Below are 57,671 nucleotides of genomic sequence, written 5' to 3' on the forward strand. Positions count from 1 at the left end.
ATAGCCATTTGGTGTTAGGAAATGAGCAGTCATGCTTTTCGACTGATCATTTCTAATACCGTACCAAACGAAGTGCGGTAGTAGTTTTATTTCTAAAAGTCTCAAATTTTACTGTCCACTTTCTTGACAGAAGACCACTAAAGGACAAAATTAGAAAGGGCGTTCACCAAAATGTCCAATAGGGCGCATCTAAAGGACAAAACAAGAAGAGGCAATCGCCAAAATGTCCAATAGAGGACTTCTACCCCTTATTCAACAGAGTCCTCGGATTCGCATTCAACACCATTAACGCGCAAATCAATATCCCCGACACAAACCAAATCGCTTTTGTTCCAAAATGTTGGGTGAACAGGGTTCCCAGTAACGCCCCCACTAAAAATGAAACGATCACAACGCTAAAATCGAAAAATTGCTGGATGCCTTGGCGGTTGCGAAGTACAAAAGCGGTATAGGCTGCTTCGGCCGCCGTACGCAAATTACCAGTCACCATCGCAGAATTATAGGGCCACTTAACCAAAGTCCGAAACGACGAAATTTGAACGGAAGACACGAACGCAATCGTTATAACCACAAACGTATTCGGCACGGCCGCTGGCAGGGCTCCGACAAACAAAAGGACAAGACTTTCCAAGAAAAGCACCGATCGGGCGGGATGGGGAAACTTCCTCGTAATAAACGGTTGTTTCAAGCTTTGAGCAACTACAACCCCGATTACAAACGCCAAAATAGGAGGTATATGCCTCAAACCTTGGTCCCAATTTCCTTTTGAAACCTCAACTCCCAACAATACAAGATTGCCGGTTTGGGAAGTTGCAAAAACCCCATCTCTGCTCACATACGTATAAGCATCCAAGAATCCGCCGATTAATGCCAGCAAGACACCCAATCCGACGGATTCAGGCGTTAAATGCGGTACTCTTTCAACTCCTCTATGTATTTGCTCCCGGACAGCATAAAGCGATACCTTCTTATTATAAGTTTTATCCATGAAGACTCTCCCCAAGCACGCTTTTCCTAATAGATTAACCATTTTTTCAACATATTACATATTAAAATAAGGTGTTCAGGCTATTTTCTTGGAACAAACGCAAAATAAATGATAAAAAGGAATTAGATAATGCTGACTGCGAAAGTCAGTTAGGGGGTTTTTTAGTGGAAATAGGTATTAGCACGTTTGTGGAAACTACGCCGGATGTCCAAACCGGCGAGGTGATAAGCCATGCCCAGCGAATTAGGGAAGTGGTTGAGGAAATCGTTTTAGCAGATCAGGTTGGGCTTGATGTATTTGGTGTAGGCGAGCATCATCGCGAGGATTATGCAGCGTCTGCACCTGCGGTGATTCTAGCGGCAGCGGCATCGCAAACAAAACGAATTCACCTAACTAGTGCTGTGACGGTTCTTTCCTCTGACGATCCAGTCAGGGTATTTCAGGATTTTTCAACACTTGACTGTATCTCGAACGGACGGGCCGAAATAATGGCTGGACGCGGTTCCTTTATTGAATCGTTTCCGTTGTTCGGATATGATTTAAGTGATTATAATGAGCTTTTTGATGAAAAACTAGAGCTTTTATTAAAGATCCGTGAATCGGAAAAAGTAACCTGGCGAGGAGGACACCGTCCTGCTATCGACAATCGCGGTGTTTACCCAAGACCGGTTCAGGACCCGCTGCCCGTATGGATTGGGAGCGGCGGCACGAGCGAATCGGTGGTCCGCGCTGGTCTGCTGGGGCTTCCATTAGTACTGGCAATCATCGGAGGAAGCCCATTTCATTTCGCACCGCTGGTAAAACTTTATAAACGGGCCGCTGTCCGCGCTGGTCATGACCCTGAAAAGCTTCCAGTTGCGTCTCATTCGCACGGATTCGTTGCGGAGACGACCGACGTAGCAGTGGAAAAGTTTTTCCCATCGACACAGTATGCTATGAACAAACTGGGACGGGAGCGCGGCTGGGGCCGATACGACCGTTCAAGCTTCGATGCCGCCCGCAGCTTTGAAGGGGCATTATATGTAGGCGATCCGCAAACGGTAGCCGCCAAGATTATTCAATTGCGAAAAAATGTAGGAATCACCCGTTTCATGCTGCATGTCCCTGTTGGCACCATGCCTCATAAAGACGTGATGAAAGCGATTGAGCTTTTAGGAAAAGAAGTGGCACCAATTGTCCGTGAGGAAGTTGCTAAATGGGAAGCGTCTGGCGGAGGAAAAGAATAGGTCTAAATAAAAGAAGGCATGCTTAAGTGGCATGCCTTTTGTGGTGTTATGATACATCTGTTAATTCAGATAAATGAACCAATTCGATGTGATGCAAGCTTCCGACTTCTTTAATTTCGCAGTACCCAGAAGTGTACTTAAAAAGGATGACATATCTCTTGCCATTGTAAATTACAGGAGTATTGTTGTCCATTCTATTCCCGCCTTCCGAAATTCTTATTTTCATTGTACAAACCTTTCTTTATTTTTATATGAAGCTTATTTTAAAAATATGTTATAGATTTGCGAAAAAAATCGAAAAATCGTGTTGGATTTTGGCTGAAGGTAGGACAAGCTAAAATTTAATACATGAATGTTAAAGGAGTTTAAACCGTGAAATCATATGAGATTAACAACATGATTATCGATGATGACTTTGGCGAAGAATATGTAACGGTGGATTTTATTCATCAGGAGAAACAATATAGTATTACATTCAAAAAATCGGACCTAGAAGTGATGAACAGATGGGTGTATGAGGATGGCACGTCTCTTCCGGCAGAAATACCGGAAGAGCTGATTGAATCAATCAGAGAAGATGTAAAAAATAGAATTTAAGGAATCCACCCGATAATTTGCAGTATGGTCAGGACAATTTCAAATAGGATGAGAATAACGATAATCCATTCCACGAACAGGCCTCGGATGGAGTGGCTGATGGTCGAGAAACCATCCATGATATTGTATAAGATGTCCGTTTTGCTTTTTAAGATTTTATAGCGGTCATTTAGTTCGAAAAATTCGATCATCCTATCATAAAAATCACTGGCCGTACTGCTGGTCCATGTGATGTCCGGCTTATCCAGAATCATGATATAGGCTAGGGTATTATACTCGTGCCGTACAATTTTCGCTGTTGTCCGGGCGAGTTCCTTGTTGCCGATTCTCAAGTTTCCTTTTTCAAGCCGGTCAATCATGTTTTCAAGCTTATCATGAATCTTTCCGAGTTGTTCTTCTGTTTTTTCGAGGGCCACTGATTTAGCCAGAACCGTGGAAATTAGCTCAGGATAGAAATCCTCAATTGCCGGGACTACCACGTATTCGTCAGCCAGTTCGAGGTTCTCGTTTTCTCCGATGTGCAGGCTGTAATCGTCTGTGTAATTGCCGGCAATGTTAAGGTCGACATCCGGCTCGAAGGAGCGAATAAAACGAAATACAATGTGGAAATCTTCTTCGTTTGTATGATTGATAAAGACGATACTGCCAAAGGAAAAGATCAATACCATTTGCATGTCGGAGACCTCTTGCATGAGGATTGACCGTAAAACATCTCTCTTCAGAACTAAAGGCTCCTCCCAGGTGAATTTTTTCGGTATTCCGCAATGAATGGCAATTTTGTTTAAATCAATTTCATTTGTGATGGCGAATGCTTTAAAGGTTATGGCCTCCATTGTTACCACCTTTGAGTAAATTTTCTAAGCTTATTAAAGTGTATTCGTTATGTAGCAACGAATTCCCTGCATTATTTTTGAAAAAGAACCCCATCGGATTTAAATCATAAATTCGGTTCCTTTGATATATTGTGCCAAACCTGATTGAATTTGACTAAAGGATTTTTCCAACAAATGATAAAAAACATAATAGCTTTTTCGCTCGGAAGCGATTAGTCCAACATCTTTTAGTAGTTTTATATGTTTAGAAACGGCACCCTCAGTCATTCCCATCAGTCCGGCCAGTTCTCTGGTCGACCGTGGCTTTTGGGATAAATATTTGACAATTTGAAGCCGGCTTAAGTCGCCTAATGCGTTGAACAACTTTAGTAAATCCTCTGGAGGCATGGGACGAGCAGCCTCCTGCTGATTTTCCATGATAGAGTAGTTAATCCCCACTGGTGTATGGGTACTGACAAATAGATGCGGCCAGGCGAAGTAGGAAGGAGCTAACAGTAAGACATCGTCTTTCTCAAAGCAAATCTCCCGTTTTGAAATTCTTCTGATAACGGCTTTCTTTTGATTAGGATGAATATCAATCTCCGGCGAAAGGCTTCCCAATAGCTGTAGGGGCCCATCCTTCATAAGCTTTCTGCCGCGGGAAGCAATATCCTTTAGAAAAAGTTCCTCTATTCTACTCCAGTCATCTTTCAAGCATGATTTCCAAAAATCCTCCAGAAACGTCAAAAATCTTTGTTTCACCTGTTCCGGTTTTTCCAACAATGCCAAGATAATTTCCTTTGATTCCGGGTAACGACTGCAAGCTAATTGGACAAATTCCTGTTGTTGATTCGTTTTTTTGGGGCCTAAGATGGTTTCTGCAACAGTTTGGAAAAATGCATCAGAAGAGCCGCAACTTAGTTTATTCAAATCCTCCCCAAAATCGCTGATTGTAGAATTCTCTTGTAGTCCCCAGAAAGTAACAATGGGCCGTTTATAAAAAATACTGAATGCATCAATTTCTTGTTTTAAAGCGGGGTTCACTTTCTTCCTGGCATTTATGACCCATGGGATATGGAGCGGGTGGTGCTTGCAATCGATCAACACGTGAAGGGCGATTAGAGTTTCGTGTGCGGCTGAGTACCCAAAAGATATTTGTTCAGATGATAGGTTTGTAACTTCTAAGGAAAAAGACATCGTGATCCCCCAACTGATTTACTCTTTGCTCAATAAGTAGTCCGGCTAAAGGCCGTCGTCATATAATTCCATTATAATACAGTCGGTAAAAAGGAGAGGAACTAGATGAACGGAGAATTTTACAGCAAGCATTTCGATCTGGAAAAAGTGGGGGAAGGGGTTTATGCCGCGATTGCAAAGGAAGGTGGCGGTGCGGTTGGAAACGCCGGCTTCGTAGATTTGGGGGATCAGACGATTGTGTTTGATACATTTAATACGCCGCAGGCAGCCGAAGATTTGAAAAGGGCAGCGGAAAGGGAAACCGCCCGTCCGGTTACATGGGTGGTGAATAGCCATTTTCATGGGGACCATATTCGCGGCAATCAGGTGTTTAAGGAAAGTACGATTATTTCTAGTCAAATCACGTATGAGAAAATGCGGGACATTCATCCGGCGCGAATTGAGCAACAGAAAAGGGGCATCTCGGAACTTACTCAATATATTCAAACTTTAAAAGAACAATTGGATCGGAATCATGATCACGAGTTGGCGAACAAAATCAGTTTTTTAATGGAAGTGGAAGCCTCCTTGCCTTCGCTTGAGTTAACACTACCCCAGCAAAGGCTTAATGACTTTATGGTTTTTATCGGAACCAAAAGAAGCGCAAAACTATTTACCCTAGGCGGCGGACATTCCTACTGCGATGCCATGCTCTTGATTCCGGAAGAAAAGGTCTTATTTATGGGAGACTTATTATTTGTCCAAACCCCGCCAACATACTTTGAAGAATCAAACTCTCAGCAATGGATGGAAATTCTAGAAATTGTAGAAAACCTTGATTTTACTATAGCCGTACCAGGCCACGGCCCAGTTGGAACAAAGAACGATGTAAGAAGCATGAAAACGATGCACGGGGACGGTTCTCGTGTTTCAAAATGAACGATTCAACTTCTTCAAATATCATGAGGTACCTACAAGCTTCTGAATGGTTATAGAGCGGCAGTATTCCTTCATAAAATAATAATGGCGTTTGAGAATAAAATGTTTAGTATTTTTTAAGGGGGAGCTCAACATGAATAACACCTTTGCCAAGACTGCCAGCTTTGAGCATGCTTTCTGGCTGCAAATACTTGGAGACCATTCGCGGTTTATTTACGAGGCACTGGCACCCGTTCAAAAAGAGGAGATTGAAAAAGCAGTCAATTTCATTGGGATATTCGATAGTCTTTTGAATCAAGTAAAAACAACTGATCCAAAGCAAATGGCAGCCCAAGCAGAACCAGAGGTAATGAGACTTCGGGAATTTAAATTAGACATGTTACGTAAACACCTGATTGGAAAAATCAAAATCCACCTTTCCCCAACCTTCCTCAACCATATGGTCAACGAATTAGAGGAATATGTACGGATTTTAAAGCACTTGAAAGCAGGGCAGGTCCCGCCTGTCTACCATGAAGTGCATCATCATCTTGTTTGGTTATTGGATGCTGCCGGCCATTCGGATGCTATATCCTCTAATTTGGATGGTGTGGAAAAAAATTAAGAGAGAAAAGTGATACATTTACGAAGCATTTTGAGGCGTTTTATTTAAAGGCAGTCGAGATGGCAGGTTACTTAAGGACCAATCTGGCGGCTTTTCCGGCTTTGGCAAAATTTAATGCGGACGCAACCTTGGAAATCAAGCTTTTTCAAAACTTTTTAAAAGAAATAGAGGAGCTGGAGTTAAGCAATCAGGCATTGGGAACATTTGCCCCGTTAATGGCGGACCATATGTGGCGGGAGGAATGCTATTATCTTACCAAACTGGCGGAAGCAGCCAATCTGGAAATGCCGAATTGTGACCCCACGAAGCCGAGGCTTCAGGATTAAATTTATGCGTGACAGCCTACCATAATTATGTTACTATAAGAAAAAATAAATCTCCTTTAATATGGTCCAGAGAGGCCAAAAAGGGTTGTACGGAAACACTCATATATCTTTTTGTGTATATGAAACCCTTTTGTCTCTTTACCGACGGAAGGGTTTTTATTTTTGCAAAAGTATCTTTTAATCAGGGTCCAGAGAGGCTCGAAAGGAGAATGACAGCAATGAATTATCAGAAAAAAACAGTAGTTGCATCAGTTGCAGGTTTAACGTTAGAAGGAATGGACATCATGTTTATTTCCTTCGCCATGTCCATGATTATTGCCCATTTTCATATTGATATGGCAACTGGCGGACTTATTTCTTCAATTACCAATTTGGGAATGCTTGTTGGGGGAACGATTTTTGGTATATTAGCAGATAAGTTTGGCCGAGTAAAAGTTTTCACCTATACGATTATTTTGTTTGCCATCGGAACAGCGTTAACTGGTTTGGCCACAAATATTGAACAAGTATATATCTTTCGTTTTATCGCAGGCCTAGGTGCAGGCGGAGAGTATGGAATTGGTATGGCGCTAGTTGCAGAAGCATGGCCAAAGAACAAGCAGGGGCGCGCTTCCTCCTATGTAAGCGTCGGTGCCCAATACGGTGTTATCCTTGCCGCGCTGCTAAGTGCCCTCATTCTCCCAACTTGGGGATGGAGAGGATTGTTCTTCGTCGGAATTATCCCAGTAATCTTTGCCTTTATGGTTCGTAAAAACTTGGACGAATCGCCGGAATGGGTGGCCGCCAAACAAGAGAAGAAGTTGGTTAAAAAACAAGGGAATTTAAAGCAATTGTTTGCGACTCGCAGAACGTCCTTTATTACAGTAGCTTTGGCTATCATGGCAACCGTGCAAATTGCCGGCTATAATGGCTTAATGATTTGGCTGCCATCAATGCTTCAAAAATCACAAGGTTTGTCGGTATCAGGTTCCGCACTTTGGACGATCAGCACGGCGGTTGGAATGATTGTCGGGATGTTAACATTTGGACAATTTATCGATCGCTTCGGAATGAAACGAACATACGGAATCTTCTTATTAGCTTCAGCAGTAGCAGTATTTTTATACTCGTACGCATCAGGAAGTGCCGGTGTCTTAATCGGCGGTGCCATCGTCGGATTTTTCGCAAATGGAATGTTTGCCGGCTATGGTGCTTTGATTAGCCACTACTATCCTGTAGAAGTGCGCAGTACCGCCACTAACACGATTTTCAACTTTGGCCGGGCGCTTGGCGGATTATCACCGATTTTAGTAGGATTTATCCTGCAACATGCGAACGTAACAGTTGCCATGGGCTACCTCGCAGTGCTTTACTGTGTATCCTTTATTGCGATGCTCAGCTTGAAAAAGGGAAAGGCGGAGCAAACACAAGAACGCTTCGTTTCTACTGCAAAGGCAGTGTAACTTTTATAAAAAGCCGTTACCGGTGGGTTTTGGGCCCCGGTAATGGCTTTTTTAGTGTGTAAATAGAGAAATTTTTAAAAAAGGAATGGTACAATGGTAATATAATAGTACTATTGAACAACTGGAGGACAAAATAAGAATGTACAGCTTTAAAAATGATTACAGTGAAGGGGCGCACCCTAGAATTTTAAATGCTTTAGTGGAATCTAATCTTGTGCAGGAGGACGGATATGGCGAGGACCGCTATACCATTGAAGCGATTAAACTTATCAAAGAAAAACTGGAGCGTACTGACGTAGATATCCATCTTTTAGCTGGTGGTACGCAAACGAACTTAACCGCAATTTCTGCTTTCTTAAGACCACATGAAGCGGCGATGGCAGCAAGTACTGGCCATATTCTTGGACATGAAACAGGAGCCATCGAAGCGACCGGGCATAAAGTCATTTCAATTGAAACGAAGGATGGCAAGTTGAATCCTTCGCATCTTCAGGCAGTTCTTGACGGACACCCGGATGAGCATATGGTGAAGCCGAAGCTAGTGTATATCTCCAATTCCACTGAAATTGGAACTATTTATAAAAAGAACGAACTGGCGGCATTAAAAGATTTTTGTGATGAAAACAATCTGATTCTATATATGGACGGCGCGAGACTAGGGTCGGCATTGTGCTCCTCGGAGAATGATCTTCAGTTATGTGACCTTCCGTCATTGGTAGACGCCTTTTATATAGGCGGTACGAAGAACGGTGCACTGATTGGGGAGGCGTTAGTGATTTGCCGTGATTCGCTGAAGGAGGATTTCCGCTATCATATAAAGCAAAAGGGCGGGCTTTTGGCAAAGGGAAGACTGCTGGGCATCCAGTTTCTTGAACTTTTTCGGGACAACCTGTTTTTTGACCTGGCAGGGCATGCGAATAAACTGGCGGAATTGCTTATTGCTGAAATAAAGAAATTTAATGTTTCTTTTTTGACCGAGTCACCATCTAACCAAATTTTTCCGATTCTCCCGAATGCGGTGATCGTGGAATTGGAAAAGAAGTATGGGTTTCATATTTGGGAAAAGGTAGATTCCGACCACTCAGCCATCCGCCTTGTTACCTCTTGGGCGACAAAAGAGGAAAAGGTGTTGGAGTTTATTAAAGATTTGAAAAAGGTAATTGGATAAAATTGATTTAATCAAACAAAGTACCGGGCAAAGGTAAACCTGCCCGGTTCTTCTATATAAACTATCTTTTAAACACATGATCCCCAATCGAGGCGGTTGTCGTTCTCGTATCAAGCCAGCGGCTGGTTGAAATTGCTGGATTATAGAAGAATAATGAATCTCCTACTAGTTTCCTTTTCTCGTTCAATGCTTCCCGCACTGCTTTAATAGAATCCACATCTGCGGGTTTATTAATGGCCCCATTGCGGACAGGCTGGAATTGCCCCTTTTGATATATAACCTCTCTAATCGAGTTAGGGAATGCCGAACTCGTAACACGATTTAAAACAACGCAGGCAACGGCCACTTTTCCTTCGTAAGGCTCAATCTCTGCCTCGGCCCTGACCAATCGCGCCAACAAATCTAGTTCTTGTTCTGAATATCCTTGATTCTCTTCAAGTTTTAACGCGGCAGATGCCGCCGCAGCCCGCACAGCAACTGTCCTTGCTACCGTCATTTCAGCCTCAGAATCATTAGTATGTATAGTTTGTCCAACATAAATCAAATCGAGGTTTTGAACCTGCGGGTTCCGATTCGCTAAATCTTGTAAAGTCATATTATGTTCTCTTGCAATCTTAGTCATCGTATCCCCGGTTTTAACCGTATAAGCAAAAACAGGTGAAGCAAATAAGAGTGATACTACTATTGTTAAAGTCGCTATTAATTTTATCATTGGTATTTCCCTCCTGGTTGATTTAACGTAATCTCTTAGTGTCTATTTCTATGAATTGAAAAAAAAGAATAGTATTACAGTTTGATTTCATAGAAATAACAATTGTGTTATGTTGAAAAAATATAAAGGAGGTCGCTGATAATCGGAAACTAACAGAAAATATGAATTTGCTAGTTTTTAAAGAAAAATCTATATTTAGAAGCTATAATGAAAAAAGAGATTTTTTAAGGGGGTGTGCATCATGAAGACCATCAAAGTTTCCCTTCAAACCAAGATATTCGGGCTGGTTCTAATCCTTAGTCTCATATTGATTTTGTTGTTGACCGGATTTTACAGTTATATGGAAAGCAAACAAATCGAGGAAAACAAAGGAAGGCTGGCACTGGAAATCTCGAGAACAGTTTCATACATTCCGACCATTATCGATGCATTTAAATCGGATGACCCATCCATAACTATTGAGCCTATTGCGGAAAAAATTCGCAAAGAAACGGGTGCTGAGTTTGTTGTAATTGGGAATAAAGATGGGGTCAGATACTCGCATCCTGAAAAAACAAAACTTGGCCGGAAGATGACCGGAGGAGATAATGACAGGGCCCTTACTAAAGGGGAGTACTATGTCTCCAAGGCGAAAGGGACACTTGGACCATCGATAAGGGGAAAATCCCCGATTTTTAACAAACAGGGAGAGATTATTGGAATTGTGTCAGTCGGATTTCTTCTCGAAGATGTCAATCAGCAAATTACCGATAACATCAGAAGGGTATTGATCGTTTCATTATTTGCCTTATTCATTTCGCTAATCGGCAGTATTCTACTAGGCCGCAACATCCGCAGGGATACAATGGGGCTTGAACCGTACGAAATTGCCACCCTTTATAAGGAGAAAAACGCAGTCCTCCATTCTGTTAAAGAAGGGATTCTAGCAATCAATCAAGGTGGTTACATCACCATGATGAATCAACAGGCGAAGGAGCTTCTGCAGCTGCAAGGGACCGTAAGAAACAGGAAAGTGGATGGGCTGTTTCCTTCCAACTATCTTTATGAGGTGTTAAAAACAGGAATCTCGCAAACGGACAAGGAAATGGTTTGGAATGATAAAACCGTGATCGTGAATTGTACGCCAATCATGGATGGAAAAATCGGCATTAAAGGCGTCGTGGCATCTTTCCGTGACAAAACGGAAATTGAGCAAATGATTAATACCATATCTGAAGTAAAAAGATATTCGGAGGACCTCCGTGCCCAGACCCACGAATTTACCAACAAACTTTACTTTTTACTGGGCTTGTTACAGCTTGGGGAATACAACGAAGCCATCGAGATGATTCAAGGTGAAACCCAGGCACTTCAGTTTCAGAATTCGGTTGTTTTTAAGCAAATACAAGATACAAAAATACAGGCCATTTTATTAGGGAAATTAGGAAAAGCATCAGAAAAGAAAATAAACTTTGAGATTAATACAGACAGTTACTTGGAAGCAATGCCTGTCCATATTAAGCTTTCTAACCTCATTGTCATTCTGGGAAACTTGATTGATAATGCCTTTGAAGCTGTTTACCGAAGTAAAGACCCTGTTGTTAAATTCTTTGCAACAGATATCGGAAGTGATATCATTTTTGAAGTTTCTGATAACGGGAAAGGGTTTGATGAGGCTGAAATTCCGCTCCTTTTTGAACGGGGCTATTCCTCTAAAATGGGTACGGCACCGCGAGGATTTGGCTTGTCGAATGCTGAACAGGCTGTATTAGAATTGAATGGGATGATAGAGGCGCAAAGCAATTCTGAAAGCGGCGCTATTTTTACCGTTTATATTCCAAAGAACGCGCAAGGGGATGAGATGGTTGGATAGGATCAAAACGGTTATTGCGGAAGATGATTTTCGAATCGCTGATATGCATGAAAAATTCTTAAATATGTTTGAAGAAATAGAAGTTGTAGGCAAAGCATTAAATGGTGAACAGACACTTCAAGTGCTTGAGAAGGAAAACCCTGATTTTCTTCTTCTTGATGTGTATATGCCTGATATGCTGGGTTCCGATCTTTTGCCTGCGATACGAGAAAAGTATCCGAAGGTTAGTATTATTATGATCACGGCGGCAACCGATAAGGAATTTCTAGAAAAAGCTTTAAATTACGGGGTCGAAAATTACCTGATCAAGCCGGTAAACAAAGAAAGATTTGATGATGTTATCCAGGAATATATCAAAAAGCGTACCTTGCTTTCTTCCACCCAGGAAATTAATCAAAACTATGTAGATCTTCTATTTAGGCATGGAAAAGCGGAAAGAGAAGGCAAAAGCAAAAGCAAAAGCAAAAGCGTAGTGCTGCCAAAAGGTATTGATGAAATAACACTAGGAAAAGTAAAAGCTGTTTTTCAGGCAAGGAAAGATGGCCTTTCGGCAGAGGAAGTTGGCAAAGAAATTGGCGCCTCCAGGATTACAGCAAGAAGATATCTGGAATATCTCTCCTCCAAACAGGAGGTAAAAGCAGAAGTGGTCTACGGAATTGTCGGCAGGCCAGAACGAAAATATTATCTAGTTTCATGAAGGAAGGTGGGAATGATGCCTTCTTTTTTTTTGCTAATAAGAAAGTATAAATTCAACTACGCCTCTGTCTTCGTCCTCGCGGACTCGCCAATCGGCGAGTTTTCATTTATGGGAAAATTAGCCTCTTGTGAACAATATGTACAAAATCTACTTAAATTACGTTAAAAACTTTATTTTGGTAACGTTTTCACTGCCGAATATTTTGATTATATTTAATTTACAAACAAAAGGGGTGACTACAATGCTTGCTATTTTAGGATTTTTAATGATTATTATTTTTATGACATTGATTATGACAAAACGCCTTCCCGCAATGATAGCGCTAATCGTTGTACCTGTTATTTTTGCATTGATTGGCGGGTTTGGGAAGGAAATGGGGCCGATGGCGCTTGAGGGGATCAAGAGTGTAGCTCCAACCGGAATAATGATTCTGTTTGCGATTCTGTTTTTTGGAATAATGATTGATGCGGGAGTGTTTGACCCCATCATTTCGACGATTTTGAAAGTGGTAAAAGGAGACCCGGTCAAAGTAGCCATTGGAACGGCTGTCCTTGCCCTATTAATTTCTCTTGACGGGGATGGGACGACCACCTATATGATAACGATTTCAGCGATGCTGCCATTGTATAAACGGATTGGCATGAGACCTTTAACACTTGCCGGAATTGCCGTATCGGCTTCTGGCGTCATGAACCTCCTTCCATGGGGCGGTCCAACCGCAAGAGCGATGACTGCTTTGCATATGGAAATGTCAGATATTTTTACACCGGTAATCCCAAGTATGGCGGGTGGAATCGTGTTCGTCTTGTTTATGGCCTTCGTGCTTGGAAGAAAAGAGCGGAAACGGGTCGGTGTCCTGCAAATCGATCCTGGCACTAGCAATATGGTAGCTGCAACTTCAGAGGCTGCCTACCTAAAACGTCCTAAGTTAATTCTTATAAACTATGCTCTGACGATTACTCTATTAGTAGCACTAATCCAAGAGTGGCTTCCAACAACAGTCTTGTTCATGCTTGGATTTGCTATTGCGATTACGCTTAACTACCCACGCTTAAGCGATCAAAAGGAACGAGTTGCCAACTATGCAGACAATGCCTTGTCAGTTGTTTCAATGGTGTTTGCGGCAGGGATTTTTACAGGTATTTTGACAGGTACAAAAATGGTAGATGCCATGGCAACTACAATGATTTCCTATATTCCGGATTTTCTAGGTTCACATTTTGCTGTGATTACAGCGATTATTAGCGCACCATTAACCTTTTTCATGTCAAATGATGCTTTCTATTATGGGGTGCTGCCTTTGCTTGCTAAAGCAGCGAGTGTATATGGAATCGACCCGGCATTTCTTGGACGGGCATCATTGTTAGGACAACCTGTGCACTTATTAAGCCCTCTTGTCCCTTCGACCTACCTCTTGGTTGGAATGGTTGGCGAAGACTTCGGCGACCTGCAGCGCACTTTCCTGAAATGGGCATGCGGCTCGACATTGGTGATGATGGTGGTTGCAATTGTTTTAGGCATTATTCCTTTTTAATAGAAAAGTAGGCTGGGGGATTCAATATGTGGATTATTACCGTCTTTTTAGGAAAAAATAATGTCTCAATGTATGAATTTTATTCTGAGCTAGAAGCAAGGGAAGCGTTTGGCAATGTATCAGGTTGCAAATTTCTTTCTGAGGTGATTTATTATAACGATAAAGAATAAATAGGATTTTTTGTTTTATATAGAGAGAGAAGGTTTTTCAATGAATATACTGTTTCATATTTTGCTCGATATCATTTTCCCGATCTTTGTGTTAATCGTGGCAGGTGCCATCTTGCAGCGGACTGTTAAGCTAAATTTATCTACACTGTCAACTTTGACAGTGTATTTCTTATTACCGGCAGTTTGTTTCGTTAATATTTATCAGAGCAAGTTGCCGAATGCGGTCGTTAGTCAGACTTTAGGTTTTTTAATGCTGTTTAACTTTATTCTAATTCTTATCAGTATGGTAATTGCAAAAGCAAACAAATTTGACCGCAAGCTGTCGTCCACATTTAAAAACAGTATGGTCTTAAGCAATTCCGGAAATTACGGTCTACCGGTCAGCGAAATGGCTTTTGCCGGGAATCCGATCGCCATGTCCATCCAAATAATCATCATGATTTTTCAAAACATACTCACATTTACTTACGGTTTATATAACTGTGTTTCTGCCCAAAGCAGCGGAATGGAAGTTTTGCGTAAAATTATGCGGCTACCGGTGATTTACGCTCTATTGTTGGCCGTATTGTTGAAATGGCTCCATGTGGAAATTCCCTTTTATATTTGGAAGCCAATTGAAAATGCATCAACCGCCTTTTTGGCTGTAGCGCTAGTTACATTAGGTGCCCAGGTCGCGTATTTAAAAATTTCTCACATTTCTCGGCCCATAGTTTGGATTGTCATCGGCAGGCTGATTATTTCGCCAATTGTTGGTTTTTTCGTTATCACGGTTCTTGGTCTTAAAGGGATTACTGCACAGGCATTATTTATTGCCAGTTCCTTTCCCACATCGAGAAATAGTTCCCTGCTTGCGCTTGAGTATGACAATTATCCGGAATATGCCTCGCAAGCGGTACTGTTAACGACCATTATAAGCAGTATTACCGTTGCCATTGTAGTGTACCTATCGAAAATTCTTTTTGCGGCTTAAATGCACGTATTAGACAGGCCAATTTTTCAATGGATAAGTCTAAATTCGCAAAAAATGAATATTTTCATAGTAGATAAGGAGGCGATAAGGTGAAATCAATCGGCATCTTGGGGGTAGGTCAAGCAGGAGGAAATATTGCTGAAATTGCAACGACGATGGGCTTTCAAACTGCCCTTATCAATACTAATCAACGTGATGGGGCAGTCAATACAAAGGTTGAAAAGAAATTTTTTGTCCCCGGGTATAATGGCGCAGGACAGGACCGTTCAGTCGGTTTACGGGCGGTTCACGAACATTATCGGGAACTGATTGACTTTGTTAAAAAATCCTTTAAAAACGTTAAGCTGATATTCGTTGCATTCTCGACTGATGGCGGCACCGGGTCGGGGATGAGTCCGTTGTTAATTGATATTTTATTAGACCAGCTGCCGGGTATGAACATTGGGGCAATTGCGGTTGTGCCTGAACGGAATGTGCTGGCGGGGAATCGGATCAATGCAGCTGAATGCATTGAGCAGATTTCCAAAATTGAAGGCATTTCTTCCGTATTTCTAGTGGATAACGATCAAATGCGTAGAGTAAATCCGCAATCAAGCAAGCAGCAAATTTATTTTCAGTCTAACCATCAGGTTATGCAGGCCATCAGCCATGTCCTGGAAGTAACACAAAAGAGTTCATTTTACGGCAATTTTGATGAAACGGATTTGATGAATATCCTCAATACAAGAGGAGTAACGTTGATTTCGTCGGCACCCGTTACTAATGCGGAGACGACGGCAGAAGTGGCCGAAAGCATTCAACGCTCTTGGGCAAACTCCATCTTTTGCCCTGTCGATACAGTCGGGGTCATTAGGGCAGGACTTATATATGAAGGGCCGGAGACAGTCACGAAACTCATAAATGCGCCGTCTATTTTTGAGGGGATCGGGGAGCCTTTAGAGCTATTTGAGGGAACCTATATAACAGAAGGGGATCCGACGATTACGACAATCTTGGCAGGGCTGTCTTTCCCAAGGCGCCGCCTGCAATCCTTGGAGGAATCACTGGAGAAAAACAAAGAGCGTCTGCAATATCTCGTCAAGAAGGAACATGCAGAGAGATATGAATCCTCCGTTTCCTGGGCATCCAATCTGAAAGCAAAACCGCCTGAACGAAAGTCTTCAGGAGTAACCTCCAAGTTGTCAAAGTATCAGAAATAGGGTAGTTAAAAGGGCATCCTCTTATGGGGTGTCTTTTTTACGCAGAAATTGTTGGTAGAGTTTTAACTGAAAAGAGATATTACAGATTGGCTGATAGCCGATTGGGAGATATGAAGTTTCTCAGCCGTTTTTGAAAAGGATTGGTATTTTGCAACTGAAACGATAAATTCTAATTGTTCAATTTGCAAGCTTGTTCCCCCTTATGTGTTAGTTCTTAGAAAGTGTTAATAAGAAATTCAACGTCGAAAGGAAGATTCCTTTAAATATTGTAACTGGAGGTAGTTTATAAATATTAAATTTTTATTAATGGATAGATAAACCAATTGACAGGAAAAAGGAATATGTGCGATTATAGGTAACACAAATTATTTCGCATACGAAATATTCGTATAGTAAATAATACCTAAAAAGGAGGAGGGGACATGAAGACTGCCTATAACAGTGAGATCCTGAATTCATTTTCAGATATAAGCAAGCTTCTTTTTAAAGTTTCGAAAAAAGATGCTGATAAGAACGGATTAACCGTTGTTCAGCTGAAGGCTTTGTATAAAATTTCCCAGCGTCCAAATCTGGGATTAGTGGAACTGGCAGAAATCCTAAAATTAACGAACAGCACCGTCAGCGGGGTAGTCGACCGGCTGGTGCACAGCGGTTTTGTTGAACGCCGCAATCCGCCCCATGATCGCCGTGCGATCACGATTCATCTGACGGAAAAAGGCGAAGAAAAATTGGAACAAGCGATATTGAATGAATCAGAGCTTGTCCAAAAGCTTAACAAGATTAAGCAATTGCCGGAAGAGGATATTCAGCAGTTATTGCGCATTCACAAGCAAATCCAAGATATTTTAAGTGAATAAAGGAGGACTTCATATTTATGAACGCAAAACGCATGATCATATTAAATGTCATACTATTGATTATTTTAGTGGGTGGAGGCTTTGCAGGTTATTATTACTTTAATCAATCTGTGAATTATTTATCCACCGATAACGCCCAAATTGCCGGCCAGCAGGTAAGTGTTGCTGCACCTGCAACTGGAAAATTGTCAAACTGGACAGGAAAGACAGGAGATACATTTTCAAAGGATAACTCCATGGGTACAGTTCAAATGGTTAGTGACAAAGGGGCGGTCGATATAGACATTAAAGCTCCTGCAGATGGAACAATTGTCCAAACAACAGCTGTCGAAAATACAATGGTTGCAGCAGGAACACCGCTTGCCGTCACCTATGACCTTGATCATTTATGGGTAACTGCCAATGTCAAAGAAATCGATTTGGATGATGTAAAGGTTGGCCAGGATGTCGATATTTATGTTGATGCTTTTCCAAATATCACGCTAAACGGCAAGGTTGAAGAAATTGGCTTGGCAACAGCCGGCACTTTCTCACTTTTACCAAAAAACAATGCTTCAGGAAACTACACAAAAGAAACACAGGTCGTTCCTGTCAAAATTTCGCTTGATCATTATGGAGAAAGATTAGTTCCTGGTATGAATGTGACAGTGCGAATTCATAAGTAGGTGATGACATGTCCATATACCTTACAGGTTATATTCTAATATCGGTCCTTCTATTATTATTTGTAAATGTAATGTTGAAAAAACAAAATAAATCTAAAAAACAGGAACTGCAGGCGGAAAATGTTGACCAGCCTGAACAGGAAAATAGCACTGCTTTAGTGAAAGAAGAAGTGCAGTCTTTTGAAGACGAACAACCTGGACAAAAGCCCCAAACTGAAGCGGTGGAAAAGACGAAAGAAAAAGAACAACCAGCAAGAAAACCAGACGCCAATTCCTCAAGAGCGGAGAAATTTGAAGGGAAACGTGGCAAAGTGGTTGCAGCCATGATGCTTGGTGCATTTGTGGCGATTCTGAATCAAACATTATTGAATGTGGCGATTCCGCATATTATGAATGATTTAGGCATCTCCGCAAGCACGGTTCAATGGCTTTCAACAGGATATATGTTAACGAACGGTATCATTATTCCTATCACCGCTTTTTTAACGGCAAGACTTGGGACGAGGAAATTATTTATTTTTGCCGTCATATCCTTTACCCTGGGATCCGTTATCTGCTCGATTTCGCCAACCTTTTCGTTGTTAATGCTGGGAAGGATTGTCCAGGCAGCGGGTGCCGGTATCATTATGCCGCTCCTGATGACTGTATTTCTGACCATATACCCTCCAAATCAACGTGGAGCGGCAATGGGGCTTATGGGTGTCGCCATGCTGTTTGCTCCGGCGATTGGTCCGACTCTTTCAGGATGGTTGATTGGTCATTATGATTGGCGTGTGTTATTTGATATTGTTATTCCCTTTGGCATTTTGTCCATTATCCTTGCGAGTGTTTGGATGGTGGATGTCATTGAAATTTCAAAACCAAAATTCGATACACCCGGGTTCATTTTATCTACGGTTGGTTTAGGGTTCTTGCTATATGGTTTCAGTGAGGCAGGAAATAATGGCTGGGACAGCATTCAAGTGGTGGTTTCATTATCAATCGGAGTCATTGGTTTAATCGCATTTATTTGGCGGGAATTGACCACAGACCAGCCGATGCTGGAATTGCGTGTGTTCAAATATGACATCTTTGCCCTAACGACGATCATTGGGATGATCATTAATATGGCGATGTTTGCAGCGATGATCTTGCTGCCAATCTATCTGCAAAATATCCGCGGCTTTACTGCATTGGATTCAGGTCTGTTAATGCTGCCTGGTGCCATTGTCATGGCGGTTATGATGCCAATTTCCGGACGGCTATTTGATAAAATGGGTGCGCGCTGGCTGGCTGTGTTTGGTCTAATTATTACGGTCGTCACGACATGGCAATTTACGAAACTAACGATGTCTACATCGTATGGCTATATTATGCTGCTTTATGTTATGCGAATGTTTGGGATGTCTTTCTTAGCGATGACGGTTCAGACAGAGGGGATGAATCAATTGCCATTAAGGCTGGCAGGACATGGAACATCCGCTTCAAATACGGCAAGAACCGTTGCCGGAAGCCTTGGTACAGCCTTTCTAGTTACCGTTATGACAACAAGAAGTGAATTCCATTCTGCGAATTTCACAAATGTGATCACAAGTGCTAACCCATACCTTGCAGCTAAATTATCTGGACTGGGTCAGGGACTTGCCGCTATGGCAGGGATTCCTGTTCAACAAGGGAAGATGCTGGCAACCTATTCTATCTATGGTGAAGCCATGAAGGAAGCCACGATTAGCGGTATCAATGACGCTTTTGTCGTTGCGACGGGAATTGCAGCAGTTGCTTTGGTGCTGGCATTCTTTATCAAAAGAGCAAGACCTAGTGCTGAAAAATAGTAATTTTACCAAGAAAAAATGCCTGCCGGAGTGGCAGGCATTTTTTTTAATAAATTTTATCTCCATTAAAGATCGAATTCTTCACGACAACATAGTCAACCGTACGAATATCCTTCAATTTGTTTCCGCCTGCATAGGAGATAGAGGATTGAAGATCCTGCTCCATCTCAATTAATGTATCGATTAATTTTCCTTTATGTTCTACGTACATTTTTTTGCCTTCGACATTTTTTCGTTCGCCTTTTTGGAATTCTGAAGCAGAACCGAAATATTCCTTAAAGCACTTTCCATCCTTTTCGAATGTTTCACCAGGAGATTCTTCGTGACCTGCGAATAACGAACCAATCATCACCATGGATGCCCCGAAACGGACAGACTTAGCGATATCACCGTGGGTGCGGATACCGCCGTCCGCGATAATCGGCTTGCTAGCGGCTTTTGCGCACCATCTTAGGGCTGCCAGCTGCCAGCCTCCAGTACCGAATCCGGTCTTAATTTTCGTAATACATACTTTACCTGGTCCAATACCGACCTTAGTTGCATCGGCACCAGCATGCTCTAACTCTCTTACGGCTTCAGGTGTTCCAACGTTACCAGCGATGACAAAGCTGCCAGGAATTAGTTTTTTAATATGCTTAATCATATCAATAACGGCATTGGAATGTCCATGGGCGATATCGATGGTAATAAACTCGGGTGTCAAGTTTTCATCGGCAAGCTGCTGGACGAATTCATATTCTCCTTCTTTCACTCCTACGCTGATGGATGCGATTAGGCCGCGTGCTTGCATATCTTTCACAAAGTCAAGACGCGTTTCCGGCTGGAAACGGTGCATGATATAGAAGTAACCGTTTTCGGCTAAGAAAATAGCAATTTTTTCATCGATGATCGTCTGCATATTTGCAGGGACGACCGGTAATTTAAATTTATGACCTCCAAATTCGACGCTTGTGTCACACTCAGAACGGCTCTTTACGATTGATTTTGCGGGAATTAGTTGAATATCTTCGTAATCAAATACTGTATCCATGAAATTACACTCCTAAACACGAATATTATATAAAGTTTATGTTTTTATTGTTCGTACATTTGATAATTTACAGCATTTTTATCCAAATGTCAAAACATTTTCATTTTTATTTTTTCTAAATTAATGTAACACAATGGACCGAGTTTCATTCTAAAGTAGCAATCTAGACAATCTTTTTAAAAAGAAAATACAAGCAGGCTAACAAAGTGTTGGGGGCAGACTCCAGCACTTTTATAACGTTTAACTATAGACGAATTGAATACTTCTATTAAAAATCAATATTTTACGAAGGGACAATTTATATGGTTAAATAAAACAAAATATTCAATTAATTCGGAAACAAAACTATTAGTTATCTCACAAAAAGTTTTGTGTATTTGAAAAACTGATTAAGGAGGAAATCAACAGTGAAGTACAATTTTGACATCGAAATTAATAGGCATAATACAGCTTCGGCAAAATGGGATGAAACAGAGAATTTATTCGGGGAAAAGAATTTACTTCCCATGTGGGTGGCTGATATGGACTTTCAATCACCGGCGCCAGTAATCGAAGCAATCATCAAAAAGGCTGAGCATGGAATCTTTGGCTACACCACACGTCCAGATTCATATTATCGTGCAATTATCGATTGGATGCAGGAAAGGTACAACTGGAGTGTACAAAAAGAATGGATTTGCTATAGTCCAGGTGTGGTACCGGCATTAAATTATCTTGTGCAAACCTTTACGAATCCTGGAGACAAAATTGTGATCCAGCCCCCGGTTTATTATCCGTTTACTAATGCGATTGTCAATAATAACCGTCAAGTTGTTTATAACCAGCTAAAACATGAAAACGGTAATTACTCAATGGACCTTGAAGACCTGCGAGATAGAATCGATGAGAACGTCAAGATGCTGATTCTCTGCAATCCTCATAACCCATCAGGACGTGTCTGGACAAAAGACGAGTTGACTGAGCTAGGGAAGATTTGTATTGAGAACAACATTCTCATTGTGTCCGATGAAATCCATTGTGACTTAGTTTTTAAAGGAAAGACGCATACAGTCTTTGCCTCCATTTCTGAAGAATTTGCTGAGCATACCATTGTCTGTACGGCTCCTAGCAAAACCTTTAATTTAGCAGGCTTGCAGACTTCCAATATCATCATCCCCAATCAAAAGCTGAGAGATGAATTTAATGCGACCATGAATCGATTGTCTCTAAGACATACGAATACATTTGGGATTGCCGCAACTGAAAGCGCTTATCGTTTTGGCGGTGAATGGTTAGAACAAGTTGTTGATTATATTGAAAAAAACTTGAATTTCCTGAGCGAATATATGGAAAACAATATCAAGGAAATCAAAGTTATTAAACCTGAGGCAAGCTATCTTGTCTGGCTGGACTGTCGGGAACTTGGTTTGGATAAAGAAGGTCTCAAACAACTCATGTTAAAGCACGGCAATGTTGCTTTTAATCAAGGCTACACCTATGGACCGGGAGGGGAAGGATTTATTCGAATGAACATCGGCTGTCCGAGATCCATTTTAGAAGAGGGGCTAAGAAGACTGGAAAAGGCAGTAAAAAGTCATCAGGGTACTGCGGCAAAAATTTAAATATAAAAAACTAGTAAAAAAGGGAAGGTGAAGGGAATTTGAGTAATCAGGAAGCAAAATTGAAGAAGGTTTTGGGTCTAGGAGATACGATGGGAATTGCGGTAGGTCAAATCATTGGAGCAGGTATCATGTCCCTTACTGGGATCGCGATTGGTATGACCGGAACTGGTGTGGTTTTGGCTTTTGTTCTATCATCAATCTTTACCTTGTTTAAGGTAATGCCAACTGCCATTATGGGAGCAGCAATTCCAACAACCGGGGGATTTTACCGATATTCCAGTCGTCTCTTATCACCTAAGTTAGGGTTCTTCTGGCTTCTGCTGTTCATCATTACACAATTAACCATTGCATTGTATGCGCTATCATTTGCGGATTACTTACAAAGCTTGTATCCTAGTGTCCCTATTAAACTAGTTGCTTTTATCATGTTAACAGTTTTCTATATCACCAACCTTGTCGGCGTAAAAGTGGCCGCAATTGCTGAAAAAATTATGGTCATCGTCTTGGTCATTTCCCTTGGTTTGTTCGTGGCGTGGGGGGTTCCGGAGATTAATTATTCCGTATTTAACACGAGAGAAATGTTCCCAGGAGGAATTACCGGTTTCCTTTCGGCAGTCGCATTGCTCTCATTTGCTACAGGAGGCGCTCAATATGTTGCCGAACTGGGCGGAGAAATGAAAAATCCAGGCCGTGATATACCCCTAACGATTATCACAACAACGGTTGGAGTCGGAATTCTTTATGCGCTCATGGCGGCCGTTGCTTCAAGTGTTCTGCCAGTTGCCGACGTGGCCAATAAGCCTTTGACGGAAGTAGCCAGAACAATCCTGCCTGAGCCTGTTTTCTTCTTCTTTATTATTGGCGGTGCGATGTTTGCGCTGGCGACCACCTTAAATGCACAAATGTCATGGGCAACGAAAGGAATCCTGATTGCCTGTGAAGATGGCTGGCTGCCAAAGAAACTAGGGGTAGTTAGCAGTAAGTTTGGTACACCAATTTTGATTCTAACACTTTTTTATCTGATTGGATTAATTCCGATAATTTCAGGATTTTCTCTAACCGTAATTGCATCATTAGGAAGCGGCATCGGATTTTTTGCTAACCTCATTCCGATTATCGCGGCAACGCAGCTTCCGAAAAAATATCCGGAGTTATATGAGAAATCAAAATTCAAATTTAATCCAAGGACCTTATACGGGATTGTCGGGATTGCAATCGTCCTTTCCGTGGTTCAAGGCTATCTTCTGCTGAAAAACTTAACTGCCGGCTTGCTAGTTGGAGTGTTAATTTACATTGTTTGTTCTGCTTTTTATGTCATGATTGCGTCGAAGTCACAAAAATTAAAATCAGGAGAAGAGTTAGGTTTTAATGCTGAGCCTGAGCTAGAATCTGACATTAACATAAAGGCACTGTAATGAAAATGAATTTGTTCAATTAATATACGGGAATAGGAGACTCAATTCAATTCCAAAATAGGCTTTGAGTCTTCTTTTTAAAAGAGGGGGAATAAATATGAGTAATGAAAGTTTGTACAAAAAATCGGATCGCAGAAGACTTTCGGAGTTAGCAAAACTGGCACCCGAAACCTATCGTGCTTTTGGTGCTTTTAATCAAAAGGCAATGGCGGAAGGCTTACTGTCGGTGAAATTGAAGGAACTGATTGCTGTCGCTGTTGCTCATGTCACCGGATGTCCCTACTGTATTGAAGCCCATGTCGGTCAAATCAAACGCCTTGAAGTATCGAAAGAGGAAATGCTTGAAGCCATCATGGTTGCGACAGCGCTGAAAGCCGGATCTGCTGCAGGCCATGGCGCCAATGCGCTCCAGGCATACGACGGAACAGATGAAGATGACCTTTATACATTATCGAATATGAAACGATTGAAGGATTTTCGTGAAGAAAACGCCGAGTTATTCCGTTCCTATTTGGGATTTAGCCATCAGGCGATGAAGCCGGGTCTATTAAGCCAAAAAGAAAAAGAATTTATAGCAGTAGCCGTGGCCCATGTGACTGGTTGTGCCTATTGCATCGATGCCCACACAAAAACAGCAAAGAAACTAGGAGCAACAATGGAAGAATTAACGGAAGCGATTTTTGTCGCCACCGCTTTAAAAGCAGGTTCCGCGCTTGCTCATAGTATTAATGCATTAAATGCCTACGGAGAGTAAGCAAACTAGAAGGAGATTCATAATGAAGCTTCCAAAAACATTTGCATCACTGGGATTTCGATATTTTCGTTATTTATGGATTAGTTCAGCGTTGGCCAATTCAGGACAATATTCCTTTACGGTAGCTGCCAGCTGGCTTATTTATTCGCTGTCTAATTCTACCGCACTTGTAGGGACAGCCGTTTTTGCCACGATGATTCCTGGGGTTCTTTTCGGACCGATAATCGGGGTATTGGTGGATCGTTTTGATAGGCGGCGTTTATTGACCATAGCCGTATTTTCAAATGCATGCAACACAGGGGCTTTAGCATTGTTGAGTTTGCTTGGGATTGTGTCACCATGGGTAGTGATTATGTGTGCATTTTTCTTGGGCATTTGTTTTAATCTGCAAATGACCTGTACTAACGCGATTATGCCTGACCTAATTCCTAAGAATACTCTTTACAATGCCACGGCCCTGCAAGGCACGATATCGCATGGCGCAGGCTTTATCGGTTCGGCTCTGGCCAGTCCAATCCTGGTTATGGCCGGTCCGGGCACTGTCTTTGCACTATGTTTTCTGCTCTATATGGGGGCAGGGATCCAGTCATTATGGATTCGAACCAATCAAACTGCCACAACTTTAGGAAATCTGCATCTCAAAAATATTTTTGAGCCTGTCGTGGAAGGGATGATGTACATTCGGAGGACACCGGCACTTGGGCTCTTAATTCTCATGGTTTTCCTCCACTGTTTATTAACGATGGCGTATACATCGTTACTTCCTCAGTTTATTCACGAGGGTCTAGGGGCAGACAGTGGAATTTACGGCAGTTTGATGATGTTTATCGGATTAGGGGCCATCCTTGGCAATCTAAGTACAGCCTCCATATCCACCCCAAGGGGGCAGGGTATCCTTTATATTATGACGGCATTGGCAAGCGGCCTGACCTTATTTCTTCTTGGGCTCACAGGTACGCCTCTGCTAGCCTTTATTGTCGGCGTAACGGTAGGTGCATCCCAAGCTGTTTTTATGGCAATTAATCTATCATTTGTCTTGCAGAGGGCAAATGATGAATTTCGCGGGCGTGTGGCGAGTGTCAATTTTATCCTTGCTTCTGGGGCGATGGCGGTCGGGAACTTTATATACGGCTCTTTCAGCAAATTAATCCCTCCGAAAATCAATATGATGTCCACTGGCAGCCTGTTTGTGGTGATTGTAGTGGTCTTAATCCTGATCTCGCCGACTTTAAGATCGTTATACAAGAAAAACGTCAAAGCACAGGAAAATCAGGGGTCGGTCGTCATGTGAAAAAAACGCCACTCAATTTATGGGGGGCATCATTAAATTCTTTGGAAATAGCTAATTTGTTCTTTTAGTATTTTTATAAACTCTTGGCTAGCAATGGAACGGTGGGTCTTTAATTGAATGTAACAATAATTGACTTCAATTTTTTCATCAGAAATGTCTAATGGGATGATTTCTCCTGTATGTACATAAGGGTCAACCTTTAATGACATTTCAGTATAGAAACCAATTGCCATTCCTTGCGCAATAATATGTTTGGCTGCTTCCAAATTTTTCGACTTGATTAAATAGTTTGGCGTTCCGTGTTTTTTTAAGATATTCCTAAGAGAATCAGAGGAACAAATAACGGGATGTTTTAAGATCTCTTTTATAGATATTTCATTATGTCTCGCAAAAGTGGAATGTTTCCCTACACATGCAATAGATTTAGTAGTAAAAAGGTGTCCACTCAAAAGCTTGGAATCCACATCATCGGCAATTGACAAACCGATATCTGTTTTTCCATCGATAACGAGTTGTTTGATTGTGCGCGTATCATCTTCAATCAGTTCTAGTTCTATACCGGGATATTTCTTTTTATAAATAACCAATGCCCGAGGCAAAACACTAGTACTGACGCCAGCAATGGATGCAATGGATAACCTTCCTTTTAAAAGCGAATGCTCAATATTAACGGTTTCTTGCAGCTCCTCGACTTTGTTGAGGATTTCCTGAGCTTTTAAAATCACTGCTTTTCCGCTTTCAGTTGGTAAAGCACCGTTTTTGGAACGTTTAAAAATTTTAACGCCCAATTCGTATTCAAGAGAAGATATCGCATGACTAATGCTTGGCTGCGCCACGTGCAGGCGTTCCGCCGCTGCAGAAAGCGACCCCGTTTTGGCAATTTCAACAACGTACATTAGCTGTTCTATACGCAAATAGTTCACCATCCATCATAGTGTTCTTTTAATTATATCAGTTTCCAAGATTAATAATAGTAGAGTGTTGTGTGTATTCAGAAAATTCCTACAATAGTATTATGAAAAATGTGAAGAGAAATGGGGTTATAAAATGGAAAATGTAGAGAAGACGTATGATTGGAAAGCAATTGTCGACAGGTTAAATCAGTACCTCAAAATTAAAACCATTCCAATAGGGATGAAAATGTTTGAGAAGAAAGAGGATATGGAAGCCATTCCTAAGATACGGCGGCCAAAAAGCATTCACACAACCGACCAAATTGTCGCCCAAGCTTCAAGATTGGGCTGGACCGTAGGAATCACTGCCGAAGACCTCGTTGGGGCCCAATGCCAGGTGGTCTTGGGATTACACCCCAGAAATGAGGAGTGGCTATCAGGAGAGCAAATGGCGGGCGTTTGGTTTGAAAACCAGCAGGATTCAGCGAAACACCAGCAGGAGATGACGGTCGTCCCCCATGGAAAATATGAAGCGATGGCCGTGTCGCCACTTATGTTGAATCGTATCGCTGACCCCGACATTTGTCTGATCTATGGGACACCTGGGCAAATGATTCTTTTTATTAACGGCCTGCAGTGGAGGAATTTTGAAAAATTTGAATGGAGTGTCGTAGGGGAATCTTCCTGTGCGGATTCATGGGGGCGTGCCCTTGCGACAAGAAAACCTAGCCTTTCCATCCCTTGTTTTGCTGAACGAAGGTTTGGCGGGGTGTTGGACGATGAATTATTGATGGCTTTGGCGCCGGAAGATTTGTTAAAAGCTTTAGATGGATTGGAGGCTTTAAGCAAAAACGGAATGCGTTATCCGATTCCACAGTACGGCATTCAAATGGATGTGCAGGCAGGACTAGAAGTTACGTATGGGAAGCGGAAATAACTACAAAAAAGAATACCAGTATTATAAATAAGAGGAGGAATAATGTTGAGTTTAAAAGTATTGAAAGTGACTTTCAAAAGCGCTAAATCTATCGAAGAGCTTTCAAAAATGTCGGAAGCGAGTTTGCCAAAGTTCCGTGCTCTAAAGGAAAGGGGACTTATTCAAAAATTATATGTAAGTAACCCTGAAACGGAAGAACGCGGGGGCATTTATATATTTGAAAGCCAGGAAGCCGTAGAAGAGTATTTGAATGGTCCAATTTATACGTCCATTGCAGAACGATTTGAGACAGGTGATACGCTTCGTTATGAAATTGTAGATTGCAATTTTACGTTATATCCAATAGAAAAATGATTTTAGTAATATAGCGAATGTTTACATGCTGCCCCTCAGTTTTTTTACCGAGGGGTAGTTACATTTTTAATTAGATTTTTTTTAATAGAGGACACGCCATAAATAAAAAGTTGCATAGGCTTGCCAATTGGCCCACCTCTGAGATAGCTTTAATAGTTCTTCCTTTGTAGGCTTTTTCTCTGAACCAGTTAGATGCTTGATGGCGTTATGCAAGCCGACATCATCAATCGGATACGCTGAGGTAAATCGTAAGCAGCGCATCATGACGTAATTCGCTGTCCATGGACCAATCCCGCGAATCTTGATTAGGCCTTTTTCAACCTCCTTAAGGTTTTCCATTTTCAATAATTTTTCCTTAGATAATTCTCCGGTTACCATCAATCGGGCAATTCCCAGTATATATTCACTCTTTTTCAATGTCATTTTAATATCGGCTAGATCTGCAGGTGTTAGCATTGCGATTTGATCATAGGTTGGAAACAACCAATAGTTCTTTCCATTCCACTCGATAGATTCGCCAAATTTTTCAACAAATTGTCTTTTTAAAGTATAGGCGAATGCTAGATTAATCTGCTGCCCTAAGACTCCCCAGCAGAGCGCTTCAAATAAATCGGGAACGCCGATTACGCGTAGTCCGTAGAATTCTTGAACGGGGTTTTTAAGCAGTGGGTCCGATTTGGCCATTTCATAAAATGGCTTCAAATCACGATTCAGATCAAACCATTCACAGATGTACGAGACTACCGCAGCGCATTCCGCTAGATTACCAGGTCTAATGTCTTTTAAAAACTGAACGATCATCTGATTCCGATCATTTACATGAATTTGTACTAAAGCTTGTCTTTCTCCTACGGCAACAGCCCTTGTAATGATGCCGTTTTCGACTTCAAACATACATTCATTCTTGTTCCGCTCCAAATAGCCTAGATTCGCTCTTAGATTAAAGTCTTCCGGCAGCTTTATGATAATGTTCCCATTGACTTCTTGCCAGCAGTCCTTTTCGTTTTGAATCTCTGTCAATTTTGACCCCTCCGCTTCCTTTTATATGTATTATCACAAGTATATCAATTCAATATCTTGCTTTTTGATTATCTTAATTGTTCGTTCTGCTATTTCTAGAGATATAATAGTGACAGAGGTGGTCTACACCCTCTTATTTCCGTCAAATACATGAATCGGAGGAAACAAAATGACACCACAAATTAATACTCCACCCATCTATTGGTCATTATTTAATCATCATTCTTGGAATTTCTATATTGCTGCAACAGATAAGGGACTTAGTTATGTCGGCTCACAAAACAAGCCGTTTGAGGAATTAGCGGTTTGGGCTGAAAAACGGTTTCCCGGCAGTCCACTGGTGGAAGATGGGGAGAAGCTAAAGCCGTATGCAGCCGAACTAATAGAATATTTTGAAGGGAAGCGAACGAATTTCACCGTCCCGAATGATTTACATGGGACTGAGTTCCAAGTCGCTGTTTGGAATGCCCTTTGTGAAATTCCGTTCGGACAGACCAAATCCTATTCTGACATCGCAAACAAAATAAATAAACCAGCTGCTGTTCGAGCAGTGGGAGCCGCCATTGGTGCTAATCCATTGTTAATAACTGTGCCATGTCACCGTGTTGTTGGAAAAAATGGTTCGTTGACAGGCTACCGCGGCGGATTAGAGATGAAGACGCAGCTGCTTGATCTCGAAATAGTTCCATCTGAATAATGCCGGTCTCCAGTGGGGGTGTTGGTAAAGTAGGCCAAGGAAAAAGCACACAGGTTATTGTGTGCTTTTATGCGGGGAAAATTAGGTGTGAATTTCCTGGACTCGTCCAATTTGTCCATCCGTCAATCTGACCTTAATGCCGTGGGGATGGCTGGGTGATTTAGTGAGAATATCCTGAACGATTCCCCTGGTAAGCTTTCCAGTTTTCTGGTCCTTTTTTAAAACAATATCAACAGTAATCCCTGGCACAATGTCCTTCCGATTTTGCCCGTTCATTAAGAGCCCATTTTTCTTCGGGTATTGCTTGGCTTCTTGGTTTGCTGGCTTTTCATTTTTTGCGTTTGCAGGCTGCCAGTCTCTTTTCCTTTAGCTGCAGCTTGGTTTTTTTTGTTTTGCAGCTGCTGCTTGGCTAGTTCCTGTAAGCTTACCTTCTTTTTTTCTGTTTCCGGTTGGTGGTTCTCAGACATCTGATCTATCTCCTTTATGTAAATGATAGTTAATTGAGTATACTCTATTTTTGCTTGGAAAGAAAGTACATATCATCAGTCTTGGCGGATAATTGTTTTTAATTGAAGGCGTGAATAGTTTGGAAAAAACATCCTAAAAAACAACTCAGCAATTATGATAAGATACTAGTATCTTATCTAAACAGGGGGAACAACATGAAAAAGCATAAAATTTTAGCAGTTTTGGAAAAAGAATTAGTCGTTGCCCTTGGTTGTACTGAACCAGTGGCAATTGCCTTGGCTGCTGCCACTGCCAAGAGCCATGCGCAAGGACAAATTCATGCCATTCGTGTTGAAGCGAGCGGAAATATCATTAAAAACGCGAAATCAGTTGGGATTCCAGGCATGTCAGCGAAAGGGCTAGAATTCGCTGCCGCACTTGGCGCAGCTGCCGGCGACCCGAATAAAAACTTGGAAGTATTGGACGGACTCACGGGAGAAGATGAACAGGCTGCGTTAAAATTAATAGAAGATGGCAAGGTAACAGCCGGCCAGTCAGATTCACCAAAAAGACTCTACATTGAAGTGATGATAGAAACAGATCAGCACAACTCAAAGGTCGTTATTTCGGATAATCATAGCAATATCACCTTAATAGAAGTGGACGGAAAAGCTGTTTACATGGGTGGATGTGAAAATATCGGACTGCAGACAGAGGAAGACGACCTGGAAGCGCTAACCATTGATGAGATATATGAGTGGGTATTAACGGCAGATCTTAAGGATCTTTCGCTTGTAAGAAAAAGCATTGAATTAAATCGCATGATTGGATTAGAAGGGCTTTCTGGAAATTATGGGCTGAATGTCGGTAAGACGATAATACAAAATGTCAAAAAAGGCATTTTATCCGATGATTTGGCCACGGCTGCGATGTCGCTGGCCGCAGCCGGCTCGGATGCGAGAATGGCAGGTTCCACAATGCCAGTAATGGCCAATACCGGAAGCGGCAATCAAGGCATTGCCGTTACCCTTCCGGTTGTTGCCGCGGCAGATAAGCTTCAGGTTTCCGAAGAAAAAATGATTCGGGCCGTTGCCCTTAGTCATTTGATCACCATCCATATCAAATCTAAATTTGGCCGCCTTTCTGCCCTATGCGGTGTCACTGCTGCCGGGATGGGAGCGAGTGGTGCAATTGTATATTTGCTGGATGGAGGTCTTCACCAAGTGAAAGCGGCGATTCAAAATACAATTGGCAATGTTTCCGGAATGATTTGTGACGGGGCAAAGGCAGGCTGTGCGATGAAAGTCTCAACCTGTTCCAATGTTGCCGTCCAATCAGCTCTTTTAGCCTTGAACCATCAAGAGATTCAATCAACCGACGGCTTTATCCACGATGATGTCGAAAAAAGTATTGAAAGCTTTTGCAGGCTTGGAAATGAAGGAACAAGACAGACAGATGAGCTTATTTTAAAATTAATGCTGGAAAAGTAATTACAAGAAATTGGCAGAAAAGTCGGCGGTATTTGGCCGGCTTTTTTGTTACTGGAAAATGCCGGAATAACAAGCTTCTGGAGCAATTTCGACAAAATGCGAATCGTGCAAACCTTAGTATTTTTATCTAGTTTTATACACGAAATTGTAATATACTATAAATGTAAACGTTAATAAGACCTCTTTATGTTTCAACTATCTATGGAATTCATTTTGACAGGAAATACTAATTTTAGACGGAATTCGTTCAACCGGGGGTCAAAAGCATGAATACAAAACAACGAAGGTATAATATGTTTCAACGTCTTGGACGTGCATTTAAATTAAACTTCATGAAACTGCTTCGTTCTCCCGGAGGAGCCAAAAAGGTTGCCTTAGGATTCGCGATTGGTTTCGGTTTAGAAATGTTGGTCATATCAACGGCTTCATTAATATATATATTGTTTATTCCAGCTGTCCGAATAGCAAAAGGTTCGCTTCCAGCTTCGATAATTGGAAACGTCATCGGAAAATTAACATTACTTCCAGTAATCCTGCTTCCATTTGCCGGTAAGCTAGGGAAATTATTCTTTCCAATAAAGGTTAGAATCGGACACCACAATCCTTTTTCTTTTCAAAAACTAATGCACGGTGATTTTACTGTGTTGGTTGGGTTTCTACACGGCAGTATCCATACATTAATCGGAATGTCGATTTTCGGGATTGTACTTGGTGTGATTTCCTACTTTATCATTCATTATTTTTACGAAAAGGAACTTACGAATCGTAAAAAGAGAAGACGGCAAAAACATGAAATTCGCTTAAATAGCATCAACAAAAACTATATTTAAGTAAATTTTTACTTGAATAATTCTGAAAATTCATGTAAAATAAAAACAACTTCATCCTATCCAGCCTGTCAGCGGAAGGTAATGGAGATGTATTCAAAACATAAGATTCGACTGATAAGTTTCCAGAACCAGCCTTAGCCGGCTGCTAAAATGGATCGCAAGCCAGTCCATACCACTTTTAAAGTGTGTTTGGTCTGGCTTTTTTGATTTTTTAACAGGTGGTGGGATATTTGAGTGGAGCACTAGCAGGTGTAAAAGTATTAGATTTAACAAGGGTTCTGGCTGGACCAAATTGTACGATGATTTTGGCAGACCTTGGTGCCGATGTCATCAAGGTAGAAGCCCCGGGCGGCAGTGATGAAACCAGGTTCTGGGGCCCGCCGTTTCAAAACGGAGTGAGCGCTTATTATTTATGTGCCAATCGGAACAAGCGCAGCATCACCGTCAACCTAAAGTCAGACGAGGGCCGAGAAATTATCCGTAAGTTAGCTAAGGAAGCGGATGTCCTCATTCACAATTTTAAAACGGGCTCGATGGAAAAATGGGGGCTCGGGTACGATTCTTTGGAAAAAATAAACCCCCGGCTCGTTTTTTGCTCCATTACCGGATTCGGGGAAACAGGACCAAATAGCCATTTGCCCGGATACGACTATATCATCCAAGGTATGAGCGGCCTAATGAGCATTACGGGCAACGAAGAAAGCGGCCCGCTTAAAATTGGCGTGGCCATGGTCGATATTTTAACCGGTTTATATTCTGCAATTTCTATTGAAGCCGCTTTGTTTGAGCGGGAAAAATCGGGCCGTGGTCAAAAAATCGATATGTCCCTGATGGATACGGCGGTAAGCTCGCTTGCCAATGTCGCCAGCAATTATTTGATTTCAGGTAAGGTACCACGGAGGCTTGGAAATGACCATCCTAATGTCGTGCCTTACTCCACATTTTCCGCAGCAGACGGTGAATTGATCATTGCCGTCGGAAATAACCGGCAATTTGCATTGCTTTGTGAGGTAATTGGGCTAAGCGAACTGGCGGTGGATGAGAAGTTCCGTACCAATGAGGTAAGAGTGGAAAATCGTCAGGAACTTACGAGAATCTTAAATAGCCAACTTCAGTTAAAGCAGGTCAGCGATTGGATGGAGCTATTTTCTGCCAACAATATTCCATGCGGTCCTATCAACACAATAGACCAAGTATTTGACGACCCGCAAGTTGCGGCCCGAAATATGGTCGTTCAAGTAGACCATCCAGAGGCAGGGTTGGTGAAGCTCGTTGGCTCGCCTATAAAACTTTCTAGAACGGAGACAAGGGTTGAACGTCATCCGCCGATGGCCGGTGAGCATACCGACGAAATATTGCAGGAAGTGGGATTTACATTTGAGGAGATTAGCCGTTTGAAGGCGGATAACATTATTTAAAAAATTGGCCAAGTGCCGAAGTTGAATTTTTAAAAAGCAGGGGGAGAATGTGTGATGAATTTTGAATTCACGGAAGAGCAGGAAATGTTAAGAAAAATGGTAAGAAGCTTTGTTGATAAGGAAATCAATCCGAACATGCGAGAGTGGGACGAACGCGGTTATTTCGATCCGGTCATTTGGCAGCGTTTAAAAGAATTGGATTTGATGGGGGTTTGCATTCCGGAAGAGTACGGCGGCAGCGGCATGGATTATAACTCGCTGGCCATTGTTTGTGAAGAACTGGAAAGAGGCGACACCGCTTTCCGTACTGCCGTATCGGTTCACATCGGGTTAAATAGCATGACTTTGTTGCAATGGGGAACAGAAGAACAGAAGCATAAATACCTAGTTCCGCAGGCCAAAGGCGAAAAGATTGGAGCGTTTGGATTAACGGAGCCTGGAGCGGGTTCGGACGTGGCCTCGCTTGTAACAACTGCTGTGAAGGATGGAGACTACTATATTATAAACGGTCAGAAAACATGGATTTCGTTGTGTGATGTGGCGGACCATTTTATCGTGTTTGCCTATACGGATAAAGAGAAGAAGCACCACGGAATTTCCGCATTTATTGTGGAACGAACGATGCCTGGCTTTTCTTCTAAGGCGATAAAAGGGAAACTCGGAATTCGCTCAGGCAATACCGGGGAATTGTTCTTCGATCAAGTGCGCGTTCCGAAAGAAAACTTGCTTGGCCAGGAAGGGGAAGGTTTCAAAATTGCCATGTCCGCACTTGATAACGGCCGCTTCACGGTTGCCGCAGGAGCAGTCGGTTTGATTATGGCCAGTTTGGAGGAAAGCGTAAAATACTGTCATCAACGGAAAACGTTCGGCAAAGATATCGGTAAGCATCAGCTGGTGCAGCAAATGCTTGCCAACATGGAAGCAGGATTGCAAATGAGCCGTTTACTGGTGTATCGTGCTGGCGAGTTGAAAAATAAGGGCGTTCGCAATACTCGTGAAACTTCGCTGGCGAAATGGCAGGCTTGTGATTTTGCCAATAAAGCGGCAGATGATGCGGTGCAAATCCATGGGGCGTACGGTTATTCAAGCGAATATCCGGTTGAGCGCTTTTTGCGGAACTCCAAGGCCCCGGTTATTTACGAAGGAACGCGGGAAATTCATACGGTTATGCAGGCGGAGTATGTGCTGGGGTACAGAGAGGATAAGGCGCTAAGCAACATGCTGCCGGCCTGGCCGTTTGAGAGTGAGAAAGTTACGGTTTAGGTTTTTCATTGGGGGAGCGGATTGATTGGTATTGTCGATCCGCTCTTTCTATTTTTATTGGACGGAATTCATAGTTTCATATTGCTTGTACAAATCCTTTAATGCCGCAATCAGGGCGTGATTGGCTTTTCCTAAATAGCCATTTTTTAAGTCTTCGAGTGGCTTGTCAATCCCGTGACGTAAACTATACCCTTTCAATAGCCTTGAAATATAGTCCCTTCCATGTTCCGTAGCCAGCGTACATGAGGCATCAACAATCACGCCATAATGCTTATCAATCTCAGCCGTAATCGTCAGCGTTTCATAAATGCTTCTTGCTGCCATCCCGGTTGGCAGCTTGGCGTGACCGGCAATAAAATAGGTATTCACACAAATCTCTCCCTATTAGTTTTAATCTTAGAATAATATAAATAGATATAATTGATAAGACCAATGTGAGTAAAAATTTATTCTATTGGCATTCTTCCTAAACAGGGTAAGAAGTAATACCATCTTCTAACTTAGTCATCAATTTTTGTTCTAACCGATTCATATGATATTCTTTTTTTATAAAGGAACTTAGGAGGATGAAGCTATGGCCATCATTGATATAACAGTTATTCCAGTAGGGACAGGTACTACAAGTGTTAGTGAGTATGTGGCGGAAATACATAAAGTTCTTCAGCGATATGAAGACAGAGTAAAGTATCAGTTAACCCCGATGAGTACATTGATTGAAGGGGATTTAAAATTACTCTTAGAAATTGTTCAAGAAATTCATGAAGTCCCATTCCAGAAAGGCTTACAAAGAGTCTGTACCAATCTCAGAATTGATGACCGTCGTGACAAGGAACATTCGATGGAGCGGAAGCTGCAGTCAGTACAAACAAAATTGTAAGGTCAGAGTGAATGTTTTTTGAAAAGTGTACAAAACCGAAATAATCTTAAAAGATAGATTGAAAAATGATCGAAATGGTTTATAATCGAATAGTCATATAAAAAATCCGCACTCTGCGGTAGAGGTTCTAGCTACCCTCTTTAAAAAACTAAGGAAAACAGGATTGCTTTCTTTAGTAGTCCTGTTTTTCTATTTAAAGGAGAATTTATAATGAAGAAAGATAAAGCAGTTGTAGTTTTTAGCGGAGGACAGGATAGCACCACCTGTTTGTTTTGGGCTTTAGAACATTTTGAAGAAGTAGTGGCGGTTACTTTTAACTATAATCAAAGGCACAAGCTTGAAATCGAGTGCGCCCAAAATATCGCGAATGAACTTGGAATAGAGCATCATATTTTAGATATGTCATTGTTAAACCAATTGGCACCAAACGCCTTGACCCGTAAAGACATTGAAGTGAAGGAAGGAGAAAATGGTGAATTACCTTCCACTTTTGTACCAGGACGAAACCTGTTATTCATCTCTTTTGCGGGAGTACTGGCAAGCCAGGTTGGGGCAAAGCACATTATCACTGGTGTTTGCGAAACGGATTTCAGCGGTTACCCGGATTGCCGGGATGTGTTTATCAAGTCTTTAAATGTCACATTGAACCTATCAATGGACAAGGAATTTGTCATTCATACTCCGTTAATGTGGCTAAACAAAGCTGAAACTTGGCAGTTGGCTGATGAATTGAATGCACTGGATTTCGTTAGGGAAAAAACATTAACCTGCTATAACGGGATCATTGCCGATGGGTGTGGGGAATGTCCGGCTTGTGTATTGAGAAAAAGAGGCCTTGACCAATACTTGAGTACACGAAAGGAGTTTTAACCCCATGTATGGTTTTCACATCGTAGATAAACTCCAAAAAATGGATGAAGATATCAAACGCAATCAATTAAAATACCATTCCAAAAGAGTGCTGGTCAGCAAGGAATTTACCTTTGATGCTGCCCATCATTTGCATTGCTATGAGGGTAAATGCAAAAACCTTCATGGCCATACGTATAAAGTTATTTTTGGAATCAGTGGTTTTGTCGATGAACGCGGCTTAATGATGGATTTCGGGGACATTAAAGACATTTGGAAAAATGAAATTGAGGTGTATCTCGACCATCGCTATCTGAACGAAACCCTTCCACCAATGAATACCACGGCGGAAAACATGGTGGTCTGGATTTACGAGAAAATGGCTGAGGCATTAAAGAAAGAGAAAAGACAAGAACAGTATTGTGGCGCAAGAGTAGAATTTGTCCGGTTGTTTGAGACACCGACAAGCTATGCGGAAGCTAGACGGGAGTGGATGGAAGTTGAGTAAAATACCTGTTATGGAAATTTTCGGACCCACCATCCAAGGGGAAGGAATGGTTATCGGCCAGAAAACAATGTTTGTAAGAACTGCTGGCTGTGACTATTCCTGCAGCTGGTGCGACTCCTCCTTTACCTGGGATGGCACCGGTAAAAATGATATTCGAATGATGGAAGCGGTAGAAATTTGGGAAGAGCTGAAACGAATCGGAGGCAAGAATTTCTCCTTTGTGACGATCTCTGGCGGGAATCCTGCTTTATTGAAAAATCTCGATGAATTTATTAAAATCCTAAAGGCTAATCAAATAAAAATTGGTCTGGAAACCCAGGGAAGCAGGTGGCAGGATTGGTTTTTTGAGATTGATGAATTAACGATTTCACCCAAGCCGCCAAGCTCAAAAATGGAGACGGATTTTGAAATTTTAGATGAAATTATTGGGAAACTTAAACAAAATGATGTACCACAACAATTTAGCTTGAAGATTGTGGTATTTGATGATCTTGATTATGAATATGCCAAAGCTGTTCATTTCCGTTATCCGGAAGTTCCCTTCTTTGTACAGGTTGGTAATGATCATCTGTCAACGATGGATAATCAAGAGCTGCTGCTGCATCTTATTAATAAATATGAAAGATTGATAGATAGAGTCATGCAGGACTCTGATATGAATAACGTTAAGATTCTTCCGCAATTGCATACTTTTTTGTGGGGAAATAAAAGAGGAGTTTAGGTGAAAAAACAGGCGATGTCCAGGGCGGCATCGCTTTTTTTTACATCACAATCAAACTGTTTATAAAACTATACAACTGTGTTTTTTTTATAACATTTGTTCAAGGAGTATATGCCTATGTAAGGCGCCAGGTAATACATCCCTTATTTAAAAAAACTGGTACAATTCTTGCATTTCTTAAGGTAGGTATTGAAACCCATGGATAAGGAGGATTCTGAAAATGTAGGATTAGAAGGTAAAATAAAACTGTTCTACTCGGAATGAAGATTTTTGAACGAAAGCAAAAATGGAAGCGATTACAAGAATTGAGGAGTAATTTGAAAAAAAAACGGGGGGGAAGCTCATGAGTGAAATCACCATCTTAAATCGAGTGGCCATCGGCGATATTGTGCGCAGGACGGCAGCCAAAAATCCAGCCAAAACGGCCATCATTTCCGGGGATAAAAGGATTTCCTACCAAGAGTTTAATGAAGATTGCAACCGCTTTGCTCACTATCTGTTGGACCTTGGGTTAGAAAAAGGAGATTCGGTTGCCACTATTTGCGGAAACAGTTGGCAGTTTCTGGTTGCTATTTTTGGAATCGCAAAGGCCGGTTTGGTTTGGGTTCCGATCAATCCAGGGGTATCCTTTAACGAAAAGTCGTATATTCTTGCGGAGGTCCGCGCAAAAGTACTCATCTGTGACGAGGTATTTTTACAAGACAAAAAAGAAGAATATTCAAGCATGTGTCCGGAATTGCTCATTATAGGAAAGGGTGCCACTGAGGCTGAAAAATTTGAGCATGCTTTAAATTCCAACCAAACGGAAGAACCGGAAGTTGCGATTTCTGACCGTGACCTAGCCCAAATCATGTTTACAAGTGGAACGACTGGATCACCGAAAGGAGTCCTCATTAACCATCAAGCTGTGTTTATTGCCAGTCTTGCCAATATTATCGAAGCGGGGATGGCGAAGGACGACATTGCGACGATGATGATGCCGGTGTTTCATTGTGCACAGCATACGCTTGTCTCGTCCTTTTTCCACTTAGGCGCAACAGTTGTGGTAATCCAAGGCTTCGAACCAGAGTCTTTTATGAAAACAGTCGAGAAGGAAAAGATTACCTGGATGTTTGGCCTGCCGATGATGTACCGGGCATTTCTCTACCATCCTTCTTTTAAAAAATATAACCTATCAAGCCTGCGCTATTGCCTTTACGCCATGGCCCCAATGGATCGCAATACGCTGGAAAAAGGAATCAGTGAACTGGGCTGCGAGTTTGCATTAGGGTCGGGGCAGACCGAAATGTATCCGGCTACCTGTGTGTTTAAACCTGAGGACCAGTTACGAAAATCAGGTCCATATTGGGGGACAGCATCCTTGATTACGGACATCGCTATAATGGACGACAATGGAAACCTGCTAGGAAAAAATGAAGTGGGTGAAATCGTTCACCGCGGTCCGAATGTTATGGACGGCTATCTCAATAATCCGGAAGAAACGAAGCGGTCACGGCAATTCGGCTGGCATCATACCGGGGATTTAGGATATTTTGACGAGGATGGGCTGCTGGTTTTTGTGGACAGGAAGAAGGACATGATCAAGACAGGTGGGGAAAATGTAGCATCTATTCAGGTAGAACAAGCGCTATTGTCTTATCCCAAAGTATTAAATGCGGTTGCTGTTGGTCTTCCGCATGAACGCTGGATTGAGGCTGTCACGGCGTTTGTTGTGTTAAAACCGGGGGAGGAAGCGACGAAAGAGGAAATTATTAAACACTGCAAAGAACGTTTAGGGACCTTTCAAATCCCAAAAGAGGTGTTAATAGTTACCGAGCTTCCACAGACAACGACTGGCAAAATCCAAAAGAACGTATTGCGGGAGCAGTTTAAAAATTTATATTCTAATAATCCAGTAGTTTAAAAGGGGGGATGTTTTTGCAGGACTGGATTGTTCATAAAGTATTGGCGAATGCCGTTGATAGGTTCCCGGATCAGCCATTTTTAATTTATGAAGACCAACTGATTAGTTATAAGGAACTGGATGACGTCACCGATGTATTGGCGTCGGCACTTCTCCAGGAGGGATTTGGGAGAGGCGACAAGATCGCCATTTTGGCGTTAAACCAACTGGAATGGCTGTATACGTATTTCGCGGCAGCCAAAATCGGCGTCGGCGTGGTGGCCCTGAATGTCCGCTACCGAGATTCAGAACTGGAGTATATGCTGAACAATTCAAAAACAAAGGGAATTGTTTCCATTTCTGGCCATCAAAGCTTTGATTTTGTCCAATTTTTCGAGAAGTTTAAAGATAAGATTCCGACAGTAGAAAAATATATTTTCATAGGCTATGGGTTCGAAGGAAGTCTATCTTTTGACGAGTTGTTGGCTAGGCCGCTTGATCGGGGAAGGCTTGAGGCCGCAAAGCAAGCAGTCTTGGAAGAGGATACGGCCGTTGTCATCTATACATCCGGCACCACCGGAAAGCCAAAGGGGACGATGATCACCAACCGAAGTATCTTGGCCTCGGCAAAGGCCCAAGCAGACCATTTGTCGCTTGGGGCGGGGGATTGCACAGTAGGAAGTTTGCCTTTAAACCATGTCGGAGGCATTACCTGTGCGGTTCATGCGTTATTAGTTTGCTATGGCAGTATTGTCCTAGTACCTGAGTTTATTCCGGAAAAGGTCCTGCAGGTTATTCATCATGTCAAGCCAACCGTCTTTGGCGGTGTGCCTACTATGTATCACATGGTATTAAACCATAAACATATTAATCAATATGACCTTAGTTCCATTAAGGTCTGCATCGCTGGCGGATCCAACGTCGACCCTACCCAATGTGAAATGATCGAAACAAAATTTCCAAACGCAAAAATTATCAATTTATATGGCCTAAGTGAAACATCAGGTGCCTGCATCATGACCCGGCTAACTGACTCTCTTGAAAAAGTGCAGCAAAGTATCGGCGTTCCAATAGGCGATTTTAGCTTGATGATTGTCGATGCGGAACAAAAGGAGCTTGCAAGCGGCGAAGTCGGAGAAGTAGCGGTAAAGGGAGGCTGCCGGGCAAAGGGGTATTTTGAACTGGAAGAAGAAACGAGGTTAGCATTTTCAGAGGATGGCTGGCTTTATACCGGAGATATGGGCTATTTAGATCATGAAGGGTATGTCATTTTAAAAGGGCGAAAAAAGGAAATGTACATTCAGGGCGGCTATAATGTCTACCCTGTCGAGGTGGAAAATATCCTGATGTCGCATCCGAAAATAGGTTTTGCAGCCGGAATTGGCGTGCCCGATTCATTCCTTGGCGAAGTGGGCCGTTATTACATTATCCCTAGAGAGGGGGCGACTATCACCGAAGAAGAGGTCAAATCATTTTGCCAGCAGCATTTAGCAGATTACAAGGTGCCGAGGCAGGTTGTGTTTGTCAGCCAGCTCCCGCAGACACCAGCCGGCAAAATCCAAAAATCTGCGCTGAAGGAGCAATACTTGAAACAGCTGCAGTGAGGAAAAACAACCACATGGGACTGTGCCTGTGTGGTTGTTTTGTATTTTGTGGGGATGGACAGCGATTCGCTGATAGAACTTGTACAATCGCCGATAGAAGACGAAGATTCGCCGATAAACACATAAAATTCGCCGATAGAATCTCAAAATTCGCCGATAGAGTGTAAAGATACACTCCAAAAAGGATTGGTGGAAGACGAAAACAGCCCCTAGGTATAGCGAAACTCCAATTCTTCAATAATCTGATACCTTTTCATTTTCTGATACAGTGTCGTTCGGCTGATTCCCAGCAATTCGGCGGCTTTTGTACGGTTTCCTCGGCATTTTTTTAAAGCTTGCAGGATTACTTCCTTTTCCGTCCGGCTGATGGATTGCTTCCGGTCAATGGGCAACTGGGTCTCGGTTGTTTTAGATTTTGGAGAAAGTACCTGCTCTTGAGGCAGTAATTTCAATTCTTGCGGAAGATGTTCGATTTCAATCCATTCCGAACTACTGTAATGGAAGGCCCTTTCCAAGACATTTTCCAATTGTCTGATATTCCCTGGCCAGTGGTAGGTCTGCAAGCTGCTGGCTACTTCCGGAGAGACGCCGATGATGTTCCTTTTCGTTTTGAAATTAATTTTATTGATAAAATAGCGGCACAATAACGGGATGTCATCGAGTCGTTCTCTTAATGGCGGGATGTGTAGATGAATGACATGAATCCGGTAATAGAGATCCTCTCTGAATTTTCCCTGCCTTACAAGCTCCGCCAAGTCCTTGTTAGTGGCAGAAATAATCCGGACATTTACCTTTGTGGTTTTGGTGGCGCCGATTCTTTCAAATTCTTGTTCCTGCAAGACTCGTAAAAGCTTTACTTGCAGAGAGACAGGCATTTCGCCGATTTCATCAAGAAACAGTGTTCCATTATTAGCCAGTTCGAATTTACCAGGCTTTCCTCCTTTTTTCGCTCCGGTAAACGCGCCATCCGCATAGCCAAAGAATTCAGATTCCAGCAATTCCTCAGGGATAGCCCCGCAATTCACCTTAATAAAGGCGCCTTTGCAACCTGATACCCGGTGAATCCCTTCGGCAATCAGCTCTTTACCGGTCCCGCTTTCTCCGGTAATTAACACATTTGATAGAGATTTTGCCGCAATTACCGCATCCTGTTTGAATTTTTCCATTTGTGAATTCTGTGTGATGACGTGGGCAAATGGGTCCGAATCTTTGGAAATACGGGATAATTCTCCTCGATAAAAAGAAATCTCACTTTCTAATTTTTCCATGTGAAAAAGAAGGTCTCGCCAGGCTTCTAGCTGCCGAAAAATGATTTTAAAAATGGCGCCCAGCTTTTGACCATCCTGGTAAATAGGCATTTGCGCCACAATGCATTTCCGCTGGTTGATTTCAATGAGTTTTCCCTCAATTTTTTTATCCATTTTCAGGCTGAGTTCAGAAGGAAGCTGGGGTGCTATTTTTGAAATAGGGGTACCGAGAAGCTGGTCTTGCTGGTCAAGGGAAAACAGATCCAGAAACCCTTGATTGGCCATCGTGATCAGCCCGTGCTTGTCTGTGACAGCCACCCCATCGTAGGCAAGCTCAAGGGCGCTATCGAGAATCCTCTTAAGCTGATTGGTCGTTTCCAATTCAGCGGCAATGATTTCATAGGAGGTGACATCTCGCAATACCACCATGGCGCCGGTAATTCTGTTAAGCTCTCTGATAGGAATAAAGGAAGCGATTACTGTGAGGTCTTTAAAACTGAAACGTTTTGCCTGTTGAATTTGGCCCGTTTTCATGGTCTCAATTAACCCTTTTCGGAAATCGGGGAGAAACAGGTCAATGGGAGCATTCAACAGCGTTTTGCCGTTCAATTGCAGCAGGTCTAAAACGGTGTGGTTAAAGGTTGTGATTTTTAGATTGGAGTCTACAGAAATCACAGCATCCTGCAGGTTTTCAACCAATGATTTCATCCGGTTCAGTGTATCCTCCAAGGCGGTCATGTTTGAGTACACCAAATCTAGCTTTGACATGATACCAAATACATTTTGATGCTGGTCGAGGACGACGGCCTGACTGACATTGCCTTCGATCATAATTTCTCTTGCATCAAGCAAAGTCTGGTCTTTTTGAATCGTGACAACGTCTTGTTTTATGAGTGGCCGAATGGAAGAATCTAGAGGTGTGTTTTCAAGCAACGCCCGATAAATCGCATTTTTATGTAGAATTCCAAGCAATTTTCTGTCTTCGGTGGTTACACAGCCGATGTCCACCCGATGGGATAAAAACGCAGAAATGGCGTCGCGTATTGTGCTTTCAAGGGATAACTGCACAAAATTGACGGTTGTAAAGCTGCTAACTTTCAATCGAAAGAGACACCTCCACGTTAATCTGAAAATTTGTACTTTTCACACATTTATTATTATAGCGCTTACATTCAAATAAAACAATCGCTACAGTGTACACATCTTTGAACAACTGTTCACTTTTGTGCACAAGGTGTTTATTTTTTTATAGGAAAAAAGATGTTGTATGTCTGTAAAAAGGTTGGCACGTTTTTTGCAACATGTATATTGATACTCCTATTTAAGAGGTGAACGACATGTCCTATGAAACGATCCGCTACGAAGAAATTGAAAACGTTGCCAAAATTACGTTGAATTTACCGGAAATGAGAAACCCGCTGACACAGGAATCGACAAGAGAGCTTACTTTGGCGATAAGGGAGGCGGACCAGAATCCCGACATCCACGCAATTATCCTTACCGGTGCCGGTACGGCGTTTTCGGCTGGCGGTAACCTGAATGATTTTAAAAAGAATTTCGAGAAAACAGCCCCGGAACTTTATTTTGAAGGGCGGGAAAGTACGGAATTATTCAAGCTGGGTGCTGAAGTCACCACTCCGTTGATTGCTAGCGTAAATGGGCCCGCCTTGGGAGGCGGAACTGGATTAGTCGCGATGTGCCACCTTGCCATCGCGTCAACCGAAGCTAAGCTTGGTTTAACCGAACTGCGATTGGGGCTCGTGCCGTTTGTGATTATGCCCTGGGTACGGCGGGCAGTCGGCGACCGGAAGATGATGGAACTGATGTTGACTGCGGAGATTTTTACGGCGGAGCAGGCGAAGGAATTAAACCTTGTCCACCGCATCGTAGAACCTGCTGAGCTTGAGGCGGAAACGATGAAGCTGGCAAAGCAGGTGGCGAGTTTCAGTCCGCTCGCGGTCAAGCTCAGTTTGGATGCTTTTTTTACAACCGAGCAGATGGATTTGCTAAAGTCGTTTGATTATTTGACAACGCTTAGGCTTGTATCCTTTATGAGTGAGGATTTAAAAGAAGGTGCATCCGCTTTTCTGGAAAAAAGACGGCCGAATTGGGCGGGGAAATAGGGGGGATTTTTGAATCGCTGATAGAAAAGGGGGATTCGCCAATAGAATGGTGTGATTCGCCAATAGAACGGTGTGATTCGCCAATAGAATCGTGAAATTCGCCAATAGAACGATGGGAATCGCATCGAATGGTGAGATTCGGGAAGAGAACGATGGGATTCGCCGATTGAATCGTAGAATTCGCCGATAAATTGCTGAGATTCGCTGATTGATAGGTGAAATCCGCCGATAGAACGGTGTAATTCGCCAATAGCATCGTGAAATTCGCCAATAGAACGGAGAAATTCGCCAATAGAACGGAGAAATTCGCCAATAGAACGGAGAAATTCGCCAATAGAACGATGGGAATCGCATCAAATGGTGAGATTCGGGAAGAGAACGAAGGGATTCGCCGATAGAATGGTAGAATTCGCCGATAAATTGCTGAGATTCGCTGATTGATAGGTGAAATTCGCCGATAGCACGATAAAATCCGCCGATAGAACCCCGAAATTTGCTGATGCAATGTAATTTACATCAAAAAAAGCTGATTACCGACTACTGAAAGGAGGAATTTGTCATGAAAAAGGTACGAATTGGGGCTGCCCAAGGCTTTTATGGTGACAGCATCGAAGCGGCTGTCGCAACCGCTGCAAAAGGGAATGTGCAATATCTTTGTTTCGACGCCCTGGCCGAGCTGACGATGGCCATCCTGGTTAAGGATAAACGAAAAAATGAACAGGCAGGCTTCACCAAGGATTTGCCGATGCAAATGAAGGCGCTGCTGCCATTTGTAAAGGAAAAGGGTATTAAGCTGTTAACGAATGGAGGAGGCATTAACCCGCTTGGGGCTCAACAGGAAATCCTAAAGGTAGCAAGGGAAATGGGAATGAGCGGTTTAAAAGTAGCGGTCGTGACCGGGGACAATGTACTGGACCGAATACCTGAGTTTTTAGAAAAAGGATATTCCCTTAATCATCTTGAAACTGGTGAAGGTATCGAGGCGGTTAAAGACAGACTGGAGTTTGCCAACGCCTATATCGGTGCCAAGCCGATTGTGGAAGCGTTACGGGCCGGTGCAGATATCGTAGTCACCGGCCGGACCACGGATACGGCCCAGTTTTTGGCTCCGTTAATCTATGAATATGGCTGGAAAGAAGACGAGTGGGATAGACTTGCAAGCGGTATTTTTATGGGGCATTTGCTCGAGTGTTCTGCGCAATCAACCGGCGGGAATTTCAGCGGCAATTGGCAGGATATCGAAGGCTTTGACCGAATGGGCTACCCGATTGCCGAGGTGTCGGAAAATGGTGATTTTACCATTAGTAAGGTTGAAGAACAGGGAGGCCTGGTCACGGTTGATACGGTAAAAGAACAGATGCTCTACGAAATTCATGATCCGTCGTCCTATATTACCCCTGACGTCATTGTCGATCTAACCAGCGTTCATTTGGAAAATAGCGGGCTGAATCAGGTGAAGGTGACCGGGGTTAGAGGTAAACCGCAGACAGATACATTAAAAGTTGTCATGGGTTATGAGAACGGCTTTGCCGCGCAAGTAGTTGTCGGGTTTGCGTGGCCAGATGCCTTGCAAAAAGCAAAAAAGGTAGATGAAATCATTCGGACGCAGCTAGAGAGGTACCGGTGGAACTATGAGGAAGTTCGCACTGATTACCTTGGATACAACTCATTAAGTGGTCCTCTCGCTTTTGAACCTGAGCAGGAATTAAATGAGGTGTATTTACGGATGGCGGTCAAAGCAAAGACGAAGCAGGAAGCGGCTAGGTTTAGCCGACTCTTCCCTCCGCTGGCTTTGAATGGCCCGCCATCGATGAGCGGTTTCACGGGCAACTCTTCTCCACGGGCGTTACTCGGGATGTGGTCGACGCTGATTCCAAGGGATGAAGTTGAAAATCATGTGAAAGTTGAAGTGCAGGAGGTGTAAACTATGGCCATCGTTAAGCTGAAAGACATTGCGCAAACTCGTTCCGGGGATAAAGGCAACATGGTGAATATCGGTGTGTTCGCCCCGAACCCTGCCATCTATCAAATTTTTATAGAAAAATTATCCGCCGCACGGGTGAAGGAGCATTTTATAGGACTTGTGGAGGGAGAAGTGGCCCGCTATGAACTGCCAAATATTCTTGCGCTTAACTTTGTTTGCAAGGAGGCATTAGAGGGCGGCGGTTCAGCCTCATTAAGGCTGGATAATCTCGGCAAGTGCTTTGGTGCAAATATGATGCGGCTCGAATTAGAAGTGGATGATTCATTATTAGCAGAACTAAGAAAATGAGGTGAACAAGTGATGCCATATGAACCATATTTTACGGAAGAACATGACGAGCTTCGAAAAATGATTCGTAAATTCGTAGAAAAAGAGATTGCACCGTTTGTGGATGAATGGGAAGAAAAGGGGGAATTTCCCCGCTCCGTCTTTACGAGAATGGGGGAGCTGGGGCTGTTAGGACTGCATTATGCGGAGGAGGTCGGCGGCCAAGGCGGTGATTATTTTTCCGGAATTGTCCTCGCGGAGGAAATGAATAAATGTGGCTGCGGCGGTGTTCCGATGGCAATAGCTGTCCAAACCGATATGGCCACGCCCCCGATTTATAAGTTTGGAACTAAGGACCAGCATGAACGTTTCCTCAAACCGGCGCTGAGAGGGGAAAAGATTGCTGCAATCGGGATTACCGAACCGAACAACGGCTCCGATGTCATGGGGATTCAAACGCGGGCAAGAAGAGAAGGTGACGAATGGGTCATTAATGGGGCGAAAACCTTCATTACCAATGGGACGCGGGCGGATTTCATCACACTGGTTACGAGAACATGCGATGATCCGGGTCCGAAGGGAATAACGTTGTTCTTGGTGGAGACGAATCGCCCTGGTTTCTCTGTCGGGAAAAAGCTCGACAAGGTCGGAATGCGTTCCTCTGATACAGCAGAACTGATTTTCGATAATGTCTGCGTTCCCCATGAAAACCTGCTGGGGGAAGAGGGCAAGGGCTTTTATCAAATCATGTGGCAGCTTCAGGGCGAGCGCATGGTTGGTGCGGCTGGCGCTATCGGTGGTGCAGAACATGCTTATGACTTGGCGTTGAACTACGCCAAAACGAGAATAGCGTTTAACCAGCCAATCAGCAATTTCCAGGTCATAGCCCACCTGCTTGCAGAAATGAAAACGCAAATTGAGACCTGTAAGGAATTGACCTACGCGACCGCCTACCGGTTCTCAAAAGGCGAGGTGCCTTCTAAAGAAATCTCAATGACGAAATTAGCAGCCGCGCAAATGTCGCATTGGGTCGCTGATCGCGCGCTGCAAATCTTTGGCGGGAATGGCTATATGGCGGAATATCCGATCGAACGTGCCTGGAGGGACAGCAGGCTGCCGAGAATTGGCGGCGGCACGGATGAAATTATGAAGGAGATTATTGCAAAGCAGATGGGGTTATAGAAAAGGTAAGATAAGTGGGCAAATTAATAGAAAAATTACCAATTTTAAGAGGGAAAACCTTGTTGAACATTGGTTTGGCGAATAATACTTTAAATTCGGCGAATAAGTTTCTAAAATTGGCGAATAAATTCGTGATTTCGGCGAATACCTCTTTAAATTCGGCGAATACCTTTTAGAGTTCAAATTACAAACTGATAATCTACAAAAAGCTACCTATTTATAGAGTGAAAAGGAGGGGTATGATGGGTCACTGGATTTTTACGGACGAACACGACATGTTTCGGAAAACGGTTCGCTCCTTTGTGGAAAAAGAAATAACCCCAAATATTGAGCAATGGGAAAAAGACGGCCAAACGCCGAGAAGCCTGTATAGTCGAATGGGGGAGCTGGGCTTTCTTGGGATTAAGTTTCCAGAGGAGTATGGCGGCAGCGGTCTTGATGTTGTCATGGAAGCTGTTTTTACCGAAGAGCTAGCTAGATGTGGAGCAGGAGGTGTAGGTGCGGCCATCGGCTCCCATACAACTATTGCGATGACGAACATCTGGCGCTACGGGAACCACGAGCAAAAGCAGAAATACCTCATACCAGGAATTAAAGGGGAGGCTATCTCAGCACTGGCGGTAACCGAGCCGGGTGGCGGGTCCGATGTGGCTTCTATTAAAACGACTGCTAAAAAAGATGGCGACTATTACGTCCTGAATGGTTCGAAAACCTTCATTACGAATGGCGTAAATGCCGATTATGTAATTGTTGCCGCGAAGACAAAGGAAGGGCCGCAGCATCGAAATATTAGTTTATTTATCGTTGAAACTAATTCAGACGGTTTTTCGGTTGGAAAAAGGCTAAAGAAATTAGGCTGGCGCTCTTCAGATACCGGGGAATTATTTTTCGATAATGTCATCGTGCCGAAGGAAAACCTCATTGGCGAGGAGAATGAAGGCTTCGTTTATATTATGAAAAATTTTCAGTATGAGCGGCTGATTCTAGCGTTAGGCTGCATTGGCGCCGCTGAGAAGGCGCTCGAGCTAACGGTCCAATACAGTAAGGAAAGGATCCAATTCAATAAGCCGCTCTCTGAGTTTCAGGTGCTGCGTCACAAGATGGTGGACATGGCTGTCGATATTGAAAAAGCAAGGAATCTTACCTACCGGGCTCTTTACTTGTACAGTCAAGGGAAAAACTGTGTCACGGAAGCGACAATGGCAAAGGCTGTTGCCAGTGAAATGGTGAATCGTGTTTGCGACCAAGCGGTGCAAATTCATGGCGGCAATGGCTATATGATGGAATACCCGATTCAGCGTTTGTGGCGTGATGCCAGGATTCAAACGATTGGCGGCGGCACGACACAAATCATGAATGAAATACTTACCAAACATCTGGGAATCCTGACACCCGTGGACACCCCGGCGGATAAGGCTACTAAGACTTAAAAACTTTCAAATGAAACCTGACGGAAGCTTGAAATCTAAAAAACTAGCAAGGGAGTGTTGACCTTGGAACGTGAACGAAAAATCCTAGCGGAACGTGAACGCATTTATCAGGGCGGACCTGACCACGACAAGATAAAGAAGATAGGAAAACTGTTTGTCCGAGATCGGCTTAGGCTCTATTTTGACGATGAACAGCCTTACTATGAAACCGGTCTGTTTGCCAACGCCACAAAGGAAAAACTGCCTGCTGACGGGGTAGTAACAGGCACCGGAAAAATCAATGACCGACTTGTATTTTTTATGGCCAGCGACTACACCGTTAAGGCTGGCTCCATCGGCAAATTCCATGGCGAAAAAATTCTGCGGATTCAGGAGGCGGCGATTCGCGGCAGACGGCCGATTGTCTATATGATTGATTCGTCCGGCGGCCGGATTGACGAAGCCGGCGGCTACCATGTGGAGAAATACTCCGGAGGGAAGATTTGGTATAACCACAGCATGCTGTCCGGACGAGTGCCGCAGATTGCTGTACTTTACGGTCCATGTTTTGCAGGGACCGCCTATATGCCCGTTTTTTCCGACTTTGTCATCATGGTCGACAAAATTTCTGGGATGGCGATTGCTTCACCAAGAATGGTCCAAATGGCGACGGGGCAGCAGGTTGATATCGAGGAATTGGGCGGCGCCACGATGCATACGACCAAAAGCGGTTCGGCCGACTTTATCGCCAAATCCGAAGAGGAAGCGGCCGAGCTTGTAAAAAAACTATTAAGCTACCTGCCTGATCATTTTGACGGGAAGCTGCCGGAATTTCCGGCCAAGGAACCAACACGAAATCCAGCCGAAATCGATAATATTATTCCTGCTGAGCCAAACCGTGCTTACGATGTCCGGAAATTAATCGAATCAATTGTTGACGGCGACAGCTTCCTTGAAGTCAAAGCCAATTATGCGAAGGAGCTGGTTACCGGCTTTGCCCGCTTGAACGGTAAAACGGTCGGCATTGTTGCTAATCAGCCGATGTATAAGGGCGGAGCAATTTTTCCAGAGTCGTCGGATAAAGGTGCTAAATTTGTCTGGACTTGTGATGCCTACAACATTCCGCTGCTGTATTTATGTGATACGCCTGGGTTCATGGTCGGCACAAAGGTGGAGCAAGAGGGGATTCTTCGCAAAGGCCGGAACTTTATTTTCGCCAGCTCAACGGCCAATGTTCCGAAAATGTGTGTGATTGTTCGGAAGGCTTATGGGGCGGGGATTTATGCGATGGCAGGTCCTGCCTATGAACCTGATACGACGATTGCCCTTCCTTCAGCGGAAATTGCCATCATGGGACCTGAGGCAGCGGTCAACGCCGTTTACTATAACAAAATTAAAGCCGTGGCCGATCCTGAAGAAAGGGCCGCCTTGGTGCAAAAACTGCGCGCGGAGTACCGGGCAAGTTATGACATTATCAAGCTATCAGGTGAGCTTGTCGTCGACGATTTGGTTGTTCCAAGCGAATTGCGCCAGGAACTGATCCGCCGCTATGAAACATTCGAAAACAAGGATTTCCCGCTTCCGGCAAAAAAGCATTCAACCATTTTAAGTTAGGAAAAAGATTAGGGGTGTTGGGTATGGTTCAGGGGATCGGAAACTGGCTTGTGAAACATTGTAAGGTTCGGCCGGACAGACTGGCGCTTGTCTATAATGAAAAAAGGTTTACGTATCTGGAATTTAACGAACGGGTCAATCGCCTGGCTAATGCCCTCCTTGCCTTGGGGGTCAGAAAGGGTGACCGGGTTGATGCACTTCTCTTGAACACAAACGAAATGCTCGAAGGTGTATTTGCCTGTGCTAAAATAGGCGCCATCTTTGTGCCTATCAACTTCCGCTTGAGTGTTGAAGAGGTTCTATATATTGTCAATGACTCAAGGGGCTATCATTTTATTTATGACTGCCGGATGCGGCCGCTCGTGGATCAGCTGCGGACAAAGGAATCCTGTTTGCTCGAATACATCCACGTCGGCAACCAGCCACATGAAGAAGACCTGCTATATGAAAATTTGCTGGAGAATGCTTCCCCGGAAGAGCCTGGCTTTGAAATTGGACTCGATGATATCCATTTAATGATGTACACATCCGGTACAACCGGCAGGCCGAAGGGGGCGATGTTAAGCCACGGCAATACCCAATGGAATGCGATTAACTTCATTCACAACACCCCTGTTGATTACACGGATGCGACACTCGCAGCGGCGCCGCTGTTTCATATTGGCGGGATGAGCGTGTTTACGCTTCCGCTAATCTATAAGGGCGGGGCTAATATTTTGGTTGATGGTTTTGACCCTGTAAGAATTTTGCAAAAAATAAACGATGAACAGGTAACAACTCTATTCCTTGTCCCAGCGATGTGGCAGGCGTTAATGAGTGTGCCAAATTTTGATGCCTACGATATCTCGTCACTCCAATTTGCTGTTTCCGGAGGGGCACCTTGTCCGATTACGGTAATTGAATTTTTCCAAAAACGGGGAATACCATTTTACGAAGGCTTTGGACTGACTGAAACGGCTCCGTTTGTCAGTATCCTTGATAAAGAAAATACCATCCGCAAGAATGGCTCGGTCGGGAAAGAACCGATGCACACGACGGTCCGGATTGTCGACCCGATGGATCGGGATGTCAGGGTTGGTGAGGTAGGGGAACTGATTGTGAACGGGCCGAATGTGATGGTTGGCTATTGGAACAAGCCGGAGGAAACGAAAGAGGCAATCCGAAACGGCTGGTTTTACACAGGTGACTTAGCCCAATTTGACGAGGATGGATTCATTTATATTGTCGACCGCAAGAAGGACATGATTATTACCGGCGGGGAAAATGTGTATCCGATTGAAATTGAGCAGGTTCTGTACCGGCATCCGAATATCCGGGAGGCCGCGATTATCGGCTATCCGGATGAAAAATGGGGTGAATCGGTTAAAGCGGTCGTTGCTCTAAAGGATAGCAGCCAAACATTAACTGTAGAGGACTTAGAACAATTCCTTGCAGGAAAAATCGCCCGCTATAAAATGCCGAAGCAGCTGGAAATTGTCGAGGCACTGCCACGCAATGCGACCGGAAAAATTTTAAAAACCGTCCTAAGGCAAAACAATTCGAAAGGGTGAGATAGATGTACGATAAATACTTTGATCAATTTGAGATAGGTGAAAAGTGGGAGTCACGAGGGAGGACGATTACGGAAACAGACCTTGTGATGTTTTCTGCACTGACAGGAGACTATTATCCGCTCCATACGGATATTGAATACGCGAAAAGCACAATTTTTAAGCAAAGAATTGCCCATGGAATGCTGGTTCTATCGTTTGCGGTAGGTTTAACAAAGATGGATCCAAAAATCGTGGTGGCAAATTACGGAATTGATAAACTGCGCTTTATCCAGCCTGTTTTCATTCACGATACCATCCATGTCGAACTAGAAGTCATCGACCTTCAGGATAAAGGCAATGGCACCGGAGTCGTCACATGCAAACAATCGGTAGTCAAACAAACCGGCGAACCATGCATCGTCGGAATTTCGAAAGCCTTGATTAATAAAAGACAGCCTTCTTAAAAATACAAAAAGATTCAGAACAACGTGCTGGGAATAGAAATTCCCAGTTTTTTTGTGTTTTTTAAAAAAAGTTTCAAAATTTTGTAAACAAAACTGCTTCTATTTACGTCTAATTATGTTGGAGTTTTATTTTCGTAGAAAAAAAGAGGTGATGTAGTGAAAAGGTGGTTAGAGTTACCATTTAGGCTGCTTTTGATGGTGGCTGGATTTATATTTGTCTTCAATTTGCCGGCATTACTCGGCATTGGTGAAACATTAACGTTCAACCTGGAACCGTTTTGGAACAGTGTAAAGGGAAACCTGCAAGAATTAACAAGAATTGATGACACCAGTTACATTTCCCTGTTCGATGAACAAAATTTCACTGAAAGCTATCGCTATACGATGACCATTTTCTGTTATTCTCTGTTGACTGTTATGGGCACTGGAATGCTTGCGGCCATGCTTGTCCAACTAATGCCTAAGAAAATCAGTAGAGTACTAAAGCAGGGAATCAACTTTTTTGAAGGTGTTCCTGATTTAATGGTCATCTTTTTAATTCAATTCTTCGTGATTGTGCTTTATCGAGAGACAGGCCTAAAGTTTTTGCAACTTTACGGAGTGTTCGGGGCAAAGCCTTATGTTGTCCCAGTAGTAACGGTTTCCTTTTTACCCGCGATGCTGCTGAGCCAATTTCTTATTAAGGTGCTCGAGGAAGAAGTGGTTAAGGACTATATTCAATACAGCAGGGCGAAAGGGCTTAGTCCATTAAGAATTCTTATCATACATATGCTTCGCAACATTTTTCCGTTATTTATCATGCAGCTTAGAACGAGTATCTGGATCATTCTATCCAATATATTTTTAATCGAATTTATGTTTAATCTGCCAGGCTTTACCAAAGTCCTTCAATTGGTTACGTTAAGGGGCGGGGGGTTCCTTGGTCTGGTCATTTGTCTGTTGTTATTTATCTTGCCACTGTTAGTGATGGAATTTCTCAGTTTAATCGCTATCAAAACAGTGAATCGAAAGGAGAGTGCAAGCATATGAGGAGCAATCGAAAAACTGCTATTGGCTCGGCGATTCTACTTCTCCTTCTCATCGCTAGCTTACTATACCCGCTGTATGGACCGGCTGATTATGATAAAAAAGTCATGATTATCAACGAAGCGGGAAAGGTCATCGGCAGCGCTCCGTTTCCGCCGTCTTCCGAGCATATTTTCGGAACAGACCGCAATGGACAGGATATGCTGCTGCTATTGCTGTATGGGGCAAAATTCACCTTAATCACAGCGATTGTTGTGGCATTCCTTAGAGTGATCATCGGCGGCTTGGTGGGCGTATTTATATCGCTTTGGGCACCGTGGCTAAAAAAATACGTCAATGACTTTTTTACGGTATTTCGTTTTGTTCCGTCTACTTTTCTAGGGATCATATTGATGTTGCCCGTCATGTTCCATGAAGAAAGGCAGATTTCCACAGTCGTTGTCTATCAAATTCTGATGGTGGTATTGATTGGCATTCCGTCGGTGATCGTTTTTACGGAGGAATTAACTGAGGAATTACTGAACAAGTCATTCATCACCACCTCCTTGCTGATGGGAGCGAGCAAGTTTCATATTATTAAAAGGCATTTACTGCCCTTTTTTCGCTCTTACGGCATTTTATTTACGGTTCAACAACTATTAACAACCCTCCAGATCACCATGCATTTGGGAATATTCGGATTTTTCCTTGGAGGGCCGACAGAGGGTGGCATCGTGGGCTTTGATGAACCGCCGAAGTCTGCTTCCTTATCTAATGAATGGGCAGGTCTAATCGGTCAGAATTTATATGATTTTATCAGGGCCCCATGGACGATATCCACAACAATCGTGTTATTCTTCTTGGTCATCCAAGTTGTGAATATGATAAAAAAGGAACTTGAAGAAAAAATGGCCGGATTACCGCAATTAACACGGATGCCGAAATTAGTTCAAACGTCGACTCGTACTGTTGGGAACCCTGGTCCGGATCAGTTTATTTTTGTAAATGAAAAAAAGAGTTTGGGTTCGTAGATAAATGTATAATGAAGTTGGGTCAGTAGTTCATAAAAGGGAGCAGGAAAAATGAATAAATTGCTGGATGCATTTAAACAAACTACATTTCAAGTAAACGGACACGGTCCTAGAAAAATCCAAGTTTTAAAGGAGGCATTCGAAAACCTGGACGGGCAGCTTGAAAGTGAAATGTATGGGAAGGGGAAATTGATCGAGGACTTCCAGGAAAAAATGGCGTTTGTATTGGGCAAGGAAGCGGCCGTATTTTTTCCAAGCGGGACAATGGCCCAGCAAATCGCGATGAGAATTTGGTGTGATGAAAAAGGCTTGAAGAAGGTCGCCTACCATCCGTTGTGCCATTTAGAGGTGCATGAGGAAGATGGATTAAGGGAGCTGCATCAGATTGAATCGGTTTTGTTAGCCGATAAAACTAGAGTCATCGAATTCGAAGATGTCGCAGGCATGAAGGAAGATGCCGCTTGTGTACTTTTGGAATTGCCACAGAGGGAAATTGGCGGGCAGCTGCCTGACTATCAAACACTTGAGGCGATTTCTGCGTATTGCAAAGAAAAAGGGATCATGCTTCATTTGGATGGGGCACGACTGTTTGAAATTCTTCCTTATTATGAAAAAACGGCTGCCGAAATTTGCAGCTTGTTCGACAGTGTGTATATTTCTTTTTACAAGGGAATTGGCGGTATTGCCGGTGCGGTTCTGGCTGGTGACAGTGACTTTATTGAGAAGTCAAAGATATGGAAAAGACGCCATGGCGGGGATTTAATCAGTCTTTATCCATATTATTTGAGTGCCGATTATTATTTTGAAAAACGGATTGGGAAAATGAAGCAGTATTATGAGCATGCAAAAGAGCTCGCTGGATTTTATAATCAATGTTACGGTGTTACCACAAAACCGGAAGTGCCTGTCTCGAACATGTTTCATGTCCATTTTGATGCTCCGAAAGAGGAAATGGAGCAGGTTTTAACTGAAATCTGTGTGGAATCTGGGATTGGGTTATCAGGCCATATAAGAGAAGTGACGGAGACGAACAGTTATTTTGAAGTCAGTGTCGGGGATTTGTACGAGATACTTCCTCGCGAAAAATTAATGGACGCGTTTAAATTATTGGATGAGAAGATGAGAACTAAATTTTTGTAGTGTTATCAAGAGTAAGAAGCTGAATAATAAAACCTTTCTAACAAATCCTAAATGTGATTTAGGAGGTGATGGGAATGGCGAATCAAAGACAAAATGATGCTAATATTGCGCAAAATATCAAAAATGCGGCAGGAGAAGGTTTTGAATCAGTGCATAATGCTTTAGAAGCAACCGAGAATGCAGCTATGAAAACAGTAGATGCCGCAAGTAACGCCATCAGCAATTTAACAGAAAACAGGTCCGCACAAAAAGATGGGTTCCGTTATGATTACAATGACGCTTCGGATTTTAATGATTAAATAAATGATGGAATCATCCATTGCATTTTTTGAATGTTGGAAAGAACTAAGGTCCGAAACCAAAATGGCTTCGGACCTTAATTTCTCAAGAGTAGCTATTTTTTTGGAATTTCGCACCCGTTCTCGTCACAGCTTGGACCGCTGTCCTGGTCACCCAAATCTGTAATAGATGATTCCTCAGCTTTAATTTGTTTCAAAGCCTGGATAAATGTTTCGGTCGGCTGAGCCCCGGTAAGCGAGTATTTTTTGTTAAATATGAAAAACGGTACGCTGCGGATACCATATTGTGCAGCAAGCCCCTCGTCTCCTCGAACTTCACCACTCATGTCTGTGCTGGATAGCAGCTGTTTTACAGATTCTCCGTTTAAGCCAACTTCCTCCGCCAGCTGTACGAGTGTAGCATGGTCTCCGATATGTTTTCCCTCTGTAAAATAAGCACGCAGTATGCGGTCGGTCATTTCATGCATGAGGCCCTGTTTGTTGGCGAACATCACCAACCGGTGGGCATCAAAGGTGTTCGTTAGGATTTGTGTGTCGAAATTAAACTCCAATCCAACCTCAGCTGCCATTCGTTCCAAGTTACTGCTATTGGCTTTGGCTTGTTCCACGCTCATGCCATATTTTTTCGATAAAGCTTCGTAAATATTATAGCCTACATCCCGTTTCATCGTTGGATCGAGTTCAAAGCAGCGATAAACGACCTCGACAGGGAAATTTACCTTCTGAATAGCGTCTTCCAGACGCTTTT

Annotated in this window: 57 protein-coding genes, 1 pseudogene and 1 riboswitch (1 of these 59 only partly in view); of the genes and pseudogenes, 44 read left to right on the forward strand and 14 right to left on the reverse strand. The window is 42.9% G+C overall.

Annotated elements, in window-relative coordinates; genetic code table 11:
* Window positions 1-241 precede the first annotated feature (241 nt).
* Window positions 242-988 carry a YoaK family protein gene (locus KHA99_RS18435; protein ID WP_213118967.1) on the reverse strand — a complete coding sequence of 249 codons (747 nt, stop codon included), beginning with the start codon at window positions 986-988 and terminating at the stop codon, window positions 242-244.
* 164 nt (window positions 989-1,152) lie between these two features.
* On the opposite strand from KHA99_RS18435, the gene KHA99_RS18440 reads away from it, so the two are divergent.
* Entirely contained in the window at window positions 1,153-2,214 is a 1,062-nt protein-coding gene (locus KHA99_RS18440; protein WP_213118968.1) for an LLM class flavin-dependent oxidoreductase, read from the forward strand.
* A gap of 46 nt (window positions 2,215-2,260) precedes the next feature.
* On the opposite strand, the gene KHA99_RS18445 is transcribed toward KHA99_RS18440, so the two are convergent.
* A complete protein-coding gene (locus KHA99_RS18445) occupies window positions 2,261-2,407 on the reverse strand; it encodes a hypothetical protein (RefSeq protein WP_213118969.1) in 147 nt (48 codons plus the stop codon).
* A 179-nt stretch (window positions 2,408-2,586) separates the two neighbouring features.
* Here KHA99_RS18445 and KHA99_RS18450 point away from each other — a divergent pair, with 179 nt between their 5' ends.
* The gene (locus tag KHA99_RS18450; protein ID WP_213118970.1) at window positions 2,587-2,811 is read left to right on the forward strand and encodes a hypothetical protein; all 225 of its coding nucleotides are present in this window, start codon (window positions 2,587-2,589) and stop codon (window positions 2,809-2,811) included.
* Here the strand turns inward: KHA99_RS18450 and KHA99_RS18455 are convergent.
* Together KHA99_RS18455 and KHA99_RS18460 are read right to left on the reverse strand one after the other, a co-directional pair.
* Window positions 2,808-3,644, reverse strand: a complete 837-nt coding sequence (locus KHA99_RS18455) for an RMD1 family protein (RefSeq protein ID WP_213118971.1) — start codon at window positions 3,642-3,644, stop codon at window positions 2,808-2,810. The genes KHA99_RS18450 and KHA99_RS18455 overlap by 4 nt on opposite strands.
* Window positions 3,645-3,743: 99 nt before the next feature.
* A complete protein-coding gene (locus tag KHA99_RS18460; RefSeq protein ID WP_213118972.1) occupies window positions 3,744-4,820 on the reverse strand; it encodes an ArsR/SmtB family transcription factor in 1,077 nt (358 codons plus the stop codon).
* Window positions 4,821-4,925: 105 nt separating this feature from the next.
* Between KHA99_RS18460 and KHA99_RS18465 the strand changes: the two genes are divergently transcribed.
* The 4 genes and pseudogenes from KHA99_RS18465 to KHA99_RS18480 all read left to right on the forward strand — a co-directional run bounded on the left by KHA99_RS18465 (window position 4,926) and on the right by KHA99_RS18480 (window position 9,278).
* Window positions 4,926-5,738 carry an MBL fold metallo-hydrolase gene (locus tag KHA99_RS18465; protein WP_213118973.1) on the forward strand — a complete coding sequence of 271 codons (813 nt, stop codon included), beginning with the start codon at window positions 4,926-4,928 and terminating at the stop codon, window positions 5,736-5,738.
* A 133-nt stretch (window positions 5,739-5,871) separates the two neighbouring features.
* Window positions 5,872-6,668, forward strand: a pseudogene (locus tag KHA99_RS18470) (DUF2935 domain-containing protein).
* 218 nt (window positions 6,669-6,886) lie between these two features.
* Complete coding sequence (locus KHA99_RS18475) at window positions 6,887-8,110, forward strand: MFS transporter (protein ID WP_213118974.1); 1,224 nt, start codon at window positions 6,887-6,889, stop codon at window positions 8,108-8,110.
* Window positions 8,111-8,249: 139 nt separating this feature from the next.
* Window positions 8,250-9,278: a threonine aldolase family protein gene (locus tag KHA99_RS18480; RefSeq protein WP_213118975.1), complete on the forward strand. Its 1,029-nt coding sequence runs from the start codon at window positions 8,250-8,252 to the stop codon at window positions 9,276-9,278.
* A gap of 61 nt (window positions 9,279-9,339) precedes the next feature.
* On the opposite strand, the gene KHA99_RS18485 is transcribed toward KHA99_RS18480, so the two are convergent.
* Window positions 9,340-9,990 carry a cell wall hydrolase gene (locus tag KHA99_RS18485; RefSeq protein ID WP_213118976.1) on the reverse strand — a complete coding sequence of 217 codons (651 nt, stop codon included), beginning with the start codon at window positions 9,988-9,990 and terminating at the stop codon, window positions 9,340-9,342.
* A gap of 241 nt (window positions 9,991-10,231) precedes the next feature.
* Here KHA99_RS18485 and KHA99_RS18490 point away from each other — a divergent pair, with 241 nt between their 5' ends.
* From KHA99_RS18490 to KHA99_RS18515, 6 genes are all read left to right on the forward strand, one after another.
* Entirely contained in the window at window positions 10,232-11,842 is a 1,611-nt protein-coding gene (locus KHA99_RS18490; protein WP_213118977.1) for an ATP-binding protein, read from the forward strand.
* Entirely contained in the window at window positions 11,835-12,539 is a 705-nt protein-coding gene (locus KHA99_RS18495; RefSeq protein WP_443677941.1) for a response regulator, read from the forward strand. Before KHA99_RS18490 ends, KHA99_RS18495 begins: the two co-directional genes overlap by 8 nt.
* A gap of 241 nt (window positions 12,540-12,780) precedes the next feature.
* Window positions 12,781-14,073 (forward strand): CitMHS family transporter, encoded by a 1,293-nt coding sequence (locus KHA99_RS18500; protein ID WP_249366772.1) that lies wholly within the window; start codon window positions 12,781-12,783, stop codon window positions 14,071-14,073.
* Between the two features lie 26 nt (window positions 14,074-14,099).
* Window positions 14,100-14,243: a hypothetical protein gene (locus KHA99_RS18505; RefSeq protein ID WP_213118979.1), complete on the forward strand. Its 144-nt coding sequence runs from the start codon at window positions 14,100-14,102 to the stop codon at window positions 14,241-14,243.
* 40 nt (window positions 14,244-14,283) lie between these two features.
* Window positions 14,284-15,213, forward strand: a complete 930-nt coding sequence (locus KHA99_RS18510; protein ID WP_213118980.1) for an AEC family transporter — start codon at window positions 14,284-14,286, stop codon at window positions 15,211-15,213.
* Window positions 15,214-15,302: 89 nt separating this feature from the next.
* A complete protein-coding gene (locus KHA99_RS18515) occupies window positions 15,303-16,412 on the forward strand; it encodes an FtsZ/tubulin family protein (RefSeq protein ID WP_213118981.1) in 1,110 nt (369 codons plus the stop codon).
* Between the two features lie 62 nt (window positions 16,413-16,474).
* Here KHA99_RS18515 and KHA99_RS18520 read toward each other — a convergent pair whose 3' ends face one another.
* Window positions 16,475-16,600, reverse strand: a complete 126-nt coding sequence (locus KHA99_RS18520; protein ID WP_213118982.1) for a LysR family transcriptional regulator — start codon at window positions 16,598-16,600, stop codon at window positions 16,475-16,477.
* A 234-nt stretch (window positions 16,601-16,834) separates the two neighbouring features.
* On the opposite strand from KHA99_RS18520, the gene KHA99_RS18525 reads away from it, so the two are divergent.
* From KHA99_RS18525 to KHA99_RS18535, 3 genes are read left to right on the forward strand one after another with little or no spacing between them, the layout of a single operon-like run.
* Window positions 16,835-17,269 carry a MarR family winged helix-turn-helix transcriptional regulator gene (locus KHA99_RS18525; RefSeq protein WP_213118983.1) on the forward strand — a complete coding sequence of 145 codons (435 nt, stop codon included), beginning with the start codon at window positions 16,835-16,837 and terminating at the stop codon, window positions 17,267-17,269.
* Window positions 17,270-17,286: 17 nt separating this feature from the next.
* Window positions 17,287-17,934, forward strand: a complete 648-nt coding sequence (locus KHA99_RS18530; RefSeq protein ID WP_213118984.1) for an HlyD family secretion protein — start codon at window positions 17,287-17,289, stop codon at window positions 17,932-17,934.
* A gap of 8 nt (window positions 17,935-17,942) precedes the next feature.
* On the forward strand, window positions 17,943-19,745 hold the full coding sequence (locus KHA99_RS18535; protein WP_213118985.1) for a DHA2 family efflux MFS transporter permease subunit: 1,803 nt from the start codon (window positions 17,943-17,945) through the stop codon (window positions 19,743-19,745).
* Window positions 19,746-19,791: 46 nt separating this feature from the next.
* On the opposite strand, the gene guaC is transcribed toward KHA99_RS18535, so the two are convergent.
* A complete protein-coding gene (gene guaC / locus KHA99_RS18540; RefSeq protein WP_213118986.1) occupies window positions 19,792-20,775 on the reverse strand; it encodes a GMP reductase in 984 nt (327 codons plus the stop codon).
* A gap of 407 nt (window positions 20,776-21,182) precedes the next feature.
* Between guaC and KHA99_RS18545 the strand changes: the two genes are divergently transcribed.
* From KHA99_RS18545 to KHA99_RS18560, 4 genes are all read left to right on the forward strand, one after another.
* Window positions 21,183-22,376, forward strand: coding sequence for a MalY/PatB family protein (locus KHA99_RS18545; RefSeq protein WP_213118987.1), 1,194 nt, complete (start codon window positions 21,183-21,185; stop codon window positions 22,374-22,376).
* 38 nt (window positions 22,377-22,414) lie between these two features.
* Window positions 22,415-23,791, forward strand: coding sequence for an APC family permease (locus KHA99_RS18550; protein WP_249366773.1), 1,377 nt, complete (start codon window positions 22,415-22,417; stop codon window positions 23,789-23,791).
* Window positions 23,792-23,888: 97 nt separating this feature from the next.
* Window positions 23,889-24,545 carry a carboxymuconolactone decarboxylase family protein gene (locus tag KHA99_RS18555; RefSeq protein ID WP_213118988.1) on the forward strand — a complete coding sequence of 219 codons (657 nt, stop codon included), beginning with the start codon at window positions 23,889-23,891 and terminating at the stop codon, window positions 24,543-24,545.
* A 22-nt stretch (window positions 24,546-24,567) separates the two neighbouring features.
* Window positions 24,568-25,836, forward strand: coding sequence for an MFS transporter (locus KHA99_RS18560; protein WP_213118989.1), 1,269 nt, complete (start codon window positions 24,568-24,570; stop codon window positions 25,834-25,836).
* A gap of 32 nt (window positions 25,837-25,868) precedes the next feature.
* Here KHA99_RS18560 and KHA99_RS18565 read toward each other — a convergent pair whose 3' ends face one another.
* Window positions 25,869-26,750 carry a LysR family transcriptional regulator gene (locus tag KHA99_RS18565; protein WP_213118990.1) on the reverse strand — a complete coding sequence of 294 codons (882 nt, stop codon included), beginning with the start codon at window positions 26,748-26,750 and terminating at the stop codon, window positions 25,869-25,871.
* Window positions 26,751-26,883: 133 nt separating this feature from the next.
* Between KHA99_RS18565 and KHA99_RS18570 the strand changes: the two genes are divergently transcribed.
* Both KHA99_RS18570 and KHA99_RS18575 read left to right on the forward strand, forming a co-directional pair.
* The gene (locus tag KHA99_RS18570; RefSeq protein WP_213118991.1) at window positions 26,884-27,666 is read left to right on the forward strand and encodes a DUF169 domain-containing protein; all 783 of its coding nucleotides are present in this window, start codon (window positions 26,884-26,886) and stop codon (window positions 27,664-27,666) included.
* 45 nt (window positions 27,667-27,711) lie between these two features.
* Window positions 27,712-28,020 carry a YdhR family protein gene (locus KHA99_RS18575; protein WP_213118992.1) on the forward strand — a complete coding sequence of 103 codons (309 nt, stop codon included), beginning with the start codon at window positions 27,712-27,714 and terminating at the stop codon, window positions 28,018-28,020.
* A gap of 81 nt (window positions 28,021-28,101) precedes the next feature.
* Here the strand turns inward: KHA99_RS18575 and KHA99_RS18580 are convergent, their stop codons facing one another.
* Window positions 28,102-29,040 carry a DNA-3-methyladenine glycosylase family protein gene (locus tag KHA99_RS18580; protein WP_249366774.1) on the reverse strand — a complete coding sequence of 313 codons (939 nt, stop codon included), beginning with the start codon at window positions 29,038-29,040 and terminating at the stop codon, window positions 28,102-28,104.
* Window positions 29,041-29,209: 169 nt separating this feature from the next.
* Between KHA99_RS18580 and KHA99_RS18585 the strand changes: the two genes are divergently transcribed.
* Window positions 29,210-29,737, forward strand: a complete 528-nt coding sequence (locus KHA99_RS18585; RefSeq protein WP_213118993.1) for a methylated-DNA--[protein]-cysteine S-methyltransferase — start codon at window positions 29,210-29,212, stop codon at window positions 29,735-29,737.
* A gap of 81 nt (window positions 29,738-29,818) precedes the next feature.
* Here KHA99_RS18585 and KHA99_RS18590 read toward each other — a convergent pair whose 3' ends face one another.
* Window positions 29,819-30,013: a YwbE family protein gene (locus KHA99_RS18590; RefSeq protein ID WP_213118994.1), complete on the reverse strand. Its 195-nt coding sequence runs from the start codon at window positions 30,011-30,013 to the stop codon at window positions 29,819-29,821.
* Entirely contained in the window at window positions 30,013-30,204 is a 192-nt protein-coding gene (locus KHA99_RS18595; protein ID WP_213118995.1) for a hypothetical protein, read from the reverse strand. Before KHA99_RS18595 ends, KHA99_RS18590 begins: the two co-directional genes overlap by 1 nt.
* 195 nt (window positions 30,205-30,399) lie before the next feature.
* On the opposite strand from KHA99_RS18595, the gene KHA99_RS18600 reads away from it, so the two are divergent.
* From KHA99_RS18600 to KHA99_RS18615, 4 genes are all read left to right on the forward strand, one after another.
* The gene (locus tag KHA99_RS18600) at window positions 30,400-31,674 is read left to right on the forward strand and encodes an L-cysteine desulfidase family protein (protein ID WP_213118996.1); all 1,275 of its coding nucleotides are present in this window, start codon (window positions 30,400-30,402) and stop codon (window positions 31,672-31,674) included.
* Window positions 31,675-31,940: 266 nt separating this feature from the next.
* A complete protein-coding gene (locus KHA99_RS18605) occupies window positions 31,941-32,504 on the forward strand; it encodes a DUF2062 domain-containing protein (protein WP_213118997.1) in 564 nt (187 codons plus the stop codon).
* Between the two features lie 230 nt (window positions 32,505-32,734).
* Complete coding sequence (locus tag KHA99_RS18610; RefSeq protein ID WP_213118998.1) at window positions 32,735-33,922, forward strand: CaiB/BaiF CoA transferase family protein; 1,188 nt, start codon at window positions 32,735-32,737, stop codon at window positions 33,920-33,922.
* A gap of 54 nt (window positions 33,923-33,976) precedes the next feature.
* Window positions 33,977-35,185, forward strand: a complete 1,209-nt coding sequence (locus KHA99_RS18615; RefSeq protein WP_213118999.1) for an acyl-CoA dehydrogenase family protein — start codon at window positions 33,977-33,979, stop codon at window positions 35,183-35,185.
* A 54-nt stretch (window positions 35,186-35,239) separates the two neighbouring features.
* Here KHA99_RS18615 and KHA99_RS18620 read toward each other — a convergent pair whose 3' ends face one another.
* On the reverse strand, window positions 35,240-35,554 hold the full coding sequence (locus KHA99_RS18620; protein WP_213119000.1) for a DUF3870 domain-containing protein: 315 nt from the start codon (window positions 35,552-35,554) through the stop codon (window positions 35,240-35,242).
* Between the two features lie 205 nt (window positions 35,555-35,759).
* On the opposite strand from KHA99_RS18620, the gene KHA99_RS18625 reads away from it, so the two are divergent.
* The 6 genes from KHA99_RS18625 (at window position 35,760) to KHA99_RS18650 (ending at window position 41,626) form a co-directional block, all read left to right on the forward strand.
* Window positions 35,760-36,062, forward strand: coding sequence for an MTH1187 family thiamine-binding protein (locus tag KHA99_RS18625; protein ID WP_213119001.1), 303 nt, complete (start codon window positions 35,760-35,762; stop codon window positions 36,060-36,062).
* Between the two features lie 115 nt (window positions 36,063-36,177).
* Window positions 36,178-36,220: riboswitch (PreQ1 riboswitch) on the forward strand.
* Window positions 36,221-36,272: 52 nt separating this feature from the next.
* Window positions 36,273-36,932, forward strand: a complete 660-nt coding sequence (queC, locus tag KHA99_RS18630; protein ID WP_213119002.1) for a 7-cyano-7-deazaguanine synthase QueC — start codon at window positions 36,273-36,275, stop codon at window positions 36,930-36,932.
* A 4-nt stretch (window positions 36,933-36,936) separates the two neighbouring features.
* A complete protein-coding gene (queD, locus tag KHA99_RS18635; RefSeq protein ID WP_213119003.1) occupies window positions 36,937-37,419 on the forward strand; it encodes a 6-carboxytetrahydropterin synthase QueD in 483 nt (160 codons plus the stop codon).
* Complete coding sequence (gene queE / locus KHA99_RS18640) at window positions 37,412-38,140, forward strand: 7-carboxy-7-deazaguanine synthase QueE (RefSeq protein ID WP_213119004.1); 729 nt, start codon at window positions 37,412-37,414, stop codon at window positions 38,138-38,140. Before queD ends, queE begins: the two co-directional genes overlap by 8 nt.
* A 343-nt stretch (window positions 38,141-38,483) precedes the next feature.
* Window positions 38,484-40,043: an AMP-binding protein gene (locus KHA99_RS18645; RefSeq protein ID WP_213119005.1), complete on the forward strand. Its 1,560-nt coding sequence runs from the start codon at window positions 38,484-38,486 to the stop codon at window positions 40,041-40,043.
* Between the two features lie 14 nt (window positions 40,044-40,057).
* Window positions 40,058-41,626 carry a class I adenylate-forming enzyme family protein gene (locus KHA99_RS18650; protein ID WP_213119006.1) on the forward strand — a complete coding sequence of 523 codons (1,569 nt, stop codon included), beginning with the start codon at window positions 40,058-40,060 and terminating at the stop codon, window positions 41,624-41,626.
* A gap of 209 nt (window positions 41,627-41,835) precedes the next feature.
* On the opposite strand, the gene KHA99_RS18655 is transcribed toward KHA99_RS18650, so the two are convergent.
* Window positions 41,836-43,974, reverse strand: coding sequence for a sigma-54-dependent Fis family transcriptional regulator (locus tag KHA99_RS18655; RefSeq protein ID WP_213119007.1), 2,139 nt, complete (start codon window positions 43,972-43,974; stop codon window positions 41,836-41,838).
* Between the two features lie 236 nt (window positions 43,975-44,210).
* Here KHA99_RS18655 and KHA99_RS18660 point away from each other — a divergent pair, with 236 nt between their 5' ends.
* From KHA99_RS18660 to KHA99_RS18715, 12 genes are all read left to right on the forward strand, one after another.
* The gene (locus KHA99_RS18660) at window positions 44,211-44,996 is read left to right on the forward strand and encodes an enoyl-CoA hydratase/isomerase family protein (RefSeq protein ID WP_213119008.1); all 786 of its coding nucleotides are present in this window, start codon (window positions 44,211-44,213) and stop codon (window positions 44,994-44,996) included.
* A gap of 559 nt (window positions 44,997-45,555) precedes the next feature.
* Window positions 45,556-46,920 (forward strand): acyclic terpene utilization AtuA family protein, encoded by a 1,365-nt coding sequence (locus KHA99_RS18665; protein WP_213119009.1) that lies wholly within the window; start codon window positions 45,556-45,558, stop codon window positions 46,918-46,920.
* A 3-nt stretch (window positions 46,921-46,923) separates the two neighbouring features.
* Window positions 46,924-47,268, forward strand: a complete 345-nt coding sequence (locus KHA99_RS18670; protein ID WP_213119010.1) for an AtuA-related protein — start codon at window positions 46,924-46,926, stop codon at window positions 47,266-47,268.
* A gap of 12 nt (window positions 47,269-47,280) precedes the next feature.
* Entirely contained in the window at window positions 47,281-48,429 is a 1,149-nt protein-coding gene (locus KHA99_RS18675) for an acyl-CoA dehydrogenase family protein (RefSeq protein WP_213119011.1), read from the forward strand.
* Window positions 48,430-48,671: 242 nt separating this feature from the next.
* The gene (locus KHA99_RS18680) at window positions 48,672-49,859 is read left to right on the forward strand and encodes an acyl-CoA dehydrogenase family protein (protein ID WP_213119012.1); all 1,188 of its coding nucleotides are present in this window, start codon (window positions 48,672-48,674) and stop codon (window positions 49,857-49,859) included.
* A gap of 54 nt (window positions 49,860-49,913) precedes the next feature.
* Window positions 49,914-51,452 carry an acyl-CoA carboxylase subunit beta gene (locus KHA99_RS18685; RefSeq protein ID WP_372447617.1) on the forward strand — a complete coding sequence of 513 codons (1,539 nt, stop codon included), beginning with the start codon at window positions 49,914-49,916 and terminating at the stop codon, window positions 51,450-51,452.
* A gap of 23 nt (window positions 51,453-51,475) precedes the next feature.
* Window positions 51,476-53,002, forward strand: coding sequence for an acyl-CoA synthetase (locus KHA99_RS18690; protein ID WP_213119014.1), 1,527 nt, complete (start codon window positions 51,476-51,478; stop codon window positions 53,000-53,002).
* A 5-nt stretch (window positions 53,003-53,007) separates the two neighbouring features.
* Window positions 53,008-53,448, forward strand: coding sequence for a MaoC/PaaZ C-terminal domain-containing protein (locus KHA99_RS18695; RefSeq protein ID WP_213119015.1), 441 nt, complete (start codon window positions 53,008-53,010; stop codon window positions 53,446-53,448).
* 156 nt (window positions 53,449-53,604) lie between these two features.
* Window positions 53,605-54,477 carry an ABC transporter permease subunit gene (locus KHA99_RS18700; RefSeq protein WP_213119016.1) on the forward strand — a complete coding sequence of 291 codons (873 nt, stop codon included), beginning with the start codon at window positions 53,605-53,607 and terminating at the stop codon, window positions 54,475-54,477.
* Complete coding sequence (locus KHA99_RS18705; protein WP_213119017.1) at window positions 54,474-55,484, forward strand: ABC transporter permease subunit; 1,011 nt, start codon at window positions 54,474-54,476, stop codon at window positions 55,482-55,484. The genes KHA99_RS18700 and KHA99_RS18705 overlap by 4 nt, the downstream gene beginning before the upstream one ends.
* Before the next feature lie 51 nt (window positions 55,485-55,535).
* Complete coding sequence (locus KHA99_RS18710) at window positions 55,536-56,624, forward strand: threonine aldolase family protein (protein ID WP_213119018.1); 1,089 nt, start codon at window positions 55,536-55,538, stop codon at window positions 56,622-56,624.
* A 74-nt stretch (window positions 56,625-56,698) separates the two neighbouring features.
* Window positions 56,699-56,923, forward strand: a complete 225-nt coding sequence (locus tag KHA99_RS18715) for a hypothetical protein (RefSeq protein ID WP_213119807.1) — start codon at window positions 56,699-56,701, stop codon at window positions 56,921-56,923.
* Window positions 56,924-57,018: 95 nt separating this feature from the next.
* On the opposite strand, the gene KHA99_RS18720 is transcribed toward KHA99_RS18715, so the two are convergent.
* Window positions 57,019-57,671, reverse strand: partial view of a DsbA family oxidoreductase gene (locus KHA99_RS18720; protein ID WP_284037962.1) — the 3' portion only. It continues 7 nt past the right edge of the window; only the last 653 of its 660 coding nucleotides appear in the window; its start codon lies beyond the right edge, outside the window; the stop codon is at window positions 57,019-57,021.

Origin of the sequence: Neobacillus rhizophilus, assembly GCF_018343535.1 — a bacterium.
Lineage (GTDB): Bacteria > Bacillota > Bacilli > Bacillales > Cytobacillaceae > Neobacillus > Neobacillus rhizophilus.

Excerpts from the sequence above, each read along its gene's own strand:
- KHA99_RS18500 (WP_249366772.1), top strand. The coding sequence starts at position 12,781 with ATGCTTGCTATTTTAGGATTTTTAATGATTATTATTTTTATGACATTG.
- KHA99_RS18525 (WP_213118983.1), top strand. The coding sequence starts at position 16,835 with ATGAAGACTGCCTATAACAGTGAGATCCTGAATTCATTTTCAGATATA.
- KHA99_RS18670 (WP_213119010.1), top strand. The coding sequence starts at position 46,924 with ATGGCCATCGTTAAGCTGAAAGACATTGCGCAAACTCGTTCCGGGGAT.
- KHA99_RS18625 (WP_213119001.1), top strand. The coding sequence starts at position 35,760 with ATGGCCATCATTGATATAACAGTTATTCCAGTAGGGACAGGTACTACA.
- KHA99_RS18690 (WP_213119014.1), top strand. The coding sequence starts at position 51,476 with ATGGTTCAGGGGATCGGAAACTGGCTTGTGAAACATTGTAAGGTTCGG.
- KHA99_RS18555 (WP_213118988.1), top strand. The coding sequence starts at position 23,889 with ATGAGTAATGAAAGTTTGTACAAAAAATCGGATCGCAGAAGACTTTCG.
- KHA99_RS18480 (WP_213118975.1), top strand. The coding sequence starts at position 8,250 with ATGTACAGCTTTAAAAATGATTACAGTGAAGGGGCGCACCCTAGAATT.
- KHA99_RS18615 (WP_213118999.1), top strand. The coding sequence starts at position 33,977 with ATGAATTTTGAATTCACGGAAGAGCAGGAAATGTTAAGAAAAATGGTA.
- KHA99_RS18600 (WP_213118996.1), top strand. The coding sequence starts at position 30,400 with ATGAAAAAGCATAAAATTTTAGCAGTTTTGGAAAAAGAATTAGTCGTT.
- KHA99_RS18530 (WP_213118984.1), top strand. The coding sequence starts at position 17,287 with ATGAACGCAAAACGCATGATCATATTAAATGTCATACTATTGATTATT.
- KHA99_RS18675 (WP_213119011.1), top strand. The coding sequence starts at position 47,281 with ATGCCATATGAACCATATTTTACGGAAGAACATGACGAGCTTCGAAAA.
- KHA99_RS18475 (WP_213118974.1), top strand. The coding sequence starts at position 6,887 with ATGAATTATCAGAAAAAAACAGTAGTTGCATCAGTTGCAGGTTTAACG.
- queC (WP_213119002.1), top strand. The coding sequence starts at position 36,273 with ATGAAGAAAGATAAAGCAGTTGTAGTTTTTAGCGGAGGACAGGATAGC.
- KHA99_RS18710 (WP_213119018.1), top strand. The coding sequence starts at position 55,536 with ATGAATAAATTGCTGGATGCATTTAAACAAACTACATTTCAAGTAAAC.
- KHA99_RS18605 (WP_213118997.1), top strand. The coding sequence starts at position 31,941 with ATGAATACAAAACAACGAAGGTATAATATGTTTCAACGTCTTGGACGT.
- KHA99_RS18590 (WP_213118994.1), bottom strand. The coding sequence starts at position 30,013 with ATGAACGGGCAAAATCGGAAGGACATTGTGCCAGGGATTACTGTTGAT.
- KHA99_RS18485 (WP_213118976.1), bottom strand. The coding sequence starts at position 9,990 with ATGATAAAATTAATAGCGACTTTAACAATAGTAGTATCACTCTTATTT.
- KHA99_RS18645 (WP_213119005.1), top strand. The coding sequence starts at position 38,484 with ATGAGTGAAATCACCATCTTAAATCGAGTGGCCATCGGCGATATTGTG.
- KHA99_RS18445 (WP_213118969.1), bottom strand. The coding sequence starts at position 2,407 with ATGGACAACAATACTCCTGTAATTTACAATGGCAAGAGATATGTCATC.
- KHA99_RS18695 (WP_213119015.1), top strand. The coding sequence starts at position 53,008 with ATGTACGATAAATACTTTGATCAATTTGAGATAGGTGAAAAGTGGGAG.
- KHA99_RS18435 (WP_213118967.1), bottom strand. The coding sequence starts at position 988 with ATGGATAAAACTTATAATAAGAAGGTATCGCTTTATGCTGTCCGGGAG.
- KHA99_RS18705 (WP_213119017.1), top strand. The coding sequence starts at position 54,474 with ATGAGGAGCAATCGAAAAACTGCTATTGGCTCGGCGATTCTACTTCTC.
- KHA99_RS18505 (WP_213118979.1), top strand. The coding sequence starts at position 14,100 with ATGTGGATTATTACCGTCTTTTTAGGAAAAAATAATGTCTCAATGTAT.
- queD (WP_213119003.1), top strand. The coding sequence starts at position 36,937 with ATGTATGGTTTTCACATCGTAGATAAACTCCAAAAAATGGATGAAGAT.
- KHA99_RS18715 (WP_213119807.1), top strand. The coding sequence starts at position 56,699 with ATGGCGAATCAAAGACAAAATGATGCTAATATTGCGCAAAATATCAAA.
- KHA99_RS18595 (WP_213118995.1), bottom strand. The coding sequence starts at position 30,204 with ATGTCTGAGAACCACCAACCGGAAACAGAAAAAAAGAAGGTAAGCTTA.
- KHA99_RS18465 (WP_213118973.1), top strand. The coding sequence starts at position 4,926 with ATGAACGGAGAATTTTACAGCAAGCATTTCGATCTGGAAAAAGTGGGG.
- KHA99_RS18455 (WP_213118971.1), bottom strand. The coding sequence starts at position 3,644 with ATGGAGGCCATAACCTTTAAAGCATTCGCCATCACAAATGAAATTGAT.
- KHA99_RS18570 (WP_213118991.1), top strand. The coding sequence starts at position 26,884 with ATGGAAAATGTAGAGAAGACGTATGATTGGAAAGCAATTGTCGACAGG.
- KHA99_RS18585 (WP_213118993.1), top strand. The coding sequence starts at position 29,210 with ATGACACCACAAATTAATACTCCACCCATCTATTGGTCATTATTTAAT.
- KHA99_RS18460 (WP_213118972.1), bottom strand. The coding sequence starts at position 4,820 with ATGTCTTTTTCCTTAGAAGTTACAAACCTATCATCTGAACAAATATCT.
- KHA99_RS18490 (WP_213118977.1), top strand. The coding sequence starts at position 10,232 with ATGAAGACCATCAAAGTTTCCCTTCAAACCAAGATATTCGGGCTGGTT.
- KHA99_RS18665 (WP_213119009.1), top strand. The coding sequence starts at position 45,556 with ATGAAAAAGGTACGAATTGGGGCTGCCCAAGGCTTTTATGGTGACAGC.
- KHA99_RS18660 (WP_213119008.1), top strand. The coding sequence starts at position 44,211 with ATGTCCTATGAAACGATCCGCTACGAAGAAATTGAAAACGTTGCCAAA.
- guaC (WP_213118986.1), bottom strand. The coding sequence starts at position 20,775 with ATGGATACAGTATTTGATTACGAAGATATTCAACTAATTCCCGCAAAA.
- KHA99_RS18510 (WP_213118980.1), top strand. The coding sequence starts at position 14,284 with ATGAATATACTGTTTCATATTTTGCTCGATATCATTTTCCCGATCTTT.
- KHA99_RS18680 (WP_213119012.1), top strand. The coding sequence starts at position 48,672 with ATGGGTCACTGGATTTTTACGGACGAACACGACATGTTTCGGAAAACG.
- KHA99_RS18535 (WP_213118985.1), top strand. The coding sequence starts at position 17,943 with ATGTCCATATACCTTACAGGTTATATTCTAATATCGGTCCTTCTATTA.
- KHA99_RS18560 (WP_213118989.1), top strand. The coding sequence starts at position 24,568 with ATGAAGCTTCCAAAAACATTTGCATCACTGGGATTTCGATATTTTCGT.